This window comes from Streptomyces cadmiisoli, assembly GCF_003261055.1.
In the GTDB taxonomy this organism is placed as follows: domain Bacteria; phylum Actinomycetota; class Actinomycetes; order Streptomycetales; family Streptomycetaceae; genus Streptomyces; species Streptomyces cadmiisoli.
Map to the genome: position 1 here is coordinate 7,390,802 of NZ_CP030073.1, position 56,264 is coordinate 7,447,065.

A 56,264-nucleotide genomic window follows, 5' to 3' on the forward strand; every position below is an offset into this window, starting at 1 on the left:
GGATCGCCGAACGGGCGGAGCACCTGCTCGACAGGTCGGTGCCCGTCGTGACGTACTGCTGGGGTCCCGGCTGCGACGGCGCCACCCGGGCCGCGCTCGCCCTCGCCGAACTCGGCTACCAGGTCAAGGAGATGCTCGGCGGATTCGAGTACTGGGTGCGCGAGGGCCTCGCGTACGACACCCCGCGGGGCGGCGGACGGCGCCCCGCCGACCCGCTGACGTCACCGGTGCACACCGACGACTGCGGCCGCTGACCCGACATGGGTCCGCCCCTTCTGCATGTCTCCGTCATCCACATGGGCGGGGGTTCGGCGCGGGTACAGCGAGCCCGGTGGGGAGGTGCGGGGCGGAAATACGCGTGCGACGCGCCCGCGGCTTCCGCATGATGGTCGATCATGTCGAAGCTTCCGCACCCCACTCCCGACGAACTGCGCCGCGAGCCCCTGCCCCTGCGCGGCCGCACCGCTCTGGTCACCGGCGCGAGCAGACGCGGCGGGATCGGACACGCGGTGGCACGGCGGCTCGCGGCGTACGGGGCGAGTGTCTACCTGCACCACCATGTCCCGCACGACGCCGCCATGCCCTGGGGCGCCGACAGGCCGGAGGACGTCGTCGCCTCCGTGCGCGAGGCCCAGGGCGACCCGGACGCCCGGATCGTCGCGGGCCCCGGCGACCTCGCCGATCCGGCCGCGCCCGCCGAGCTGATCGCCACCGCGGCGGCGGCCCTGGGCGGCCGGCTCGACATCCTCGTCGCCAACCACGCCCTCAGCGGATCCGACGGACCGCTCGACGCGATCGACGCGACCATGCTCGACGCGCACTGGGCGGTCGACACCCGCTCGGTACTGCTGCTGGTCCAGGCGTACGTGCGGCAGCGGACCGGGCTGCCGCAGGGCAGCCCGGGCGGACGCGTGATGATGATGGCCTCCGGCCAGGACATCGCGAGCGGTATGCCCCACGAGATCGCCTACGCCCTCCAGAAGGGCGCCCTCGCCTCGATCACCCGCTCCCTCGCCCCGACGCTCGCCGCGCACGGGGTCACGGTGAACACCGTCAACCCCGGCCCCGTGGACACGGACTACCTGACCGGCGAGGACCACGCGGCGGTGGCCGCGCGCTTCCCCGCCGGACGGTGGGGCATGCCCGACGACCCGGCCCGCCTCATCGCCTGGCTCGCCACGGACGAGGCGGGGTGGGTCACCGGAGAGGTGATCAACTCCGAGGGCGGCTTCCTGCGCTGACCGGACCGCCCCTCTGAGCCGGATCAGCTCCTCAGAACCGGATCGGCTCCCCAGAGCCGGGACGGCTTCTCAGAGCCGGGACAGCTCCTCCACGAGGTCGTCCAGACCGAGCGAGCCCTGCGAGAGTGCCGCCATGTGCCAGGCCTTGAGGTCGAAGGCGTCGCCGTGCCGCTCGCGCGCGTTGTCGCGGCCCAGCAGCCAGGCGCGTTCGCCGAGCTTGTAGCCGATCGCCTGGCCCGGGATCGTCAGATAGCGGGTCATCTCGCTCTCCACGAAGTCGGCGGGCCTGCTGCTGTGCGCGCCGAAGAACTCCTGCGCCAGCTCAGGGGTCCAGCGCTCACCCGGGTGGAAGGGGGAGTCCGCCGGGATCTCCAGCTCCAGGTGCATGCCGATGTCGACGATGACCCGGGCGGCCCGCATCATCTGCGCGTCCAGATAGCCGAGCCGCTGCTCGGGGTCGGTGAGGAAGCCCAGCTCGTCCATCAGGCGCTCCGCGTACAGCGCCCAGCCCTCGGCGTTGGCGCTGACCCCGCCGATCGTGGCCTGGTAGCGGGAGAGGTCGCCCGCGACGTGCGTCCACTGGGCGAGCTGGAGGTGATGGCCGGGAACGCCCTCGTGGTACCAGGTCGAGACGAGGTCGTAGACCGGGAACCGGGTCTGGCCCATCGTCGGCAGCCAGGTGCGGCCCGGACGCGAGAAGTCCTCCGACGGGGGCGTGTAGTAGGGGGCGGCCGCGCTGCCGGGCGGCGCGATGCACGACTCCACCTCGCGCACCCGCTCGGCGAGTTCGAAGTGCGTGCCGTCCAGGGCCTCGATCGCCTGGTCCATCAGCTCCTGGAGCCACTGCCGGACCTCGTCGACGCCCTCGATGTGCCGCCCGTGCTCGTCGAGGTGGGCGAGCGCCACCCACGGCGTCTCGGCACCGGGCAGGATCCTCTCCGCCTCCTGCCTCATCTCGGCGAGGATGCGGTGGAACTCCGACCAGCCGTAGGCGTACGCCTCGTCCAGGTCGAGGTCGGTGCCGTTGTAGTAGCGCGACCAGCGGGCGTAGCGCTCCCGTCCCACGGTGTTCGGCGCGCCTTCGACCGTCGGCGCGTACACGTCGCGCATCCAGTCCCGCAGCTCCACCACCGCCGCGGTGGCGGCGCGGCCGGCCTCGTCGAGCTCGGAGCGCAGCGACTCGGGACCGGCGGCCGCGAAGTCCTCGAACCAGCCGCGGCCCGAGCCGTCGCCGTCCGCCCACTCGGTGAGCTGCTCGACAAGGGTGGCCGTGGGCCGCGGACCCGCGTAGAGCTTGCGTTCCAGCCCGAGGGCGAGGGAGTCGCGGTAGCCCGACAAGGTGGCCGGCACGGCCCGCAGCCGCTCGGCGACGGCCGCCCAGTCCTCGTCCGTCCCGGTCGGCATGACCGTGAACACCTCGCGCACCGAGTGCACGGGAGTGCCCAGGTTGCCGACCGTGCGCAGCCCCTCGTCGGCCTCGTGCACGGCGAGCGCGGCGGTGAGCCGTTCGCGCAGCAGCCGGGCGCAGCGGCGTTCGATGTCACTGTCGGCGCCGGGCAGGCGCTCGGCCTCGTCCAGCCGCGCGAGCGTGCCGCGCGACAGTTCCGCCAGCGCCTCCTGGCCCTCGGGCGAGAGGTCGGGCAGGCGGCTGGAACTCTCCTTCACGCCGAGGTACGTACCGGTGATCGGGTCGAGGGCGATGAGCTCGTCGACATACGCGTCGGCGACCTCACGGGGCAGCAGGCTCTTGGTCTGTGACATGCGCACCATCCTCATACCAGGTGGTGCCACTCGTCACCCTGATTGAGCCGAGGGCGAAGGCGGCAACAGAGGGCCGCAGTCCCATCGTTGGAATATCAGCCGCGTCTCGACCCGGGCCACCTCGCGCCGGGCCGTGAACTCGTCCAGCACCAGACGTTGCAAGTCCGTCATGTCCGCGACCGCGACATGCACGAGGTAGTCGTCCGGTCCGGTCAGATGGAAGACGGTCAGCGACTCCGGCAGGGCCCGGATCCGCTCCACGAACGGTCCGACCAGTTCCCGCCGATGCGGTCTGACCTGCACCGACAGCAGGGCCTGGAGGCCACGCCCCAGCTTGGCCGGATCCAGGCGCAGCTGATGACCGAGGATCACGCCGGCCCGCCGCAGCCGTGTCACCCGGTCCAGGCAGGTCGACGGGGCGACGCCCACCTGAGCGGCGAGATCGCGGTAGGTCGTCCGGGCGTCGTTCTGCAGCAGCCGCAACAGATCGAGGTCCACCGGATCCAGTACGACAGATTCGGCCATTGGCCGAACGTAACACGGTCATCGGTCACCTCGACCCGGCCGGTGTTCACGCTTCCGCCCATGGACACGCCCATGGACATGCCATACGGAGCGCACCGGAACTCCGCACCCAGAGCACTTGCCACCGAGGCCGTGCACGCCGGCCGCGACGACCTCGCCCGCCAGGGTCTGCACGCCCCGCCCATCGACCTGTCCACCACCTACCCCTCGTACGACAGCCGGAGCGAGGCCGAGCGCATCGACGCGTTCGCGGCCACGGGCGCCGAACCCGACGGGCCGCCCGTCTACGGCCGGCTGGGCAACCCGACCGTCGCCCGTTTCGAGACCGCCCTGGCCCGTCTGGAGGGCACCGAGTCCGCCGTCGCGTTCGCCAGCGGCATGGCCGCGCTCAGCGCGGTCCTGCTCGTACGGGCCGCCGCCGGGCTGCGCCATGTCGTGGCGGTACGGCCCCTGTACGGGTGCAGCGACCACCTCCTCACGGCCGGACTGCTCGGCTCGGAGGTCACCTGGACCGATCCCGCGGGCGTCGCGGACGCCATCCGTGCGGACACCGGACTGGTCGTCGTGGAGTCCCCGGCCAACCCGACGCTCGCCGAGATCGACCTGCGGGCACTCGCCCACTCCTGCGGCTCCGTCCCGCTGGTCGTGGACAACACCTTCGCCACACCGGTACTGCAACGCCCCGTCGAGCAGGGCGCCCGGCTGGTGCTGCACAGCGCGACCAAGTACCTCGGCGGTCACGGCGACGTGATGGCGGGAGTCGTCGCCTGCGACGAGGAGTTCGCGGGGCGGCTGCGGCAGGTGCGGTTCGCCACCGGCGGAGTGCTGCATCCGCTGGCCGGCTATCTGCTGCTGCGCGGCCTCGCGACGCTGCCGGTCCGGGTGCGCGCCGCCTCAGCGAACGCCGCCGAACTGGTCCGCAGGCTGTCCGCCGACCCGCGGATCGCCCGCGTCCACTACCCGCGGCTGGGCGGCGCGATGATCGCCTTCGAGGTGCACGGCGACCCGCACGAGGTGATCGGCGGGGTCCGGCTGATCACCCCTGCGGTGAGCCTCGGCAGTGTCGACAGCCTGATCCAGCACCCGGCGTCCATCAGTCATCGCATCGTGGCCGCGGACGACCGGCGCGACGCCGGCGTCAGCGACCGGCTGCTCCGGCTGTCGGTGGGCCTCGAGGACGTCGACGACCTGTGGGCCGACCTGGACCAGGCCCTGCCCGAGAGGCCGGCGGACCGGCGGTCGGCGATGACGCGGGCGAGGACGGCGGACGCCTGATCCGGTTTCCGGCCGGTGATGAGGCGGGGGCGGGGAGTGCGGACGGCTGATCCGGCTTCCGGCGTCCGGCCGGCGACGACGCGGGCCAGGACCGCCGGCTTGGCTTGCCCCCCCGCCTCCGGGCCCGGCTCCCGGCCGGGACCGGAGGCGGCCCCGGCTCCCAGCCGTTGATCAGATCGAAGGCAGTTGGTCGGTTGTCGCCGGAGATCTGCCCGACGGCCGCTGATCGGGCCGGGGCCGCAGATCCGGCTGCGGGCCGCTGGTCGGGTCGCAGACCGCGGGTCTGGCCGCCGGCGGCTTGTGCGGCCGCCGGGGTGGACCGTGTGTCCGGCAGCCGGCAGCCGGCAGCCGGCTGCCGAGCGGGGGTCGGGGTAGGCCGGGGCTGGTCGGGCGTTGGGGCGGACCGGGGTGGCCGGGCCGTAGGGACCGGCTCGGTGGGCTCAGGGGGGTGGGTCAGGGGTCGGCCGCCGGGGTGGACCGTGTGTCCGGCAGCCGGCAGCCGGCAGCCGGCTGCCGAGCGGGGGTCGGGGTAGGCCGGGGCTGGTCGGGCGTCGGGGCGGACCGGGGTGGCCGGGCTGGGAGGGACGGCTCGGTGGGCTCATGGGGGTGGGCCAGGGGGCCGGACGCCGGGGGCCGACCGGGGGGCGGGGCCGGTCAGGGGTCGTCGGGCGTCGGGGGCGGACCAGGGCGGCCGGGCCGCGACGTGTCGGCCGGCCGGGCCAACGGGGGCGGAGGCCGGTGGGCTTCCGAGGCGGGGGATCGCTCGACCGGGAGGGGCCCGGTTCGAACGGGGGCATGGGCCGCCCGGCGGCGGGGAGGGGGTCGCCGGGCGGGGGATGTCCCGGCGGGGGAGGGGCCGTCCCGGCGACGCCGGGACGGCCCCGGCTGTCTCAGTCCCGGACGGTGCGCTCGTCGAGCCGCCCCAGATCGTACGGCAGGCTCGAACTCACCGGCGTCGCGTCCAGCCGGGCCGTGATCACCAGTGTGCCCTCCTCGATCTGGAAGTCGAGGGGCAGGCCCAGTCCGCGCATCGCGGCCACCATGCCGGTGTTGGACGACTGCGTCACGGCGTACACGCTCTCGCAGCCCGCCTCGACCGCCATCGACACCAACCGGCCCAGCAGCTCGCCGCCGATGCCGCGCCGCTGCCACTCGTCCTCGACGAGCAGCGCGACCTCCGTCTCGTCCCCGTCCCACAGCAGATGACCGAGACCGACGATGCGGCCGGTGGCGGTCTGCACCGCGAGGGTCCGGCCGAAGCGCGGGCTGAGCAGATGGTTGAGGTAGCGGTCCGCGTCACCGACCGGCCCGTGGTACCGCATCGACAGCGTCCGCTTCGAGCACCGCTCGTGCATGTCCTTCGCCGCCTGCACGTCACCGGTGTCGGCCCGGCGCACCGTGATGGCGCCGCCCTGCGGCAGCGTCAGCACGTCCTGACCGCGTGGAACGCGCGGCCCCAGCCGGGCGTCCAGCTCCACCAGCGCCCGTGCCCGCGCGAACTCGGTCGGTGTGAACGGCAGATACGGCCGCTCCACGGTGATCACTCCACCTTCCGGTGCTCGCAGCCGCATCACGGCCTCCTCCAGAACCCCCTCCACGGGAACGCCGGTCGTTCCGCGGTCGTTCCCGGCCGGGGCGGGCAGCGAGCGGATGGTGCACCGGCCGAGCAACTGCCGCAGCGCAAGAGGCAGTTCGGCTCCGTCCAGGGCGGTGCGGGTGGCCAGGCCGAGGATCCGGGTCGGCGCGTCCACCAGGTCATGGGCGTCGGCCCGCTCGATCCAGGTGTCCGCGCCACCGGCGACCGACACCGCCCGGGTGACCTCGGAGGCCGAGAGGTGGGCGGGAGCCCGCAGCAGGAACTCGTCGACCGTGCCGTCACCCAGTGGGTGCGTCTGGAGGCTCAGGATGTCGACCCGGTGTTCGGCCAGGGCCGCGCACAGCGCCGCCAGCGAACCGGGTTCGTCCCGCACCGTCGTCCGCATGCGCCACAGCGTGCCCTCCTCCGCCGCGGCGCCGGGGTTCGCGGGGGCCGGCGCGGGCGGCCCGGCCCGCCGCTCCGGGGAGGGCGGCCGGGCGCCGGTATCGCCGGCGGGCGGAGCATGGCCGCGGCGTGACCACCATGTGTGGAAGGCGACCGTGGCGAGCAGGACGACCGCCGAGGTCACCAGCAGCTCCGGGCCGTCGGGTCCGTGACCGACGAGGTTCGCCACCGCGTCCGCCACCGCGACGGCGGTGAAGAGGGCGGCGAGTTCGACGACGTCCCGCCGCCAGTGGTGCACGGGACGACCGTTCTTCGCGCGCGTCACATCAGACATGTCTCGACTCATGCAGCCACTGTGAAGGAAGCGTGTTGCGTGATCACGAACGCTTTGTGACCGATCGGTAAAGTGTGTTCTGCCCCCTTTGTTGTTCTTTTTTCAGATGTGCTGGATCAGACGTGTCCGCCAATATGTCGTCCCTGCTCAGGCGGCTGGACGTCGGCGTCGCCCACGTGCCGGCTGTGTCAGGCGGCCAGTTCCCCGGCCAGCGAACTGCGCAGCCGGCGGGCCTGGGTCACCAGACGCGACGCGCCGCGCCGGTCCGCCGTCTGCGCCAGGTGTGGCAACTCGCCACGTGCCCCCGACCGCTCGGCGCACTCGGCCGCCACCGCCAGCAGATCGCCCAGTCCACGCGGCGGCGTGGCGGACCCGGCCGTCGCGAGATCGGCGAGCAGCACCGGCAGCGTGTTCCGGAGGATGCCCCAGACGCAGGAGGTGGCCCCGGTGGCCGCCGCGTTCCGCACCGACTCGGCCAGCCGCTGCGGCTTCACCGCTCCCCGGCGTATCAGCTGACCGAGGTCGGTGCCGAGCCGCGCCCCGTCCAGTTGCCCGCGTGCGGCCAGCACCAGCAGCGCGTCCACGGCGGCGAGCCGGTCCTCGGGATGCCGGGCGCCCAGACCGTAGGCCACGCCCAGATGGACGGCTTCGCCGGCCTCGCCGTCCGCCTCGGCCAGCAGCGGAAGTATCGCGGCGGCGCCCCGTGTGTCGTCCACGGCGAGTGCCGAGAGATCGCGCAGCAGTCGTGCGGCCACCAGTTCGCGCCGCTCGGGGAGCACGGCCAGCCAGTACGGCCGTACGGCGCTGCTCCAGTGGTGGCAGTACCGGCTCTCCCCGAAGGCGCTCACCGGTCTGCCCAGCGGGTGGAACTCCGCCGGGAGGCCTGCCTGCAGCTCCATGACCTCACCGAGCTCGATCAGGACGCGCGACCCCGAGGTCCGGCGCCGGCTGACGAAGGAGACCGGAGCCTCGCAGACCAGCCACCGGGCGAGCCGGGTTCCCTCAGGGGATCCGAGGGCCGCCGCCCCGCGCGCCGCCGACGCGGCCTCCTCGCGGTCCCCGCGCCGCACCCGCAGCAGGGCCTGGGCGAAGTCCGCGTCCGAGACACGGGCGCCCAGCCGCTGGTACGTGTCGAGTCGCTGCACCAGCTCGGTCGGATCCAGCAGGCCCGTGCCCCAGGTGGGGGTGGAGAGCAGGAAGGGCATCGGATCGGTCCGTATCCGGTGGGCAAGGTTCCACACGCGGCTTTCCAAGGCCCGCGACAGGGCGCTGTGCACGCAGCCGTGGTCCTTCGTCCCCCGCTGGATCCGGGAGTCCAGTGTCGCGGTGCTCAGCTTGCCGCGCAGGGTGGCCAGGACGATGTCCAGCATTTCCGACGGGTGGGACAGGCCCCGCGGGGCGCTGCCGAACCGGTCCGTCCAATGGGCTTCGGCGGCGTCCCACCAGCGGCGGCTCGTCACCGGTTCCAGGGCCTCCAGCAAGGATTCCCGGTCGTCGTACCAGTGGCGCACCAACCCGTCCAGCACCCGCTCCAGGTCGGCCACCGTGGGTTCGGTGGCCAGCGCCGCTCCCACCTCCTCGGCGAGTTCCTCGACCGTCGCCGGTGCCGGCGGCAGCCGCGTCGGCTCCGGCGCGGGCGGCAGCACCTCCTCGTACGCCACCGGCTCGGGTGCCGTCGGGGACACGCCCAGCGCACGGGCCGCCCGGACACGCAGACCGGGGATCAACTGCTCCGCTGCCGCGACCAGTTCCGCCCGGGCCTCGGCGGAGCTCAGGCGATCGGCGTGGCGCTCGACCAGCTTGAGCGCACGCTCCTGAACGTCGGAGTCGCTGTGCCCGAAGGCCTGTGCGGCGGAGGGCAGCAGTTCGTCGGCCGTCGTCCTGTCCCGAGTGAGGACCTTGCCGAGCAGGACGAGCTGCGTCCGCACGAGCTTCCTCTCGGTCCGGAACAGCACCGCGTCCGACAGATCCGCGAGATTGCGTGGCGTCAGCTCGCCGTCGAGGGCCAGTGCGCCCAGGACCGTCTGGGCGTGCGAGGCGATCGTGGACGTGCCGTCCGAGGCCAGCGCTAGCCAGTCCGCGATCCGCTCATGTTCCTCGTCGCGGGTGAGGGCCAGGGTTTTCAGCAACCGCAGGAACACCCGCTGGTCGGTGGTGGGTCCGCCGCGCAGCAGCCGGGCCACGCACGCGTCGACCGTCGCCGACCGGTCCAGGGCGCCCACCGCGGTCAGCTGCGCGAGCGCACCCGTCCAGCTGTCCGGACCTTCCTGGTTCGGCCATTCCAGTGTGCCGCCGATGTCCGCGGTCTCGAACAGTGCCGCCGCCAGCAGCCGCAGATGCGGATCCGACCGCAGCCGGTCGCACAGGGTGCCCCCGCGCTGCCAGGATCCGCCGTGGTGGCCGACCCAGCCCCGGACATAGGCCTCCGTCGTCGGCACCGGGCAGCCGGACAGCCGCACCAGGCCGGCCATCAGCTCGTAGGGCACCGACGCGGAGACCGGACGCTGCGCCAGCCGGTGCGTGACGTCGGCGAGCCAGTCGGTGTCCCGGTCGCCGAGCACGTGCAGCAGCAGCGCGGGTGACACTCGCGACCAGCGCATGTCGGCGGCGGCCACCCAGCTCGCCACGCCCGCGGCCCCCGTCTGGCAAGCCGCTCCGGCCACGTGCAGGGCGGGCAGGGCGCGACGGGACGTCGCGTTCCAGGGAGCTGTGCGCAGCTCCTTGCGCAACTCCTTCAACTCCGGGAAGCAGGCCCGCCGTTCGGTGTCCGTCATCCCGTCGAGCAGGCTCACCGCCTCTGCCGTCCGGCCCGCCCTGACCGCTGCCATCAGTGAACTCATCGCTCGCCCCCGCCGACGTTTGCCGCCATCTGCTCCACCGCGTCCACGGCGTCAACCGCGGCGCCCCGCCGCACCATCCGTACCGCCAGCGCGTGCTTGCACGGCCCGCGCCCGCCCCGGTACTTGGCCCACCACAGGCAGCTGCAACTCAGCTCCCCCGCCCGGTCGCGCACCCGGTGGACGTGCCCGTCCTCGGCCGTCACCGTGGCCACCGCACCCTCCAGGGCGACCGCGCCCGCCGCCACCAGCGCGCGGGCGGATCGCAGACGCGGGTTGTGCTGGCCCACCCGCTCGGCGTCGTACGGCAGCTCCCGGTGGAAGTAGGCTGCCTCCGCCACGTCGTATCCCACGCGCCCGGAGGTGCCGAGGCGGACCAGCGCGGCCCGGACGCGCTCCGCGGTGAGGCCGGAGGCGGTGGCGAGGTCGGCGACGTCTATACGGGGCTCCCAGGCGAGCAGCACCGAGATCAGCTCGGCGTCCTCCGCGGCCTCGTCCGTGGCGAGCGCGTCGAGGACTCCGCCCTCGCCGGAGAATCCGCGCGAGGCGTCCGGGGACAGTGTCAGGGTGAGCCGCATGCCGGGCAGGACCGCCTCCCACGCCGCGGCCGTGGGCGCAGCGCCCGTCACGGCAGGGCCGTACACCCGCAGCGCGGTGGCGTGGCGCAGCACCCGCTGGAGCGCGACCAGCCGCTCCGGGCCGGGCAGGCACACCGCGCCGGGCACCGCCCGTGTCGTCGGACGCAGCCCCTGACCCGCGGGAACCACCCAGCGCGCGCCTGCCGAGGCGCCCCGCGACGTGGCGCGCGGCAGGGACCGCAGGAACCGCACCGCCTCGGCGGCCGGGAGCTCGGCCCGCAGGTCGAAGCCCGCGGCGATGACCTGGGCCTCCGCGAAGCCGCGCAGCCAGCGGTCGGGCAGCGGGACCTTCCGCTCCACGACCGGACCGTCCACCGTGGTCACGGACAGCTCGTCCGGGCCGACGCGCATGTGCAGCGGGTCGGCCGACCCGATCCTCGACAGGGCGTCCCGCAAGGGGTTGTTGACGTCCACGTTCGTCGTGCCGTGGCCCACCTCGCCGCCGTCGAGTCCCGGCGCGAGCACGTCCAGGCGTGCGTACACCCCGCCGCAGCCCGAGAAGGACTCGAAGCGCAGCCTGTCGCCGTTGCCCGTCACCACCGGGTCGAGCGAGGCGGGCAGCTGCCGCTGGTAATAGCGCGTCGCCGCCACGTCGGCCACCGCCAGCAGCCCGGCCGCAGCCACCTGAGGAGACGTCAGGAAGCCCGCGAAGAACTGCGGATGGTCCCGCACGCCCGAGGGCGTCGCCCCGCGTGAGGTCTCCAGCCCCAGGCGCTGTCCGTCCACTGCGGACTCCAGCACGGAGGGTTGCCGATAGGCCACGGCCTGCAAAGATCGCGTCATGGGAAAACGGTAGAGGCGACCACTGACAATCGGCCGTGACCTGCGAAGGCACCTCCGATCAGGGCGCGTTGAGGCCGTCGTGCGAGTGCCTCGCGCCGGGGGATGACGCCGGCGCGAGGTACCCGCTACGAGACTACGGAACCTACTGCCCGACGGGCCCCGGCCGCAGCACCTTCGTGCACACCACGGTGCCCTTCTGCTCGCGCAGCCGCACCGCCGCCCTGCGTGTGGCGCCGCACCGCCGCCCTGCGTGTGGCGCCGCACCGTCCGGCCGGTGGCGCCGCACCGTCAAGCCCGTGGTGCCGCCGTCGATGTCGGCCGGCCGAAGACCGGTGGCCGTCCGCCGGCGGGGCGTCCGCCGGGTCGGCGCCCTCACGAACACCCGCTTCGGGAGGAAAGCCCCCGCGGGCAGGACAGGGCGGCCGTGGACGCACGCCGCAGCGTCCTGCGCGGCTCCCTGGCGAGCCCACACCTTCTGATGCGCCGCACCGCACACACCTTCCACGGGTGTTCAGCCGACACGAGACACCAGGGGGCGTACAGGCGCGCGAGCAGGCGGCCGGGACGACGCGTCACGGCTTTGCGAGGGGTGGCCCCGGCCGACGCGTAAACAGCAGTGAAAGACGCAAGCAGGGGGCGACCGATCCCGGGCCCCGGTAGCTGACGCGCAATCCTGGAGTGGTCGTGGACGCCAAGAACCGTTTCGAGACGAGGACCACGTTCGCCTTGTCACGCATCGAATGGCTGGTCTTTCTGGTCGTTTCCCTGGTACTCGCCTTCCAGTACCGTTCGGAGATCCGCTGGGGCGTCTTCCTGGCATTGTTCGCGGTGATCGACGTGATCGGCTACATTCCCGGTGCGATCGCCTTCAGACGCAGTCCCGACAAGCGCGTCGCCCGCGGCTACTACGTGGCCTACAACGTGATGCACAGCCTGGTCACAGCGGCGGTGCTGGCCGGCGCCTGGGCCCTGCTGGTCGGGCCGGAATGGGCACTGCTCGCGCTGCCCGTTCACCTCATGGGCGACCGGGCGCTGTTCGGGAATTCACTGAAACCCTTCGGAGTCTCCTTCGAGCCGGAAATGCACCCGGCCTGCCAGGATTTCGAGCGGAATTACCGGGCCGGTACCGGCGGATCCCGGCCCCCGGTGGAGGACGGCCATGCAGTCCGCGCTTGACACCCTCGCCGCACACGGCGACAACCCCAGTTCCTTTCTCGCGCTCAACAGCGGGAACGAGTACTTTCACGACGACCGCATGACCGGAACCTGTGCCTATCGGAGATCGGGGCGCTACACACTCCAGTTCGGCGGCCCATTCTGCGCGCCGCAACACCGGGAGCGGCTCCTGGAGTCCTTCGTGGCGCACACCGGGCGACGCCTGGTCGCCGTACAACTTCAGCGCAACGACGCCGAGTTGTACCTACGGAGCGGATTCACGGTCAACCAGATCGGTGCGTCGTACGCCGTGGACCTGTCCCGTTTCACACTGCGCGGGAAGCGGTTCGTACGACTGCGGAACAAGATCTCGCGAGCCCGCCGGGAGGGCCTCGAGGTGGCCGAACTCGCCCATGACGACGACTGCGGCGAACTGGACCGACTGGACCGGCACTGGCTGCGCGACAAGGGCCGGCACGGAAAGGAGCTGCGGTTCCTCGTCGGCCAGCGGGGCGGGCCGCTGCAGCGCCACCGCAGGCTGTTCGTCGGCCGGATCGCGGGCACCGCCGTCGGATACATCAACTACGCGCCCGTCTACGGCAGCCGCCCCGGCTGGCTGCACGACCTCAGCCGCCGGCTGCCCGACGCGCCCCCCGGGGTGATGGAGGCGCTGAACTCTTCGGCCATCGAGCGCTTCACCGCCGAGGGTGCCGCCTGGCTGCACTTCGGTTTCACCCCCTTCACCGGCCTGGCCGACGAACACGAACTGCCGGGCGCCGGCCGCGGGTTCGCCCGGTTCACCCGCCTGCTCGCCGAGCACGGAGAGGCCGTCTACCCCGCCGCCTCGCAGCTCGAATACAAGGAGAAATGGGCTCCGCACGCGGTCCTCCCGGAGTACATCGCCTTCCTGGGCCGACCGCGCCTGGGCGCCGTGTGGCAACTGCTGCGCGCCACCAACTCCCTGTGACCGACACCGCCGCGTAGTTCCCCTCATCCACTCACCCGGAGGACCGGACACCGATGAGATTCCTCGAGCGAGAACGCGCCACGCTGGCCAAACTGCTGCCCGACCTGGACCCCGCCCTCCAGGAGACGCCGCTGATGGAACTGGAGCGGCCGGGCAGCCCCGGCGTCGGGCTGTTCCGGGACAGCGGCGGCCCCGGCCTGCTCGTCCCGGAGGCCCACCGGGGCCGCGGCGCCACCGCCGTGGACGCCCTGCGTGTGCAGCGCGCGATCGGCAGCCGCTCGCCGTCCCTGGCCGTGGCCACCACCATGCACCACTTCTCGATGGCCACACTGGTGGGCCTGGGCGCCCTCGGCGACGGCTTGGAGTGGATGCTGGTCGAAGGCATCGCGTCCACCAACCGCATCATCGCCTCCGGCTTCGCCGAGGGACGCAGCGGCGCCGGCATCCTGGAGCCGTCGATGACCGCCACCGTCGCCGCGGACGGCGTCCACATCAACGGCGTCAAACGCCCGTGCAGCCTCGCGCGCTCCATGGACCTGCTCACCGCCGGCGTCCTGGTGCCCCGCGAGGACGGGCAGGGTGACGAGGTCGCCGTCGCACTCGTCCCCGCCGAGAGCGAGGGCCTGAGCGTGACGGGCTTCTGGTCCAGCAGCTTCCTCGCCGGAGCGGAGAGCGAGCAGGTCACGCTCACGGATGTCGTCGTCCCCCCGGAGTTGCTGCTGCGTACCTCGACGCCAGCGGGGCAGCGGCTGGACGAACTCCAGACGGCCGGTCTCATCTGGTTCCAGGTGCTGATGACCGGCAGCTATCTGGGCGCGGCCGGCGCGCTGGTGGAGCGGGTGCTGCTCAACGACCGCATCCCCGAGCACGAACGGGTCCAGCTGTACGTCGAGTCCGAGGCCGCCGCGACCGCCGCCGAGGGGGTCGCCCGCCGGATCGACGACGGCGACCTCACGGAGGCCACGCTCGCCCAGGCGCTGTGCGTGCGGTACGGCGTCCAGGACAGCATCGCCCGTACCGTCCCGCGCGCGGTGGAGCTGCTGGGCGGACTCAACTTCATGACGTCCGACGAGGTCGGCCACCTGGCCGCCTGCGCCAACGGTCTGGCCCTGCACCCGCCGTCCCGTCCCCGGATGACCGGCCCGCTCGCCGGGTACCTGGCCGACCGGCCGCTGACCGTCGCCTGACGTCCGACCGGCGTTGCTTGCCGGACCCGAACCGCGCGTATCCCGTATCGCGCACCGAGCCAGGCGGTACGCCCCGGCCACTGGCGCGTCGGCCCCTTCGCCGGCCCGTCCCGTTCCACGCGCGTGCCCGTCCGTCCTCCCGCCCCGTTCCACGCGCGTGCACACCCACCCCGCTTCACATGCACGCCCGCACGCCCGCACGCCCGCCCGCACGCCCGTCCGTTCGCCCGCCCACCTGCCCGCACGCCGCCGACGCCCGGCGGCCGAACACCCCTTGGGGAGCCCGCCCATGGCGCCACCCGCCCCGCGTCCCACCGTCCCGTCTCAGTCTGAGTCGCCGTCGCTGTTACCGGCCGCCGGTGACCGGCCCACCCTGCTGCTCACCGGCGGCTCCGGCGTCCTCGGCCGGGCCCTGATCGACGAACTCTCGCCCGACTTCGACCTGCTCTGCCTGCGCCGCAACCGCCCCTTGCGGGATCCCCGGGTGCGCGAACTCGAAGGCGACCTGCTCGCCCCGCGGCTGGGCCTGTCCGCCCTGGCCTGGCACGAACTCGCCATAGCGGTCGACGTCGTCGTGCACTCCGCCGCCGAGACCAACTGGCGCACCCCGCCCGAGCACATCCTGCGTACCAACACCCGCGGGACCGAGACAATGCTCGACCTGGCCGCCCGCGCCGACGCACCGGTCCATCTGGTCAGCACCGCTTTCGTGGCGAACACTCCGTCCGCGGAGGACGAGGAGCGCTTCCCGGGCGCCGCCGCCTACCTCGTGTCCAAGGCCGCGGCCGAGCAGATGGTGCGCGACGCCGATCTGCCCGGAACCCTCGTACGCCCCTCGGTCGTCATGGGCGACTCCGTGACCGGGCGGATCGCCGGGCAGCAGGGACTGACCAAGACGATCGGGTCGATGGTTCTGGGGCAGGTGCCCGTCCTGCCCGGCGCTCCCGACGCCCGGGTCGACATGATTCCGCAGGACTACGTCACCAAGGCGATCGGCGACCTGGTGCGGGGCGGGGTCTGCGACGGCGAGTACTGGCTCACCGCCGGCAAGGAGGCGCTCCTGCTGCGGGAGATCACCGACGTCTGCGGGGAGTTCGCCGTCCGCAGCGGTCTGCCCCGGCCGCACCGGCCCCGCCTCATCCCCGTCGACGCGGTGCACCGGCTGCTGCTGCCCATGCTGGAGGGCACCTCGCTGCCCGAGTCGGTGCGCCGGCGGTTCCAGCACTACGCCGAGCTGCTGCTGGTCTTCCAGAGCGAGCTGCCCTTCGACTCCTCGCTCGGCGAACCGCACTGCGGCACACGTCCGACGCACTCCGACATCCGCGCCGCGCTCGTGCGGAACCTGGAGAGCTGGGCGGCCGAACATCCCGGACTGCTGCGCCGGCACCGCGTCCGGCCGGTGACCACGATCCCCACGGAGGCCGCGTCATGACCGTGTTCCCGCCGGCCGTGCCGACGGCCCAGGACACCGGGGCCGACCTCGTCGAGCTGTACCTGCGCCACATCGGCTCCGGCCGCGCCGTGATGGGCCGGGTGATGGGCGGCATGGCCGAGGTCCGCTCGGAGGGCTGCTGGATCCATACCGATGACGGCCGCCGCTTCCTGGACTTCGGCGGCTACGGCGTCTTCCTGCTCGGGCACCGGCACCCGGCCGTCGTCGAGGCGGTGCATCGGCAGATCGACACCCATCCGCTGGCCAGCCGCGTCTTCCTGGAGCCGGTCGCCGCCCGCGCGGCCCGGGCACTGGCCGCGCACACGCCGCCCGGCCTGGACTACATCCACTTCGTCAACTCCGGAGCCGAGGCCACCGAAGCCGCCTTGAAACTCGCCCGCGCACACGGCCGCAGAACGATCGTGACCACCCGCAAGGGCTTCCACGGCAAGACCCTCGGCGCGCTCAGCGTCACCGCCAACGCCACCTACCAGACGCCGTTCCAGCCGCTCCTTCCGGACACCGTCCAGGTCGCCTTCGGGGATCCCGCTGAACTGGAAGCGGTCCTGGCCTCCCGGCGCGACCGGGCCTGCGTCATCGTGGAACCGGTGCAGGGCGAGGCCGGGGTGCGCATCCCGGAGCCCGGCTACCTCCGGAGAGTGGCGGCGCTGTGCCGGGAGCACGGCGCCCTGCTGGTCGTGGACGAGATCCAGACCGGGATGGGCCGGCTGGGCACCTGGTGGGGTGTGGACACCGAGGACGTGCGCCCCGACGTCCTGCTCGTGGGCAAGGGCCTCAGCGGCGGAGTCGTCCCCGTCGCCGCGATGGCCGCCACCGAGCAGGCGTACGCCCCGTTCAGCCGCGACCCGTATCTGCACACCTCCACCTTCGGTGCCTCACCGATCGCCTGTGCCGCCGCGCTCGCCACCGTGGAGACGATGGAACGCGAGGACACCGTCGCCCGCGCCGCCGCGCTCGGCCGACGCGTCCTCGCCGGGGTGCGCGCCGTGTGCGCCCCGTACCTGGGTGGCCTGGTCACCGAGGTGCGCGGCCGGGGGCTGCTGATCGGCATCGAGTTCGCCGTGGAGCGGACGGTCGGTGAACTCCTGCTGGAGCTGATCGCGCGGGACGTCCTGGTCAACCACTCCCTCAACGCCAACCGGGTGCTCCGGCTGACCCCGCCCGCCGTGGTCGAGGACGTCGCGCTGGAGACCTTCTTCCGCACGCTCGCGGACGCCCTGCACATCACCGCGGCCCGTATGGCCGTGTGACCCACCTCCGGAAAGGAACCGAAGACCCATGCGCCACGTGGTGCTGCACGCGATCGTCGACGGGCTCGAACCCGACGCCGTCTACCGACGCATCAGTGACTTCCGCCGCTACCCCGAGTTCACCGACACGGTGCGCGAGGTCCGGGTCGACGCCCCGCTGTCCGACGGCACCCTGGTGTCGGAGTGGACGGTCGTCTTCCGGGGCGGCCTCATGTGCTGGCGGGAACGCGACACACTGTCGCCCGAGACGTACTCCCTGACCTTCGAGCAGCTCAGCGGCGACTTCCAGACCTTCGAGGGGAGCTGGAGCTGCCAACCCCGCGGCGGCGGCACCCTCGTCGTCTTCACCGCCTCCTTCGACCTCGGCATCCCCACGCTGGCCGAGATCCTCGACCCGGTGGCCGAGTCGACGCTGCGGGCCAACATCGCCCGGATCCTCGCCGGACTGGTGGGCGCGGAGGTGATCGATGAGTGCGCCGCCGCCGCTCACGGCTGAGCGAGTGGGCACCGGGACGCCCACCCGGCCACCCGCGACGCACGAGCCGGAGTTCCGGCCACCGGGGGAGCCGCTGCGCGAGGAGCCGGGCCCCGGAGCGGCCCGCTGTCTCGGGCTGTACGCCAAACTCGCCGCGGGCGTGGCCGTCCTGACGGCACGCGGTGACGACGGCCCGCTCGGACTGACCGTCTCCGCCGTCACCTCGCTGTCGGCGCGCCCTCCCCTGCTTCTGGCGTGCCTGCGCGACGGCTCCCGCACCCTCGCCGCGGTGCGAGCCCACGGCGCCTTCGCCGTGCACCTGCTGCGCGAGGAACAGCACGGCCTTGCGGTGCGCTTCGCCCGCCCGGACGCCACCGCGGCCCAGCGCTTCGCCGGCACGGACCTCCGGCAGGTCCTCGGCGTGCCGGTGCTCTCGGGCACCCTCGCCTGGTCGGTCTGCCTGGTCGAGGACGTGCGCCGCTACGGCGACCACCGACTGGTCGTCGGACAGGTGGCGGCCGTGCACGTGGGCGGAGGACGCCCCCTGCTGTGGCACGACCGCCGCTTCCGGGCACTGACCGAACTCGCCCCGGACGACGCCGGATGACCAAACCGTCGTCCGGAGTGCCCGCCTGGGACCCGGCACAACTGCCCGCCCAGCCCCCGCTGCACGGCGCCGTCACCGCGGACGTCGCCGTCGTCGGAGCCGGCCTGGCCGGGCTGTCCTGCGCGTACCACCTCGCGCGGCGCGCACCCGGCCTCGACATCGCCGTCGTCGACGCCGAGCGGCCCGCGGCCGGTGCCAGCGGCCGGGGCACCGGCCTGCTGGGTCCCCGGGCCGGTCCGCCGATCGACCGCGCGGTGCGCCGCTTCGGACCGTCGACCGCGCGCCGGATGCACCTGGCCAGCGTGCGGGCGGTCGAGCAGGTCCGCACGCTGTGCACCCGGCTCGACGTGGCGTGCGGGCTGCGGCCGGGCGAGCAGATCATGGCGACACGCGCGCGTGGCGGACTGGTCGCCCTCGCCCGGCAGGCGCGCGCCTACCGCGCGCTCGACCTGGACGCGCCGGTCGTCTCCGGCGCCACGATCCGCGCCCGGATCGGCGTCCCGTACACCGCGGGGCTGCTGCACCGCACCGCCGCCACGCTCGATCCGGCCGCCCTGACCTGCGCCCTGGCCCGCGCCTGCGCGGCCATGGGCGTGCGCTTCTACGGGAGCAGCCCACTGCGCGCCGTGCGCCCCGGCCGTCCGCGGGGCGCCGAACTGGTCTTCCCGCACGGCAGGCTGGACGCGGGGCAGGCCGTTCTCGCGGTCAACTCCTCGGCATCGGCCCTGGGCCTGCCGGTCGGCACGATCCTCCCCGTGGAGGTGTACGCCGTGGCCACCGCACCCCTCGGGCCCACGGCGTACGAGGCACTGGGCGGGCGCGCGGGCCGCGCCCTGGTCGACGCCGTGCCGCTGGCGCCCTACTTCCGGCTGCTGCCGGACGGCGGACTGGTCGCGGGCGGCGGCACCGCGATCGCCGCTCCGGACGGACTCGGCGCGAGACGGCTCCAGGCGGGACGCGAGCGGGCCTGGACCTGGCTGTGCCGGTGGCTGCGCTCGCTGCACCCCGAGCTGTCCCAGGTGACCGTCACGCACCGCTGGTCGGGCCGCGTCGGTATGACCGGCGACGGCCTGCCGGTGGTCGGACCGGTGCGCGGCCTGCCGGACGTCTGGTACGTCGGCGGCTGCTGCGGACACGGCCTGGCGATGTCGGTCGCGCACGGCGCGCACGTCGCCGGGGCCCTGCTGGGGGAGCCGGCTCCGGCCGGTCCGCTGCCGTGGCACCGGTCGGCCGCCCCGCTGCTGCCCGTCGGCGGACGCGCCCGCCCAGTGCTCCGGGCCTACGTGGGCACCCTCGGCGGCCTCGCCCGGTACACCTGCTGAACGTACAACGAGTGCTGCCGACCTCGCCCGACACGTCCACCGGCCCGCGGAGAACACGCTGAACCCGTCGAATCCCCCAACCTGCCGGCCCCCGACGCCTCCCGGCCCCCCAAGCTGCTGGCCCTCGATGCCTCCCGGGCCCCCCGGACCCGCCGGCCCCCGGGACGCCTCCCGGACCCGTCGGACATGGCGCCGCCCACCCCCGAACCCAACCCCCCAACCGCACCGCACCGACGACCCGGAGACCCCATGCTGCGATCCCAGCCCGGCACCGACGGTCACCTGCCGCCGACCCTCCCCATGGGTGCCGCGGACATCGCCTACCACCTGGCGACCCGGGGCAGACCCCTGCCGGTCGCCTTCGTGTTCGCCTTCACGGGTCGCGCACCGAGCCTGGACGCGCTGCGCGCCCGGGTCGCCGAGCGCGCCCATCACATCCCCGCGCTGCGCTACGGCATCGAGCGCCGCCGCCGGCGTCTGGTGCTTGCCGACCGGGTCGCCGTCGAGCGGCATGTGCACGAGGCCTGGCTGTCCGACGACACCGACGGCTCGGGGACGGGCAGGCTCATGCTGGCCCGCCCCATGACCGCGGAGGGGCGACCGCCCTGGCAGGTGTGGCTGGTGCACGGGCCGGACGGCGGCTACACGCTGGGATACCGCAGCGACCACACCCTCCAGGACGGCGTCGGCGCCGCCCACACCGCGCGCGCCCTCCTAGACGACCACCCCGACGACGGGCCGCCCGGACACCCCTGTGCCTGGCCGACCGCGCGGGGCGTCGCCGACGCGCTGCGCGACGTCACGGCCTCGTTGCGCGCCCCCGTGGCCAAGCCCGCGTTCGCGATGCCGGTCACCGGCCGCACGCGGGTCTGCCACGCGGACACCGCCCTCACACGGCTGCGGTTGATCGGCCGTGAGCACGGCGGCACCGTGAACGACGTGTATCTCGCCGCCCTGGCGCACGCGGTCCGCGTCTGGCACCTGAAGGAGACCGGTACCGCGCATCCGCCGCTGCCGGTGGCCGTGCCCATGTCGGTGCGTGCGGCGGGGGAGGAGACCGCCCCCGGCAACAGGATGGTCGTGGCGCGGCTGCTGCTGCCGTGCGACGAGGTGTCCCCGAAGAAGGTCCTGGCCCGTACCGTCGCGGCCACGGGCAGGATGCGTACGAGCCGGCAGCGCGACGCCGTCCGGCTGATGCTGGCGGCCGCTCCCCGGGCGTTCGGCGGGCGGATCGGCACCCGGCTGGTCAACGGCGCCGTCGTGGCCGGGCCGGCGAGCAGTGTGAACTTCGGTGACGCACTGGTCCACCAGGGGGCCGCGTCCCGGCGGGCCGCGGTGTTCTCGGAACTCGCCGCCGGTGTACGGATGATGACGACGCTGACCGGCCAGCGCGACACCGCCTGTCTGACCCTCGTGCACGACGAGGCGCTGCGGAACGCCGGTGACCTCCCCGACCTGTGGCTCGCGGCACTGCGGGAACTGGAGCGGGCTTAGGTCCTGACGTCCCCGTTTTCCGCCCCGCTGGGCGGACCGCGGCCCCGGGGTCACCTCCCGGGGCCGCGGTCCGGTTCGCTCGTCGGGTCCGGTCCGGTACCCGTCAACGCCCTTCGCGCGTCCGTCAACCCCCTTCGCGCAGTGTCCCCGTGGTCAGGAACACGCAGTGCGCGTCGGCCTCGGTGAGCAGGGGCAGATACGGGGAGAGGCGCTGAACGACATAGGGCAGCGCGAACAGGTCGGCGGTCCGGGCCTGCCAGCCGTGCCCGGCCCACCAGCGCTCCGGCGCGTCGAGCTGCCAGTGCCAGGCGATCCCGGTGGTCGACAGGGCGTCCAGGAAGGGCGCCACGAACGACGAGGACGCGGCGCGCGCGTTCACGCACTCCGCCCCGAAGGTGCTGCCCGGTGCGGACAGCTTCGTCATGGTGCGCACGACGGACTCGACCGTGTGCGGCTGACGGTGGTACAGCAGCGTCTCGGCGAGCCACGCGGTGGGCCGCAGCGGATCGAGTCCCGCGGCCACCAGGGCATCGCCCCAGTCCCCCGCCGGGTCGGCCCCCACGGCACTGTGCCGGCCGCAGGAGGGCCGGCACCCGTCGAGGACCCGTTCCTTGAAGGCCAGGACGGCGGGTTCCTCGACCTCCAGGACGTGCACGCCCGTCGGCCAGTCGAGCCGGTACGCGCGTGTGTCGAGACCGGCGCCCAGCAGGACCACCTGCCGGCAGCCGGAGCGGGCGGCGGCCAGCAGGTGCTCGTCGAAGAACCGGCTGCGCACGGTCGCCCAGTCGGGCAGCAGCCGCTGCAGCGGGCCGTCGCCGGGCGGACCGGTGTCGGCCCCGGCCGCCCGGAGCAGGTCGGCCGCCCACGGATCACGGACGTAAGGCTCCGGCCTCTCGTGCTCCGCGGCGTGCGCGGCCGCGGTCCACAGCGCCACGCGGGAGAGCCCGCCGGGCGGGGAGGCGGGCGATGGCGGCGGTGCGGGTGAGGGCGGTGGTGCGGGTGACGGCGGCGGTGCGGTGTCGGGCACGGGAACCTCCTTGACGGGAGTGGTGCGTGGGAGCGGCGAGGGGGGGGTGTCAGCCGGACCGGCGGCGGCCGACCACGAGCGCCAGCGCCGCGAGAGCCAGCAGACCGCCGGAGGGACGCATCGAACGCTGACCGCCCGCCGCCGCGGACGTGCGCGGTTCGTGGACGTTCAGTGCGAACTGCCGGTTGGCGATGTCGGCGAGCACGCCCCGGCACTGCTCGGGGCTGGTGACCGCCGTGAGCAGCAGCTCCATGGAGTTGCGGGCGAACTGGTGACGGCCGAGGAATTCCCGGCCCAGCTCGAACAGGATTTTCGGTACCTCCCCTTGGAACACCTCGGGCAGGGTGATCTCCGGGGCCAGGTAGCGCACCGAGCCGTCGAGGTTGGCGAACGACTTGCCGAGCAGTGACACCGACGGCGGCGAGCCGATGCCGCGTTTGGTCGCCTTCGCCAGCACGGTGGTCAGGGAGACACCGAAGTTCAGGTCCTCCAGCGACAGATGGGACACCTTGGGTACGAACGCGGCCATGTCGGCGGCGAACGCGGGCATGTCGGACCACGCCGTCATCCGGCCCATACCGGCCCAGTGGTGTGCGAGACCGGCCCCGTCGTTCTGGGCCAACGTCATGAAGAGGGGAAGAAGTTGGAGACTGGTGCGCCGGTCGAGCCGGCCGACCATGCCCCAGTCGATCAGCGTCGCGGGTCCTCCGGGTGCGGCGAACACGTTGCCCGCGTGCGGATCGGCGTGGAAGACACGGTGCACGAAGTACCCGCGGTACATGAAACGCAGCAGGTCCTTGCCGATCTCGATGCGCTCGTCGTCGGTGAAGTGGCCGCGGTCGATGTGCCGTACCGAGGTGCCCGGGGCCAGTGACTGGACGAGGACCCGGCCGCTGGCGTGCAGCACCCTGGGCACCTGGAGCGTGCGGAAGGGCCGGATGTTCTCGCGGGCCTCGTCCATGTTGCGGGCCTCGCCGGTGAAGTCCAGTTCCGGCTCCATCGCGTCGAACACGGAGCCGAGCATGGCCTCGATGTCGATGACCTCGTTGAACCGGGGCGCCACGCGGGCCACGATCCGGGAGGCCCGGCGCATCAGGGCCATGTCCGCGAGCACGCCCTCGCGGATCCCCGGCCGCTGGATCTTCACCACGGCGGGGCGGCCGCCGGGCAGTGTCACCCGGTAGACCTGGGCGAGGGAGGCCGCCCCGAGCGGGGCGGTGGTGTCGATGTCGTCGAAGCGCAGTTTCCAGTCCGGTCCGAGGTCACCGGCGAGCACGGGCTCGAACACCGAGAACGGCTGGACGTCGACCTGGTCGTGCAGATTCTGGAGCTCGTCGCGGATCGTCTGCGGCACCATGTCGGGCCGGGACGACAGGATCTGACCCAGTTTCACATAGAACGGCCCCAGGGACTCCAGCGCCCGGCGCACCGCCCTGGCCCGCCGTTGCTCGGCACCGGCGGAGGCCTGCGCGGCCTCCGCCGGGGGCGGCTCGTCCCGTTTCGAGCGTCGGCGCAGCCGCGCGGTCTGTTCGACCTCGTCGACGACGAGGCTCCCCAGCACCTTGACCACGAGACGCAATCGGTCGCCGACGACAGATGCCATCCTGTGTGACTCTCCTCAGCTGGAAATCGGTGGCCGGGACGGCCGCCGTGCGCTCGGCGCAACCGGACGGGCGGAACGCGGCGGGTACGCCCGGCTCAGCTCGCGGTGGACTGGCCGCCCTGTTGCTGGAGCGCCTCGATCAGCTGCGGGATCACCTCGAGCAGCTTGGCCAGTTGAGCGGGCAGCGAGAGCAGCTCGCCCACTCCGCCGGCCGCCTGGCCGAGACCGCCGAGTGCGCCGGCCGCGCCGCCGAGGGCGGCGAGCGGGTTGGCCGCGCCGGACAGCGCGGCGAGCGGATTGCCGGCTCCGGTCAGCGCCGCGAGGGGATCGGCGCCGCCCACGGCCCCGGCGGCCCCGGTGAGTGCGGCGAGCGGGTTGGCGCCACCGGCGGCCCCTGCCGCTCCGGTCAGCGCCGCGAGGGGGTTCGCCGCGCCCGCGACGGCGCCCAGAGGATTGCCGGCCGCCGCGGTGAGTGCGGCCAGCGGGTTGGCGCCGCCCGCGGCCCCGGCGGCTCCCGCGAGGGTGGCCAGCGGGTTGCCCGCCGCTCCGCCGAGTACGGCGAGCGGGTTGGCCGCGCCCGATAACGCGGCGGCGGGATTGGCGACTCCGGCGAGCGCGGCGAGGGTGTGCGCGGGCAGTTGGGCCAGGCGCTGGACGGCGTCGGAGCCGGACGGTCGGTCCGGACGGCTGAGGATTTCGTCGAACGCCTCCTTTCCGCTGTCGGCCATGTTTCCCACCAGATCCTTGAGGATGTCCTGCATGTTCTTCTTGCTGGCCATGAAAGTGATCCCTTCGGGTTTTCGCGGGGTGGTTCGTGCATATCGGAGGAGCTTTATCCGAGGCGGTCCTCCATGGCTTTCACGCACACCATTTTCAGTCGTGCTCTACCACGGGTGAACGCGGCCTCGGCGGCTTTGATGGAGATGTTGTGGAGTCGGGCGAATTCGGCGGTGGAAATGCCTGCGGCGCGCGCGAGTATTACTTCCTGTTCGCGTCCGCGCAGAAATCTGACCTGCTCCAGAAGCCATCTTCCGAAATCCTCGTCGCAGATGTCTTCCTCGGTCGTTCCGGGCGAGTCCAGGAAGGCCGTCCGCTGGAGCAGTCGGCGGCGACGTTCCAGGTCGCGGTAGAAGTCGATGCAGAGGCGTAGCGCCACGGAGGTCAGAAAGGGGCCGAGCCGATTCCGGTCGAGGGCGGTGTGCGCGGCGGCGCGGGCCATGGTCTCCTGGACGCAGTCCTCGGCGTCCTGATGACTCGGGAGTCTTCGCCGAACCATCCGCATGAGCCGGTCCTGGTGCTGGAAGATTTCTTCCCAGGAGCAGGGAGCGGGCGATTGGCAGGTGGAATTTGGTGCCATGGAAATTTCAGCCCGTTGTCTCTCGGTGAGGCAGGGGGGATCGCAGCCGGATTTCTATTTCATCGGCCGTACGGCTTTCCTACCCGGGTGCCGGGATGATAAAACCGTGACTTCGGACTTTCGGACGGGCGGAAATCGTTCGCTTCTTGCCGCGCCGACCGTGAATGTTTTCGGAACGCGACCGGTCGGACGGGTGCGGCTCTGCGGTCATTTCTTCATACGAATATCCCGAGAGGTCGGACGATGGGCCCAGTCCCGGTTCCAGTTGCACCACATGTCCCTTGCGGTCTGGTGCACCTGTGAGACACCGCGCCGCAGCTCGGCACCGTAGACCTGCGCCGCCTCCTTGCCCACGAGGCGTGCGCCGCCGGTGAAGTACGCGCCCCGCACATGCCGTGGGGAGCGGAACTTGCCCCAGAGCAGGATCTTCATCAGGGGCCAGAGCGTGAACACCCCCGACGGGCAGCGGTCCTCGGGATCCAGCGTGCCCCAGACGGCCGGGCACAGCTCGCTCTCCCGCAGCAGGGTGAAGATCCGCTCCACGGCCTGGTCCTTCGTCAACTGCCCGTCGCGATAAGCGAGTACGGCGTCCCGGGAGCGGTTGAAGAGTTGCTCCACCCAAGGGTTGTCGACTCCTTGGAGACCCCGGTAGGGCGGTGTCTCCAGCGCGTCGAACGAGGCCGGGTCGTGTGTCTTCTCGAAGGCGACGGCGGCCTGGTTCTGCGCATTGGTCCCGTACAGCGTCGTGATGGTCCACACGCGGTTCCAGGCGTTCCACAGCTCGAAGTCGTCGAAGGCCACATAGCTGCACGACACCAGGTCGTCGTAGAAGCGGAACATCCGCTTGATCCACTCCTCCAGGTACGCGAAGCGGGAGGGGTCGAAGTCGTCGTGGCGGACCGCGTCGATGAGCCGGTGGCTCAGCGCGTTCAGGGTCATCACGGTGACCGCGAGTCCGCTGGAGAACAGCGGGTCGATGAAGTCGCTCGCGTGCGGCAGCAGGCACCAACGGTCGCCGACCACCGTCCGCGACGAGAACTGGGTGCGGTCGGTGGACACGTACGGCCGTACCGCCCGCGCCCGCTCGAACTGCGCCGCCACGCTGGGGAACCGGCGGACGTGGCGCCAGAACTCCTCCTCCGCGCCCTCGCCCTCGGGCCGGGGATACCGGTCCAGGTCGAGATTGACGCCGACGCTGCACAGCTCGCTCGTGCCGGCGGAGTGGTTGTCGAACGGGATCACCCAGAACCAGCCGCCCGGGAACAGATGGTGCAGCGTGCCCTGGCTGAACGGGCTCGGCATGCCGTGCAGGCGCCGCGGCGGAGCGACGGTGTCGAAGGGCCGCACGTTCACCATGTGGGTGAAGACGGTGCGCGAGCGCGTTCGGTAGGGCGGCTCCTGCCGCAGCCCCAGGCGTTCGGGGAGCACGGCCCGCACACCGCCGGCATCGACCACGTACGACGCCTGGAAGGTGCCGTTGTCCCGGGTGACGATGGTGGCGCCGTTCTCCTCGAACTTCACGTCGTCGACGACCGTGTGGGTGTGCGCGGTCGCGCCGTAGGACACGGCGACGTGGAACATGTAGGCGTCGACGTCCTGCCGGAGGTAGTGCGAGTCGGGGCCGAGCGGCGGGCCCCACGTCGGGTACTGGGTGCACTCCTCCGCGCGGGTGGGCTCGCCCTCCCGGTGATAGACGAAGCTGAAGTTCCGCTTCACCCCGCAGTTGGACGACACATGGCGGCGCAGGGCGCCGTTGGTCGCCAGGTGCTCGATCTCCGGTACGTCGTAGCGGCGGGCCAGGACCCGCAGTCCGAAGGTGGTCTCGGGAACGGTGGACTCACCGATGGCGAACCGGGGATGACCGCTGCCCTCCAGCAGCAGCACACGCACACCGTGGCGGGCGAGGATCGCCGCCAGCATCGTCCCGCCGAGGCCACCGCCCACGACGGCGACATCGAACACACGCTGGTCCTCTTGCATGTCTGGGGTCCTTTCGCGACGGGAAGGGCGAGTCGCCGCGCCGCTGCTCAGCGGGCGGGGCCCGAGGGGTACGGCAGTGCCCGGCGCAGCCCGCAGACGGCCACCCGGGCGGAGAACGTGACGGCGAACCAGGGCGTCGGGGCCAGGTCGGACAGCTGCCGCCGCTCGCCCGGGACGTGCCGCGCGCCCCGGCCGGTGACATCCAGCCAGGCCCCGAAGTGCAGCAGCCTCGCCTCGGCACCGGCGGTACGCGACGGGAGCGGCCGCAGGTGCTCGCGGACGGCCCGGGTCAGGGCGTCGCGCCGGTCCCGGTCGACCTGTTCAGCGGCCAGGAAGCGGTCCAGCAGGGCCGCCGAACGGCACGGGAATCCACCGGGCACCCGGGGGGCGTGCGCGGTCAGCCCGGTGTCGTGGAACGCCGCCGCGGCCAGGAGCCCGGCCCGGTCGCAGTCGAGCCCCCGCACCCGCGCGTGGGCATCGGCCAGCAGGAACGTCCGCAGCGAGTGCAGTGCCACACGGGGCGGCAGCAGCCGGTGCATCTCCGACAGCGCCCGGTCCACCAGCGGTTGCCCGAGCAGCCCGGCCAGCGGGGGCCGGGCGAGCAGGGGGTGCCACGCCTCCGGCAGCATCCGTGGCGGCTTCGCGGCCATCCCCGACTCCCTTGCGCAGTGAACCTGTTGAGTGCTCTCCCCCTCTCTTACGCACTCGGTTCCGTCACCCCTGCCGCACCCACCGCACCGCTTCGAGCTTGGCCGGTCTTCGCCCCCGGGCCGGCGAACCGAGCGGGTCCGGGGCCGCCGGCGGGCGTGCAGCCGCACGGCCCGAAGCGCAGGGTGCACGCCGCGTCGAGGGCCGTCCGCCACGCACTTCCGCCGCCTGCGCCCGCAGTGTTCGGGCACAGGGGAGGACGGGCGGGATCCGGACCGTGCCCGCCGTGCGGATCGACCGCGAACGCCCACTGACCGCCTCGCCGGAAGCCATGGCGCGCTGATCGACTCCCCGGGCGCGCCGAAGCGGCACGCAACTCGTCGCCGCCCTCGACACCGAGGCCGGAGCGGACGACCGGGACCGGCCGCCGTCCGGGAACACCCGCGTCCCGTCGTGCCGGTGCACGGTGCCTTCGGCAATGCGGCTACATCAGGACCGAGGCCGCGCCCCCGCTCCGGCGGCACGGCCTCCTGACGCCGCCCCCGGTCAGCGGCTGCCGTCGAGAAGCACGCGGGCGACCAGTGCCGGGTCGTCGTTCATCGGCACGTGTCCGCAGCCGGGCAGCCGGACCAGCCGGGCCCGGGGGATGACGTACTTGGCGCGGACGCCCTGCCGGGGGACGAGCAGCCGGTCCCTGCTGCCCCAGGCCACGGTGACCGGTATCCCTGGCACGTCGTCGGTGAATTGCACCCGGCGGCCCGTCCGCAGCGTCTGTGTGAAGCCCTCGGCACGCGCGAGTGCCAACGTCTCCGCCACGACGGCCTCGGGAGAACGCCGGGCCGGGCGCGCGTAGATGGTGCTCGTCAGGAGCGTACGGCCGACCGCGGGGCGGGCGAGCCGCTCGACCAGCGGCGACGGCATCCGCCGGGCGATCTGCCGCATCGTCATCAGGACGCCGAAGGCGTAGCGCCGCTCCAGCTGCGACCAGAACCCGGCCGGGGACAGCGCGGTGACCGACCGGACCAGCCGGTCGCGACCGAGTTCCAGAGCGAGCAGGCCGCCCAGCGAGTTCCCCGCCACGTGCGGGCGGTCCAGCTCCAGCGCCTCGCACAGCCCGGTGAGCACGGCGGTCATGGTCGGCAGGTCGTGCGTGAGCCCGTCCGGAAGGGCCGGCGACTCGCCGCACCCCGGCAGGTCCACGGCGATCACGTCGCGCTCGGCCGCCAGCACGGGTATCACCGGGTCCCACGCCTGCCGGTGATGGCCTATGCCGTGCAGCAGGAGCAGGGGCGCACCCGTGCCCACGCGCGCGTAGGACAGGGTCACGCTCCGTGGGCCGAGCGGGGTGTGGACCTCGAAGGAGAGGGTGGTGGACATACGGCTCCTCGCCGGGACGTCGTGCGCCGGATGCGCTGTAGACACCTTGTCAGCAATAGCTACCCATCGGTAGCCCGAGTGCCGGCCGACCGGGCCGGTGCCCGGCGCGCCACGCCCGCGGGCGGAAACAGCCTGGACACGACGGGACGACTCGGCTGGGATGGGGACGTGACCATCGACGCAGCCACCGAGGTCTTCGAGGAGCACCGCGCCGTTCTGCAAGGCGTCGCCTACCGCATGCTGGGCCGCGTGGCGGACGCCGAGGACGTCGTCCAGGAGGCATGGTTGCGCTGGTCCGGCGCCGATCGGGCCGACGTCCGCGAACCGCGCGGGTTCCTGGTGCGGGTCACCACCCGCCTCGCCGTCGACCGGCTCCGCCAGATCAAGGCCCGCAACGAGGCCTACGTCGGCCCCTGGCTGCCCGAGCCCTACGTCACCACGTTCGGCGGCGAGGTCCCCGACACCGCGGAACGGGCGGTGCTCGCCGACTCCGTCTCGTTCGCCGTGCTGGTCGTGCTGGAGTGGTTGTCGCCGCTGGAGCGAGCGGTGTTCGTGCTGCGCGAGGCCTTCGGGCACCCGTACGCGGAGATCGCCGCCATGCTCGACCGGGCGGAGCCTGCCGTACGGCAGCTGGCCGGCCGTGCCCGCAAGCACGTCGAGGAGCGGCGGGCGCGCTACGACGTCGACCCCGTCCAGCGCCGCGACGTCACCGAGCGGTTCCTGGCCGCCGCGGCGGACGGCGACCTGGACGGCCTGCTGTCCCTGCTCGCCCCCGACGTGCGGCTCGTCGGCGACAGCGGGGGCAAGGCCAAGGCGCCCCTGCGGGTGCTGGAGAGCGCCGACCACGTGGGCCGCTTCCTGCTCGGCGCGGCCCGCAAGGGTGTGGAGGACATGTCCTTCCGGTTCGTGGAGATCAACGGTGGTCCCGCGGTGCTGACCCTGTCCGGCAAAGAGCCCGACAGCGTGTTCCAGCTGGACGTCCTCGACGGCCGAATCCAGTGCGTCTACGTCGTCCGCAACCCCGACAAGCTGCGATCGCTGACCGGCTTGTGACGCCGTTGGCCGGCACGTCACGCGGGCGCCGGATCACGAACGCTCCGTGAACGCTGTGCCGCGCCGCGCTCGGGTGTCACCCGGGCGATCGATGATTGGTCTTGACCAAGGGTGGGGGCCGTCCTATCGTCGCAGATAAGTGCAACAACCTTTAATAAACAAGGGCGCTAAAACGCCGCCGGATCACGGCGATTGCGGAGGACAGGGTGGGGACCACGCAGCTCGAATCGGTGCCGGAACCAAAATACTGGCACCTCAAGACCGTACTCACGGAGGCACTCGACTCCGAGTTCTCCGTGGGCGAGATCCTGCCCAACGAACGCGACCTCGCCGCCCGTTTCGGCGTCGCCCGCGCCACGCTCCGCCAGGCACTGGAGCAGCTCGAACTGGAAGGCCGTCTGCAGCGCCGCCGCGGTGTCGGCACGACCGTCGCCCCGCCGCGCATGGGCGTGTCCGTCGGTACCGAACAGCACGTCTGGCCGGGCGGGCCCGGCGACGCATGGCAGAGCGTCGACTGCACCGAGGCCGCGCCGCCGGCCGCGGTGGCCGACATCCTGGAGACCGGCCGCGACGAGCCCGTGCACACCGTGCGCCGCACCCGGATGTCGCACGGTCAGCCGGTCGCCGCCGAACTGCTCTACGTCCCGGCGTCGTCGGTGCCGGACCTGTCCGCCATCGACGCCCCCGCGGGTGCGGCACACGCGCGGGCGCTGCTGCGCGAACTCCACCGGCTGGAGCTGGAGGGCCAGGACAGCGCCGTGGAGCTGGGCTCGGCCCGCGCCGACGACGCGAAGGAACTGGACCGACTGCCGGGCGCCCCCGTACTGGTCGTCACCACCCGCTACGTCGCCGGGGCGCGCACCGCCGCGCTCTCCGTGGCCACGTACCGCGCGGACACCTGCCGGCTGACCTTCGGCGATTCGGGCGGCGTGGAGATCCACCACCCGCACCGCCACGCTTCCTGACGCCCGCTCCGGCCCGAACCGCCGTGCCCCGGGGACTCCCGGGGCGCGCCGCGCCGTGTGCCGCCGGTGTCCGCCGTGCCGCCCGAAGCCGACGGCGGACCGGCGCGGGGTGTGACCTCAGTGCCGCGCCGTGACCGTGCTCTCGACCGCGAACAGCTGTTCCTCGACGTGGTCGAGGGCGAGCCGCAGCGCGCCCGTCGCCACCGCGGCCTCACCGAGCAGGGACAGAGTGACCTTCGGCGGGCGCAGGCAGTAGCGCGCCAGTTCGCGCCGCAGCGGGTCCAGGACTCCGTCCAGGCCCGCGGCCCAGCCGCCGATGACGACCAGCTCCGGATCGAGGGCCAGGACGAGAGCGGCCACGTCGTGCACCAGCCGCTGGATGAAGCGTTCGACGGCGGCCATGGCCTGCGCGTCGCCCTGACGGGCCTGCGCGAACACCTTGGCGACCGCCTGCTCGTCCAGCGGGTGCAGCGGCTCGTCCGTCATGGAGAGCAGGGTCTCCGGCGTCACCTCACGGCCCAGCAGGTGCAGCGCCCCGATCTCACCGGCCGCCCCGCCGAATCCGCGGTGCAGCCGCCCCCCGATCAGCGAACCCGCGCCCGGACTGAGTCCCGCCAGCACGAACACGATGTCGTCGGACTCGGTGGCGCACCCCTTCCAGTGCTCGGCGACCGCCGCCGCGTTGGCGTCGTTCTCCACCAGGACCGGGCACTTGAACGAGCGGCTCAGCCGCTCACCGAGCCGCAGCCCCGTCCATCCGGGCAGCGCCGTCCCCAGCCGTACGGTGCCGTCCGCCTCGACGATCCCCGGCGTCGCGACGCCCACCGCCCGCAGCGAGCCGCGCGCCACTCCGGCCCGGCGCAGCAGTTCGGCCACCGCGGTGCGCAGGCGCTCGAGGCGCTCGTCCGCGTGCGCCGTCTCGTCGACGTCCTTGGCCTGCGCGCCGACCACCCGGCCGTCGAGGTCGGCCAGCACCGCGGCGACCCGGTGCGCCCCGATCTCCAGCCCCAGCAGATGCCCCGCCTCGGCCCGGAACCGGAACCGCCGCGCCGGCCGCCCCTGACGCCGGGCGGCGCCCTCCTCGGCCGCCGTCTCCACCACGAGACCGGCCTCTATGAGCCCCTCGACGACACCCTCCACGGTCGGCCGGGACAGCCCCGTGACCCGCGTGATCTCCGTCAGAGTCGCGCAGTCCGTGGCACGCAGAGCGTGCAGCACCACCGCGGAGTTGATCCTTCGCAACAGCGAGGGATCCCCGCCGGTCAGCCGCCCCAACGTCCGTCCTCCCAGCTCGCGCGTGTCTGCCGGATGGTACTCAACACGGCCGACACCGGCGAGTGCCAAGGGCCCGCCATTCGCCGACGATCACGCTCAGCCCGGCGCGACGAACCCCGATTCGTAGGCGGTGATGACCGCCTGAGTGCGATCTCGCGCACCGAGTTTCGTCAGCACCGCGCTCACATGGGGCTTCACCGTCTCGGTGCCGACCAGCAGTTGCCCGGCGATCTCCGCGTTCGACAGACCGCGCGTCATCAGCCGCAGCACCTCCGCTTCCCGCTCCGTCAGCCGGGCCCGGTCCAGCACCGCCCGCGCCGCGCGATTCCCGCCGCTCTCGCCGTACTCGGCGGCCAGTTGCCGCACCGACGCCGGGAACAGCAGCGACTCGCCCTCGGCGATCAGGCGCACCGCGTGGACGATCTCGGCCGGCCGGGCCCGCTTCAGCAGAAACCCGTCGGCGCCGGCCCGCAGTGCCGCGTACACGTGCTCGTCGTTCTCGAACGTCGTCACCACCAGGATCTTCGACGGGAGTTCCGCACGGTCCCCGGCGGCAAGGGCGCCAACCAGGCGATCGCCGCCGCCCGGGCCGGCGCGACCGTCTCGATGATCGGCGCGGTCGGCTCGTCCACCGTCCGCAGCACCGCGCGGGTGGCTTCGAGCCCGTCCATCAGCGGCATCCGTACATCCATCGCGACGACGTCCGGCCGCAGTCTGCGCACCAGCGGAATCACCGCCGCCCCGTCGGCGGCCTCCCCGACGACCTCGGCCGTGCTGGCGGCGGGCTTCAGGAGCCTGCGGCGCAAGGACGCCTGACGCACCGCCAATTGTCAGTGCCGCCGGGTTTACTGGGAGCCATGAACATCGCGCGGTGCCTGGACACGATCGACCAGCTGTGCCTTCGCCCTTTTCCGGCGGAGCACGGCTGGTCGGACGCCGGCCGGGAGGGTCCGGGCTTCCACATGGCGCAGTTGGCCGCCGGCACGTCCGACCGCGCCCACGGGGCGGCGGAGGCCGCGGACCTGGACGCCTGCAAGGAGGGCATAGCCCAGCGGCTGCACGCCAGATGGGGGGCGACCCACCCTTGGGGGATGCTGACGCTCAGGACGCGCGGTGAGCGCGGCGAGGAGATACCGGAGCCCTGGGCGAGCCTCAGCGTCCTGGCCGACGAGGTGTACGTCTGGCGGGCCGCCGAGAGCGGCCGATGGGTCGCCGTCGGCGTCACGGACCGGGAGGAGACGGACGCGGCCCGCCTGCTGGCCGTCGTCACGGACACGGACCCGCCCTGACATCCGTCACCGATTCGGACCCGCCCTGATGCCCGTCACCGATCCGGATCCGCCCTCACGTCTGCCACCGACAGGGACCGGCTCCGACGTCCCGGTACCCGCCCGCGCCCCGCACGGCAGGGTCGCGGCCCGAGGCGCGGTCAGGCGCCGGAGCGGTCCTCGACCCCGGCGGCCTCCCGCAGCCGGGCGAACTCCTCGGCCATCGTCGCCGCGGTCCAGTGCGCGTTCAGTCCGCTGGGATTGGGCAGCGCCCACACCCGGGTGTCCCCGATGCGCAGCGACTGCGGCCCCACCCGGGCCCCGCGGTCCTCGAACGCGGCCCGGTAGGCGGTGATCCCCACCACCGCCAGCCAGGCGGGCCGCAGCCGTTCGACCTTGTCGGACAGCAGCCGCCCGCCCTTGCGGTACTCCTCGGCACCCAGCTCGTCCGCCCGCGCCGTCGCCCGGGCCACCACGTTGGTGATCCCGAGCCCGTACGTCAGCAGCTCGCCCTGCTCGGACGGCTTCAGCAGCCGGGGTGTGAACCCCGACAGATGCAGCACCGGCCAGAAGCGGTTGCCCGGACGGGCGAAGTGATGGCCCGTCGCCGCGGTCATCAGACCCGGGTTGATACCGCAGAACAGCACCCGCAGGCCGTCCGCGGCCACGTCCGGTACGAGACGGTCGCGGGCGGCCTCCAACTCCTGTGCGGTGAAACGCCTCAGAGGATGGCTCCCGGGGTGTAGCCCGCGGCCTCGGGGCGCTGCTTGACCAGTTCCTCGATCCGGCCGACGACGACGGCCACCTGGTCGGCGGCGGCACCGGTGAACGACAGCTTGTCGGCCATCAGCTCGTCGAGCGCCGCGCGGTCCAGCGGGATGCGCTCGTCGGCGGCGAGCCGGTCGAGCAGCTCGTTGCGCTCGGCACCCTGCTCGCGCATCGCGAGGGCGCAGGCCACCGCGTTCTCCTTGATCGCCTCGTGCGCGACCTCACGGCCGACCCCGGCACGCACCGATGCCATCAGCACCTTGGTCGTCGCCAGGAACGGCAGATAGCGGTCCAGCTCCCGCGCCACGACCGCCGGGAACGCGCCGAACTCGTCCAGTACCGTCAGGAACGTCTCCAGCAGACCGTCCAGCGCGAAGAACGCGTCCGGCAGCGCGACGCGGCGCACCACCGAGCAGGACACGTCGCCCTCGTTCCACTGGTCGCCCGCCAGCTCGCCGGTCATCGAGGCGTAGCCGCGCAGGATCACCATCAGGCCGTTGACGCGCTCGCAGGAACGGGTGTTCATCTTGTGCGGCATCGCGGAGGAGCCGACCTGACCCGGCTTGAACCCCTCGGTGACCAGCTCGTGCCCGGCCATCAGGCGGATCGTCTTCGCCAGCGAGGACGGCGCCGCCGCCAGCTGCACCAGCGCGGTCACGACGTCGTAGTCGAGGGAGCGCGGGTAGACCTGGCCGACCGAGGTGAACGCCGTCGAGAAGCCCAGGTGCCCGGCGATCCGCTGCTCCAGCTCCGCCAGCTTCGCCGCGTCGCCGCCCAGCAGGTCCAGCATGTCCTGGGCGGTGCCGACCGGGCCCTTGATGCCGCGCAGCGGATAGCGGGCGAGCAGGTCCTCGATCCGGCCGTGGGCGACGAGCAGCTCGTCGGCGGCGGTGCCGAAGCGCTTGCCGAGGGTGGTGGCCTGCGCGGCGACGTTGTGCGAGCGGCCGGCCATGACCAGCTCGCCGTACTCGCCGGCCAGCCTGCCCAGACGGGCGAGGACGGCCACCGTACGGTCGCGCATCAGCTCCAGCGAGAGCCGGATCTGCAGCTGCTCGACGTTCTCGGTCAGGTCGCGGGACGTCATGCCCTTGTGCACCTGCTCGTGCCCGGCGAGGTCGTTGAACTCCTCGATCCGCGCCTTCACGTCGTGCCGCGTGACCTTCTCGCGCTCGGCGATGGAGGCCAGGTCGACCTGGTCGAGGACGCGCTCGTAGTCGGCGATGGCCGCGTCCGGCACCTCGATGCCGAGATCCTTCTGGGCCCGCAGCACGGCGAGCCAGAGCTGACGCTCCAGCTTCACCTTCTGCTCGGGCGACCAGAGCGTGGCGAGCTCGGCGGAGGCGTAACGTCCGGCGAGGACGTTCGGGATGCGGGGCTTGGCGGGCGCAGAAGTCACGTGTACGGATTCTACTGGCGGTTTGTGCAGGCCAGCGCCACCGGTTCGTTCGTCGGAACCTACGAGGGCCGCCCGGCACGGGCGCCCGGGGGCGACGGGCCTAGGCCGTTTCCTCGTAGGGCAGCAGCTCGGGCCGCTTCGGCGGCCTGCCGTCCCCGGAGGACCGGCCGGTCAGGCGGCGGCCTATCCAGGGCAGCAGATGCTGCCGGGCGAAGCGGACGTCGGCGGTCCGGCGTGCCGTCCAGTTCGGCGGCGGCGTGGCCGCGATCGGGGTGCGCCAGTGCGGGTCCTCGGCGTCGTGCCCGAGGACCTGCCACACCGCCTCCGCGACCCGTCGGTGGCCCTCGGCCGTCAGATGCAGCCGGTCCACGTCCCACAGCCGCGGGTCGCCGAGGGACGGCGCCCCGTACAGGTCGACCACCAGTGCCCCGTGCCGTGCCGCCAGCTCGTCGATGCAGGCGAAGAGTTCCTCCATGCGCGGCCGGAACCGGTCCAGGACCGGGCCCTGGCGCCCCGGGCTGCGCATCAGCACGAGCTGCCGGCACGCGGGGGCCAGCCGCTCCACCGCCTCCTCCAGGAGTCCGCGCACCCGGCCCATGTCGCACTTCGGCCGCAGGGTGTCGTTGAGACCCCCGACGAGAGTGATCACATCGGCGCCCATGGCGGCGGCCACGTCCACCTGCTCGTCGACGATCTGCTGGATCAGCTTCCCGCGCACGGCGAGATTGGCGTAGCGGAAACCGGGCGTCCGGGCGGCCATCCGGGCCGCCAGGAGGTCGGCCCAGCCCCGGTAGGAGCCGTCGGGCAGCAGGTCCGACATGCCTTCGGTGAAGGAGTCGCCGACCGCGACGAGGCTGCTGAACGGGAGATTCTGGTGCTGGGGGAGAGTGGCGTTCGTCTGCATGGCGACAGAGATGGTATCCCGGGGCGCATACCCGTCGGTCGGTCGCCCTCCCGGCCCCGGCTACGTCCGCTGCCCGAACAGCTCCCGCAGCACGTCCTCCATGGTCACCAGGCCGGCCAGCTTCCCGTCCGACCCGAGCACGGCCGCCAGGTGCGTACGGCTGCCGCGCATCGCGGTGAGCACGTCGTCCAGCGGTGTCGCCTCCCGGACGCGAGCGATGGGCCGCATGTCGCGCAGCCGGAACGGCACGTCCCGCGGCGAGGCGTCCAGGGCGTCCTTCACATGCAGGTAGCCGATGATCCTGCGTCCCTCGTCCACGACGGGGAAGCGCGAGAACCCGGAATCCGCGGACAGCCGCTCCACCTCCTCCGGAGTGACGCCCACGCGCGCGTAGAGGACCTGCTCCAGCGGGAGCACGACGTCCCGCACCGGACGACGGCCCAGTTCCAGGGCGTCGTGCAGCCGCTCCTGGGCCCGGACGTCGATCAGGCCCGCCGCACCGGAGTCCTTGACCAGCCGGGCCAGCTCCGCGTCGGAGAACGTCGCCGTGACCTCGTTCTTGGCCTCGATCCGCATCAGCTTGAGCAGCGCGTTGGCGAAGGCGTTGATGGTGAAGATCACCGGTCGCAGCGCCCGGGACAGCGCCACCAGCGGCGGGCCGAGCAGCAGGGCGCTGCGCACCGGCTCCGCGAGCGCGATGTTCTTCGGCACCATCTCGCCGAGCAGCATGTGCAGATAGGTCGCCAGGGCCAGCGCGATCACGAAGGACACGGCATGACCCGCGCCGCTCGGCACACCCACCGCGTGGAACACCGGCTCCAGCAGATGCGCGATCGCCGGTTCCGCGACCACGCCGAGCACCAGGGTGCACAGCGTGATGCCCAGCTGGGCGGCGGCCATCAGCGCCGACACGTGCTCCAGACCCCACAGCACGCTCTTGGCGCGGCGGTCGCCCTGGTCCGCGTACGGCTCGATCTGCGAGCGGCGCACCGAGATCAGCGCGAACTCGGCGCCCACGAAGAAGGCGTTCACCACCAGGGTCGCCAGGCCGATCAGCAGCTGTACGACGGTCATGCGCGCGCCTCCTTCTCGTCGTCGAGGGGCGCGTGCATCAGGACCCGTGCGGCCCTGCGTCCCGTCGCGTCCACCACGTTCAGCCGCCAGCCGGCCACCTCGACGGTGTCTCCGACGGCGGGTATGCGTCCGAGCAGGGTCGCGACCAGGCCGGCGAGCGTCTCGTAGGGTCCCTCCGGTGAGCGCAGGCCGACGCGGGCGAGCTGGTCGACGCGGGCGGCGCCGTCGGCCGAGTACAGGCTGTGGCCGTCCTCGTCGGTGCCGGCCGGGGCGAGGTCGGGGGTCTCGTGCGGGTCGTGCTCGTCGCGCACCTCGCCGACGACCTCCTCCACGATGTCCTCCAGCGTCGCGACGCCCGCGGTGCCGCCGTACTCGTCGATGATCACGGCCATCGTGCGCCGGCCGGACAGCCGGTCCAGGAGCCGGTCCACGGTGAGCGTCTCCGGGACGAGCAGCGGTTCGCGCATCAGCTCGGCGACGGGCACGCGGGGCCGGTGCTCGGCGGGCACCGCGAGGATGTCCTTGATGTGCGCGGTGCCCACGACGGAGTCGAGGTTGCCCCGGTAGACGGGGAACCGGGACAGCCCCGTGGCCCGGGTCGCGTTCGCGACGTCCTCGCAGGTCGCCTGGGCGTCGAGGGCGACGACCTGGACGCGCGGGGTCATCACGTTCTCCGCGGTGAGGTCGGCGAGGTTCAGCGTGCGTACGAACAGTTCGGCGGTGTCCGGTTCCAGGGCTCCCTCCCGGGCGGAGTGCCGGGCGAGGGCCGCCAGCTCCTGGGGTCCGCGCGCGGAGGCGAGTTCCTCGGCCGGTTCGATGCCGAGACGGCGCACCAGGCGGTTGGCCGTGTTGTTGAGGTGGGTGATGAACGGCCGGAACACCGCGCTGAACCACCGCTGGGCGTTGCCCACCCGCTTGGCCACGGCCAGCGGCGAGGAGATCGCCCAGTTCTTGGGCACCAGCTCGCCCACGACCATCAGGAAGACCGTCGACAGGGCGGTGCCCAGCACCAGGGCGATCGAGGAGGCGGTGGACCGGGGGATGCCCATGGACTCCAGCGGGCCGGCGATCAGCCGGGCGATGGACGGCTCGGCGAGCATGCCGACCACCAGGTTGGTGACGGTGATGCCGAGCTGTGCGCCGGAGAGCTGGAAGGTGAGTTTCCGGACGGCGGCCAGGGCTCCGGAGGCGCCGCGCTCGCCGCGTTCCGCGGCCCGTTCGAGGTCGCTGCGCTCGACCGTGGTCAGGGAGAACTCGGCGGCCACGAAGGCACCGCAGGCGAGGGACAGCAGGATCGCCACCAGCAGGAGGAGCACTTCGGTCATCGGGTCACCTCCGTCCCATGATCCGGCAGGGCAGGGAGGAACGCGCGACGGCTGCTACTGGGAGGCTCGCCCATGGGCGGACGCTCACACCTTTCTTGGAGGACCGGTCCCCGGGGCACCGGGTGGATCCGTGGGCCCGTGAACCGGTGGGCCCGTGAACCGGTGGATCGGGGGACGTGTGGACCTGTGGGCCGGCGGATCGGCCGATCCGTGGGCCGGTGGACCGGGTGGTCCTCCAAGATTAAAGGGTCGGCAGCGGGTGTCAGGAGCGGGCGAACGGCTTCAACCAGCGGCGCCATTCCTCCTGCGGCGCGTAGCCCGCCGACCGCCACGCATGGTGCGCGGTCTCGTTGCGGGTCAGCACCATCGCGTCCACGCGGCGCCCGCCCAGTCGTACGAACCGCTCCTCCGCGGCCGCCAGCAGCGCCCCGGCGACGCCGCGTCGGCGGCGCAGAGGATGCACCGCCAGCCGGTACAGGTGGCAGCGCCAGCCGTCGAAGCCCGCGATGACCGTACCGACCAGCTCTCCGTCGAGTTCCGCCAGGAGCAGCGCGTCCGGGTCGCGCTCGACCAGCCGCCGCACCCCGTCCAGGTCGTCGCTGATGCTCGTCCCCTCGGCGGCCGTCTTCCAGAAGTCCAGCACGGTCGGGAGGTCCTCGGGCGTCGCGGCCCGTATGCGCACGTCGGTCATGCCGCGATCCCATCACCGGCGGACGCGCCCGGACACGGGTGTTCCAGCATCCGGACGCCGGTCCGTCGTCGTGCTCCGGGTCGTCCCGGTCACTCGTGCGCGATCGCCGCCAGCACGTTCATCCGGGAGGCGCGCAGCGCGGGCAGCAGCGCCGCGACCACGCCGACCACCGCCGAGCCGACCACGACCGCGAGGATCGTGCCCCACGGCACGGCGAACGCGGTCATGCCCTGGAGGGCCAGCACCTGCTGGGCGCACACGCCCCACACCAGCCCCAGCCCCAGCCCGAGGACCGCGCCGAACACCGCGATCACCACCGACTCCAGCCGGATCATGCGGCGCAGCTGCCGCCGGCCGAGACCGATGGCGCGCAGCAGTCCGATCTCCCGGGTGCGTTCCACGACCGACAGGGCGAGGGTGTTGACCACGCCGAGCACCGCGATGATGATCGCGAGCCCGAGCAGGGCGTAGACGAGGTACAGCAGCACGGCGACCTGGTTGTGCACGAGTTCCTTGTAGTCCGCCAGGTCCCGGACCTCGACCTGCGGATACGCGTCGAGGGTCCGCTCCAGGCCGGCGCGCAGGTCGTCGGGGGCCGTGCCCGGGCCGGCGTTGACGTACAGCGCGGAGTCCTGCGCGCCCGGCGCGTACCGCTCCAGCGTGCCGAGGCCCAGGTAGATGCCGCCCTGCATGCCGAATCCCTCGGCCGACTCCTGGTCGGTGAGGGCCCCGACGGTCAGCCGGGCCTCGCGTCCGCCCTGGAACTCGACGGGGATCGTGCTGCCCAGCCGCACCCCGTGGTCGCGGGCGAAGTCCAGGTCCATGGCCAGGTGTCCGGCGGCCAGCGCCGAAGGGCTGTCGCCCCGGGCGTAGGCGACGTTGGCGACCTCGTCCAGCCGCGGGTCGTAGCCGGCGGCGGTCGTCTCGATCCGGTCGCCGTCGGGCAGGCCGACCGCGATCGGCGCGAAGCGCGAGCGCACCACGAGGCCGACGCCCTCGGTGTCCCGCACCCGGTCCGTCAGCTCCCGCGGGAACGGTACGAAGTTGGTGTTCTGGATCACGAAGTCGGCGCCGAGGGTCTGGTCGATCTGCTCGTCGAACGACTTCGTCATGGAGGCGCTCGCCACCGACATCCCGCCGACCAGCGCCAGTCCCACCATCAGGGCGGCGGCGGTGGCGCCGGTGCGCCGCGGGTTGCGCAGGGCGTTGCGCTGGCTCATCCGGCCGATGGACCCGAACACGGCGGGGAACGCGCCGCCGAGCACGCGGATCACCGGGCGCACCAGCAGTGGGCCCGCGATCACGGTGGCCACGAGCGTCAGAACGATGCCGAGGCCCAGCAGCGACGCGGCCGATCCGGTCTCCGAGGCCACCGCGCAGCCGAGCAGGGCCGCCGCGCCGGCCGCGCCCACGACGGACCCGACCACCGCGCGCACCTTGAGCGGCCGGCCCACGCCGGCGATCTCGGCGTCGGAGAGCGCCGCCATCGGCGGGACGCCCGCCGCGCGCCGGGCCGGCAGGTACGCGGCGACGAAGGTCACCCCGACCCCGACGACGTACGCCGTCACGGGTGTCGCCCAGCCGACGACCATCTCGGTGGACTTGATGTTCATGCCGAGCAGGCCCATCAGCTCGATGAGGCCGACGGCGAGTCCGACGCCGACGGCCAGCCCGAGCGTGGACCCGACCAGGCCGAGCAGCAGCGCCTCGGTGAGGACCGAGCGGCGCACCTGGCGCCGGTCGGCACCGAGCGCGCGCAGCAGTCCCAGCTCACGGGTGCGCTGCGCGATCAGCATCGAGAACGTGTTGACGATCAGGAACACACCGACCAGGACGGCGATCCCGGCGAAGCCGAGCATCACGTACTTGATGACGTCGAGGAAGCCGCCCAACTGCTCGACGTCCGACCGGGCCTGCTCGTCGGCGGTGCGCAGGTCGTAGCGGCCGGTGCCGAGCGCGGCCTCGATCCGCTTCTTGAGCGCAGCGTCGCTGACGCCCGGCGCCGCGTCCACGGTGATGCTCGTGGCGGCACCCGGGTCGCCCAGCAGCTCGGTCTGCGCGGTCGGGGTGTCGACGAAGACCAGCGCGGCACCGGGATTGGTGGTGGTGAACGTGACGATGCCGACGACCTCGACCCGGAAGGACCCGGGCGCCGCGATCACCGTCAGGGTGTCCCCGAGCCGCACGTTCCTGCGGTCCGCGGTCTCCGAGTCGATCATCGCCTCGGTGGGCCCGCGCGGGGCGCGCCCCGAGGTCAGCTCGACCGGACTGCGTTCGGTCGGGTTCCAGTTGTTGCCGAGGGTGGGGGCACCGGTCGTGGGGCCGACCGGTTCGTTGTCCGCGTCGACGACCGTGATGTTCGCGACCTCGGCCTCGGCACGGGCGGCGGCCACCCCGTCGATGCGGGCGACCCGGTCGGCGAGCGCGGCGGGCAGGGTGGCCGTCGCCCCGGAGGGCACCGCCTCGGCGAGGGTCTCCTTCGGGCTGACGGTGACGTCGGCCGCGGCCGAGGCGAACAGCCGGTCGAAGGTGCGCCCGACGGTGTCGGAGAAGATCAGGCTGCCCGCGACGAACGCCACGGACAGCACGACGGCCAGCGCCGAGAGCAGCAGCCGTCCCTTGTGGGCGAGGAAACTCCTGAGCGTCGCCTTGAGCACGGGTTCAGTCCCCCTGGGCCGCTGCGGCCTCGTCGACCTGACGGCGGATCACGTCGAACCGCTTCATGCGCTCCAGCACCGCTTCGGCCGTCGGCCGCTCCATCCGGTCCACGATCCGCCCGTCGCCGAGAAAGAGCACCAGGTCGGAGTGGGCGGCGGCGCCCGGGTCGTGGGTGACCATGACGACGGTCTGACCGAGGTCGTCGACGGCCTCGCGCAGGAAGCCCAGCACCTCCAGACCGGCCCGTGAGTCGAGGTTGCCGGTCGGCTCGTCCGCGAAGATCAGTTCCGGCCGTGAGGCCAGCGCGCGGGCGCAGGCGACGCGCTGCTGCTGGCCGCCGGACAGCTGCGACGGCCGGTGCCGGAGCCGGTCGCGCAGCCCGAGGGTGTCGATGACCTGGTCCAGCCACTTCTGGTCGGGCTTCTGACCGGCGATGTCCATGGGCAGGGTGATGTTCTCCAGCGCGCTCAGGGTGGGAATCAGGTTGAACGACTGGAACATGAAGCCGATCCGGTCCCGCCGCAGCCGGGTCAGCTCACGCTCCCTCAGCCCCGTGATCTCGGTGTCGCCGAGCCACACCTGACCGGCCGAGACATTGTCGAGCCCGGCCAGACAGTGCATCAGCGTGGACTTCCCGGAGCCGGACGGCCCCATGACGGCGGTGAAGCGGCCGCGTGTGATGTCCACGTCCACCGAGTCCAGAGCCAGCACCGTCGTCTCGCCGGAGCCGTACGCCTTGGTCAGACCGCGGGCGCGGGCCGCGACCCCGTCGGCGGACGTGAGTCCCGGGGCGTGCTCCGCAGCAGGTGTGGACAAGGCTGCCTCCTTGGTCGCGGCCGGGTGGTGGACGTACCGGGTTCCTTGCCGGGGCCGAGCGTAGTGTGATCGGCACCACACGCGGAATCCCCCCGAGGTCGCGGGTGCTCTCCGCCCCAGGTCGGGTCCCGGGGAACGATGTAAGGGCCACCGGTCGGCGCGGGGTGCGGCCGCCCGGCCCTTGCCGCGCTAGCACCTCGGCGCTGGCTTTGAGGTATGGCGAAGACTCAGCTGAACGTCCGGGTCGACGAGGGCACCGCCCGCGCGGCCCGCGAGCGCGCCCTGGCCCGCGGCATGAGCGTCAACCGTTACATCGAGGAGCTCGTGAAGCAGGACACCGGGGAGGTCGGCCACACCTTCGTCGAGGCCGCCGCCGACTTCATGAAGCAGTACGAGTCCGTCTTCGCCGAGGAGTTCGGCGCGGAGCGGGAGGGCCGCACCCCCCCGCGGCGAAGGTCGCCGCTGATCCCTTGAGCGACCTGCGCATCGACCTCGCCTGGCTCCTCATGCTCGCCGAACAGAAGACGCCCGGGGACCCCCAGGTCACCGACTGGGGAGCCCTCGTCGCCGCGGTGGCCCGCCACGACGCGGAGATCTTCGGCGTCCCCGTCTACGACTCCCCGTACGCCCGCGCCGCGGCCCTGCTCCAACTGCTGATCCACGTTCCCGCGCTGGAGCGCTCCAACGCCCTGTTCGCCTCGGCGGTCGCCTACGCCTATCTGGTCGCCAGCGGCGTCAAGGTCGTCACCTCACCGGAGCAGGTGCGCGATCTGGCCCGGCTGGTCAACAGCGGTGAGGCCTCGGTGCACGACATCGCCGCAGAACTGCGCCGGTGGAGCCTGTGACCGGTCGCCACCCGTGGGGGAGCTACTCGTGGGGGCGCCACGCGGTGCCCAGCGCGCAGTACGACGTGGGCAGCGTCGGCCCCTTCTCCGGCATTCGCACCCGGCGGTAGGGGCCGAGTTCGAACCCGGACTCCCGCAGCGCCGCGACCGGGTCACGGGACAGATGGCAGCCGCCGTTCAGCGGCGGCCACACCGTGCGGTCCAGCGTCCGCTGCGTGAGGCACATCGCCCGCCCGCCGCCCCGGCCGTGCTCGAAGAACCGCACCTGGCCGCCGGGCCGCAGCACCCGCCGCGCCTCGCCGAGGGCACGGGGCACGTCCCGCACACTGCACAGCACCAACGACAGGACGACGGCGTCGAAGGCCTCGCTCTTGACCGGCAGCGCCTCGGCCGCCCCCGGCACCACGTCCACGGGCATCCCCGCGCGCACCGCCGCCTCCACGGCCAACTTCCGCAGGCCGCGCTCGGGTTCGATCGCGACGACCTCCGCGACCGTGCCCGGATAGTGCCTGAAGTTCAGGCCGTTGCCCGCGCCGATCTCCAGGACCCGTCCGGACAGGCCGGCGAGCAGGCGGTCGCGCACCCCGGCCATGCCCAGCCGGGTCTCCGCGGCCACGCTGACCCGGGCGTAGTAGCGGGCGAACAGCGGGTGGTGCACGGCATCCCGCGCCACCCCTCGGACCCCGTCGGGTCGTAGCGCCATGGAGACCTCCCTCGCAGGACGGGCCGTACCGCGATTGTCCCCCCGTACGGCGCCGTCACTCCCCGCCGCGCCGGGCCGCGCGCCGAACTCCGGGACCCGCTCGGCCTCGGCGGCGGGTCCGGCGGCCCGGGCCAGGGTGGACGGGCCCGGTCACACCACCGCCGTCGAGGAGACGGGGAGCCGACACCGCTGTCCGGGTCGGCCGGCCGGGACACGTGGGGCCGTGCGGTGTCCGCACGGCGGTCGTGGCGTCACCGGGTCGGCCGGTCCGCCCGGACCGGCCGACCCGGTGAACGGGACCCCCTATCGGCGTACCGGCGGTGCCTCGCGCACCCGGAACGCCTCGACCTGCCACGTTCCGTCCAGCCGGGGCGTGAGCCAGCCCGGCGCGGCGGCGCGGAAGTCCTCCGGAACCAGCGCACCGGCGCCGGCGGGCAGGGCGCCCAGGAGCGGTGCCCCGGCCACCTCCGGCAGATCCGCGACGTTGCACCGGGAGGCCAGATCGGGCTCGGCGGGCCAACTGCCGATGACCACCCCGGCCAGGTCCAGTCGCCGGGACCGGATCTCACGTGCCGTCAGTTCCGTGGTGTTGAGGGTGCCCAGACCCGCCGTCACCACGACCAGCACCGGCGCGCCGAGCGACTCGGCGGCGTCCGCCAGAGTGCCGCCCGCCGCGTCGAACCGCACCAGCAGTCCGCCCGCGCCCTCGACCAGCACCAGATCGTGGTCGGTGGCCAGCTTGGCCGCCGCTTCGGCGATCTCGTGCGGGTGCACCGGTGCCCGGCCCGCGCGCCGCGCGGCCGTGCCCGGCGCCAGCGGCTCGGGATACCGGGCGAGTTCGGCCGTCGTGACCGCGCCGGCCAGCCGCGCCACCTCGTCGGCGTCCCCGCGCTCGTGCGGGCCCACGCCGGTCTGCGCGGCCTTGAGCACGGCCACCGAACGGCCGGCGGCCAGCGCGGTGGCGGCGACGGCGGCCGTCGTGACCGTCTTGCCGACCTCCGTGCCCGTGCCCGTGATCACCAGGATCGCCATGTCATCCCTCCCGTGCCGCGGCGCACACCGCGCGTCCGATCCGCGCCAGGTCCGCGTCGTCGGTGATGTACGGCGGCATCGTGTAGATCAGGTCCCGGAACGGCCGCAGCCACACGCCCTCGCGCACCGCCGCCCGCGTCGCGGCCGCCATGTCGACCGCGTGGTCGAGCTGGACGACCCCGATGGCGCCCAGCACCCGGACGTCCCGGACACCCGGCAGGTCCGCCGCGGGGGCGAGCCCCGCGCGCAGTCCCGCCTCGATCCGCTTGACCCGCGTCGACCAGTCCTGGCCCAGCAGCAGTTCGATCGAGGCGCAGGCCACGGCCGCGGCCAGCGGATTGCCCATGAACGTCGGGCCGTGCGCGAGCACCGGCACCTCGCCGCGCGAGATGCCGTCGGCCACCCGCGCGGTGCACAGAGTCGCCGCCATCGTCAGGTAGCCGCCCGTCAACGCCTTGCCCACGCACATCACGTCCGGCGTGACCTCGGCGTGCCCGGCGGCGAACAGCGCCCCCGTGCGTCCGAAGCCGGTGGCGATCTCGTCGAACACCAGCAGGACGTCGTGCGCGTCGCACGCCTCGCGCAGCACCCGCAGATAGGCGGGGGAGTGGAAGCGCATCCCGCCCGCGCCCTGGACCACCGGTTCGACGACGACCGCCGCGAGTTCCCCGGCGTGCCGCTCGATCTCGGTGCGCAGCAGCTCCGCGTACCGCTCGTCGTACTCGGTGGGCGGCGCGTCCACGAACACCTGACGGGGCAGCACCCCGCTCCACAGCTGGTGCATCCCGCCCTCCGGGTCGCACACCGACATCGGCTGCCAGGTGTCGCCGTGGTAGCCGCCCCGCCAGGTCAGCAGGCGCTGCTTCTCCGGCCGGCCCAGGGAGCGCCAGTACTGGAGGCACATCTTGACCGCGACCTCGACCGACACCGAGCCCGAGTCGGCGAGGAAGACGTGCTCCAGACCGTCGGGCGAGATGTCGACGAGGAGCTTGGCGAGCCGGACGGCGGGCTCGTGCGTGAGCCCGCCGAACATCACATGGCTCATCCGGCCGAGCTGGTCGCGGGCGGCCGCGTCCAGCACGGGGTGCCGGTAGCCGTGGATCGCCGACCACCAGGACGACATGCCGTCGACCAGCTCGCCCGCACCGTCCGCCAGCGTCAGCCGTACCCCGCTCGCCGCCTCCACGACGAGCGGTTCCTGCCGGCCCGGCATCGGCCCGTACGGATGCCACACATGCCGCCGGTCGAGCTCCAGCAGCCCGGGCACGGTCGGCTCAGGCATTGGGCGCGACGTCCGTGCCGGCACCTCTGCGGCGCACGGCCACCAGGTCGGTGCGCGCCTCGGGCGCCGCGTCCTGCGCCGCCGGGGCGGAACCGCACGCCGAGGCGCAGCCGCCGGGCGCCCGGTGCTCCGGCAGGGTCACCCGGTCGGTGTCCTCCACCTCGAACCCGGCGTCCGCGATCATGTCCAGATCGGCCTTGCCGGCCTGGCCCTCGCTGGTGAGGTAGTCGCCGAGGAAGATGGAGTTGGCCAGGTGCAGGGCCAGCGGCTGCATGCTGCGCAGGTGCACCTCGCGGCCGCCGGCGATGCGCACCTCGACGTCCGGGCAGACGAACCGGACCATCGCCAGGATGCGCAGGCACCGCTGCGGCGTGAGGTTCCACTCCTTGGCGAGCGGCGTCCCCTCGAACGGGATCAGGAAGTTCACCGGGACCGAGTCAGGGTCCAGCTCGCGCAGCGAGAACACCACGTCGACGAGGTCGGCGTCGCTCTCACCCATTCCGGCGATCAGGCCGGAGCACGCCGACAGGCCGGCCGCGTGCGCCTTGTGCACCGTGTCCACGCGATCGGCGTACGTGTGGGTGGTCGTGATGTCGCCGTACGTTCCCTCGGACGTGTTGAGGTTGTGGTTGTAGGCGTCCGCGCCCGCCGCGCGCAGCCGCTCGGCCTGGCCGTCGGAGAGCAGCCCGAGGCAGGCGCACACCTCGACGCCCTCGTTCTGGTCCTTGATGGCCTTGATGGTCTCGGAGACCCGGTCGACGTCCCGGTCGGTCGGGCCGCGGCCGCTGGCCACGAGGCAGACCCGCTTGGCACCTCCGGCCAGTCCCGCGGCCGCGGCCCTGGAGGCCTCGTCGGGCTTGAGCCAGGTGTACTTGAGGATGTCGGCCTTGGAACCGAGCCGTTGGGAGCAGTAGGAGCAGTCCTCGGGGCACAGGCCCGATTTGAGGTTGACGAGGTAGTTCAGCTTCACCCGTCGGCCGAACCAGTGACGGCGCACCTTGCCGGCGGCGGCCACCACATCGAGCAGATCGTCGTCGGAAGTGGCGAGGACGGCGAGTGCTTCCTCGCGGGTCGGCAGCTCACGCCGCAGCCCCTGGTCCACGAGCTTGTTCAGCAGGTCCATGAGAGCCGATCCTGTCCTAACCCGGCGCCTTCGGCCAAGGAGAGTTCGCACAGCTCTGGCAGTTCGACGTGTGGGTATTGCCACATCCTGGGCCGCGTTGCCTGCCGCTAGGGTCTGTGCATTACCTACAAAAGTCCCGGAGGGGCCCATGGCGTTCGGCTGGATCGACGAGCAGGCGGAGGTGCGCCGGCGCGCCGGACTCGTACGGACCCTGCGCCCCCGTTCCGCCGACACGCCGCTGCTGGACCTGGCGAGCAACGACTATCTGGGTCTGGCCCGCCATCCGGAGGTCGTCGAGGGCGCCGCGCGGGCCGCGCGGACCTGGGGCGGCGGCGCGACGGGCTCCCGGCTGGTCACCGGCACCACGCAGCTGCACGGGGAACTGGAACGCGAACTGGCCGACTTCTGCGGGTTCGAGGCGGCGCTGGTCTTCTCCTCGGGATACGCGGCCAACCTCGCCGCGGTCACCGCGCTCGCGCCGCACGGCTCGCTGATCGTCTCCGACTCCGGGAACCACGCCTCGCTCATCGACGGCTGCCGGCTGGCCCGAGGGACCACCCAGGTCGTCGCGCACGCTGACCCGGACGCCGTACGCAAGGCGCTGCGGACCCACGACGGACCGGCCGTCGCCGTGTCCGACACGGTCTTCTCGGTCGACGGCGACGCGGCCCCGCTGTCCGCGCTGGCCGAGGCGTGCCGCGCGCACGGCGCCGGGCTCGTCGTCGACGACGCCCACGGCCTCGGGGTGCTCGGCGACGGCGGACGGGGCGCCCCGCACGCGGCGGGTCTGGCGGGCGCCGACGACGTCGTGGTGACGGTGACGCTGTCGAAGTCGCTCGGCAGTCAGGGCGGCGCGGTGCTCGGGCCCGTCCGGGTGATCGACCATCTGGTCAACGCGGCCCGGACCTTCATCTTCGACACCGGCCTCGCCCCGGCGGCGGCGGGGGCCGCTCTGGCGGCACTGCGGCTGCTGCGCCGGGAATCCGGGCGGGCCGCACGGGCGCGCGCGGTGGCGGGCGAACTGCACGCCCGGCTGACGGCCATGGGCCTGGAGGCGGTGCGTCCTGACGCCGCGGTCGTCTCGGTCCGCGTGCCGTCCCCGGAGAGTGCCGTGCGCTGGGCGGCCGACTGCCGCGCCGCGGGGCTCGCCGTGGGCTGCTTCCGGCCTCCTTCCGTGCCCGACGGCGTGTCCCGACTGCGGCTGACGGCCCGCGCGGACCTCTCCGGGGACCAGATCGAACGCGCTGTACGTGTGATCGGCGAAACGCGACCATGAGTCGGCGTACCACGGCCGTGCGTCGCACTGCATGGATCTGACCGGACCTGATCGGGAACTGGCGCGGGTCGACTTGGTCAGTGGTCGGGGTGGTCGGCGATCGGCGTGGTCAGTGGTCGGAGTGCTCGGTGGTCGGTGGGTTCATCGGAACGAGGCCGTGAACCCCGCCCAGCTTTCGGGGGAGAAAAGCAGCGCGGGTCCGGCGGGGTCCTTGGAGTCGCGTACGGCGAGGAGTCCGGCGCCCGGGCCGCGGATCGGCCGGGCCGTCTCCACGCAGTTGTTCGCTCCGGTGCTGTGACTGCTGCGCAGCCAGTGCACCCCGATCAGTCGAGTGCTTGAAGGAACGTTCCGAGGCAGAGCTGTCATGGTGCCTCCTACGCGCCGGCAGCTGTTCCGGCGAGGTGATCCAACGAGTCCTCGGGCGAAAGTGCGCGGACTCGCAGGGCGTTGAAGGCCTCGGTGTAGGCCTCTACGTCTTCTTTCCGTTCGAGATAGAGGCTACTCGTCAAGTGGTCGAGAACAACCACGTCCAGATCAGAAGTGCGCGGAAAGGAGAAAATAACGAAAGGCCCGGTGATCCCGATGTGAGCGCCGGCGGCGAACGGCAGCACCTGGAGTCGCACTTGGGGCAGCCGGGCCGCCTCCACCAGCCGCTCCAGCTGGCGAGCCATCACCTCCGGGCCGCCGACCTCGCGGTGCAGCACCGCCTCGTCCAGCACGGCGCTCAGCACCAGGGGCCGCTGCGCCCGCAGCACGTCCTGCCGGGCCAGCCGCACCTCCACCAGGGCGTCCAGCCGGTCCTCGTCGAGCCCTTCCACGGCGGCGCGGGTCACCGCGCGCGCGTACTCCGGTGTCTGGAGCAGTCCGGGCACCACCGAGGTCTCCAGTGTGCGCATCGCGCTCGCCTGCGACTCGAGGCTGATGAAGTCCCGGTAGGTGGGGGGCAGTACACCCCGGTAGGCGTGCCACCAGTGGTCCCGGCCGTGGGCCCCGCCCGTGCCGGCCAACATCAACAGCAGCTCGCGGAGTTGGGGGTCCGTCACTCCGTAGGCGTCCAGCAGTAGGCGCACGTCGGCCGGTTTGACCCCGCTCGCGCCGGTCTCTATCCGGCTCACTTTCGACTGGTGCCAGCCGACGAGCCGCGCGGCGTCGCCACTCGTCAGGCCGGCGCGGGCGCGCAGCGTGCGCAATTCGGCACCCAGTTTCCGGCGGCGCACTGCGGGACCGTGCTGCATGGGAAACTCCTTACTCCTTCCGAGCCGCCCAAATACGGTCTGCCGTCGCAGAGTTCACCGCTTCGAGCGACAGATATATGCATATCTTGGTGGATCGCCACCGTGACCGGTGTGCTGGTGGCAGTCTGGCGAAGAAGCACCAGTCCGGGACCGTACTCGAACCATCCGATCCGTGTCGGACTGCGGTCCCGTGGGAAAGGGACGACGTCGCCATGGCAGACCACCTGGAAGCATCCGTCACGCTGCCGAGCGATCCCGCTTCGGTCCCCACCGCCCGCCACTACGTGATCAGCACGCTCGCCGAGTGGGGCCTGGCCCCGGACACGGACATCGCCGACACCATCCGGCTCATCGTCTCGGAACTCGCCACCAACGCCGTCCAGCACACCTTCGGGCAGTCTCCCACCTTCACGGTGGACGTCGAACTCGACCGGGACGAGCAACTGCGCATCGGTGTGACCGACAGTCACCCGCGTTTCCCCAAGCGGCTGCCGGCCGCGGTGCAGCAGGACAACGGCCGCGGCATGGTCATCATCCGCTGGCTGGCCGGCGAGTGCGGCGGCCGGCTGCGTGTGCGCCCCACACGGGAGGGCGGCAAGACGGTCTCCATCGAACTGCCCTGGACGGCTCCGGTGCGGCCGATGACGGCGGCGGGGCCGCAGGAGTCCTGAGGACCTGTCCGGCGGTGGCCCCGCCCTCGCGAGGCCGTGCGCGTGCTGCCGGCGCCGGGGCGCGGGTGACGCCCAGTGCGCCGCAACGGGCGTGGACGCGAGCACCCTGGACCTGTCCGACACGACGACGCGAGGGGCCGGGCAGGCCCCGCGGCGACTTCCGCAGGCCGCGTGGTCGCCGTGCGGCGGTCGGGAAGCGCCGGGACCGGCCCCGTGGGCTTCGGCCACCGGACCCGGGCGCTCCTGCTGTTCGGGCCGCTCCGGACGTCCGTACCGCGCGGGGGACTCGCGGGCGGGCAGTCCGGGCCGCCGGGGGCGGCGTGCCGTGCCGCCCGCGTCCCGGAGGGCTCACGGACGGCGTCGGCGGCTTCCGGCCTGCTCCGGGAAGCGGAGCGGGCCGGGGGCATGGGCGGGGCGGTGGCGGCGCGTCAGGACGCCTCCACCGCGCCCCAGGGGTCAGGAGACCCGGCCGTACCAGACACTCCTCGTCCAGATCTTCTGCAGCCTGACGACGTCCCCTGTCTTCGGGGCGTGCCAGATCTTCCCCTTCCCGGCGTAGATTCCGACGTGGTAGACGCTCGACCCCGAGTGGAAGAACACCAGGTCTCCGGCCCTGCGGTTCTTCGCCGAGATGTGGCGGGTCTTGTTGTACTGCTGCGCCGCCGTACGGGGCAGCTTCTTGCCGGCCTTCTTGAACGAGTACAGCGTGAGTCCGGAGCAGTCGAACCTGCGCGGACCGGTGGCGCCCCACTTGTACGGGGAGCCCTGCTTCGACGCCGCGATCTGCAGCGCCTTGAACGACGGCGAGGCGGCCGCGGCCTCGGTCGCGAAGCCGGGAGCCACGACGGATCCACCCACCGCGGCAAGGGTGAGGGCCGAGGCCGTGCCGGCCCGGGCCATGAGCGACGGGACACGATTGAGCGCTGTCATGCGCAACCCTTCGTCAGCCGCCTGTGAAGGATGACCTGTCGGATTCGGGCTGGCGAAGTGGCCCGGCCGCGTGACCGCGGCTTCACCCCAAGGGCTGCTCGGAACGTGCGTTCCGGCGACCCGTCGTGCTGGGTCCTCCACTCCTGCCGATCCACTCCTGTCGACCGGGCATCCGGGCGGCGGCAGGACTCGGCGTCCGCCCGGACCGCCCCGCCGCTGTGGCGGGGGCTTGTCGTCAGACAGGGATCTTGACGTACCGAAGTCTGAAAATCCCAACGGAAGCGGGTGTTTGTGGCGTTACTCACCACTCGCCCATTCGGGTGGACAGCCCCTCGATCGAACGGATGTCAAGGGCGCCACGAGCCCCCGGACCAGCGGTGGAACCATCAATTCCGCCCCGAGGGCCCTCGTGTTGCGCAAGTGCGGAGGCCCCGAAAATGTACGTGGAAATACGCCGTGCGGGGGTACGCCGTTTGGTCCGTTTCAACTCCGGTCCGGACACGCCGCGGTGAGTGTCGACACGACGGGCCGCCGGATGGTTCGTCAACTGTCGGAGCGCGGCGGAACATCCGCCCGGGCCGGTCGGCGGTCACCGTCCAGGACGCGCTGCGCCCGCGCGGAGGTTGCGGAGCACGGCTCGGTTTCACCCCTTCGGCGCATCGGCGCGAACCCGTCGTGCGGCGCGGCGGCTTCTGGCACCGGCGCGGGGCCGGCGCGCGGACCGCGGCCGGTGCCGCCGACGCGGGCCGGTTCGATCCGCGCCGGCCGGCCCGCCGCGCCGAGGTGACGGCTGATCAGCGGACACGCGGGCGCGTCGGGGCGCATGGGGCGATCGGGCCCGGCGACGGCATGCGCGGGGCGAGCCGACGGCCCCCCGGACGCGGAAGACCGTGTGCCCCCGTCCGCTACAGCGGGGGCACACGGTCCGTCGGTGGGTGCCGGCGCTCAGCCGACCGCTACCGGCATCGGCGCGCGGGCGGGTTCCCCGTGCCCGGCGGTGGCCCGGCGCCTGAGCGCGCCGCCGACCAGCATCGCGCTCAGGCCGAGGACCGTCCACACGCCGAGCGTCAGCAAGGGCCCGGACGCGCCGGCGCCGTCGAAGAACGCCACCGACCGCAGGAGCGAGACCCCCGCACCCGGCGGGAGCAGCTGGCCGATCGTCCCGGCCGGCTCGGGCAGCATCGGCGGGGCCGAACCCGCCGCGGAGAACGGATTGCCCAGCAGCATCATCGTGGTCGCGACGACGGCCACGCCCGCCTGGCCCATCAGCGCGGCCAGTCCGGCGACGGCGCTGCTCACGGCCAGCGACGCCAGGGCGAACACCGCGGCCTCCGCCCACCGGTCGCCGGTGAGGCCCTCGAGCCAGGTGTGCGCGATCAGCGTGCCGCCGACGCCGACCAGGCCCGAGGCGGCGACCAGAGCGGTCACGGCGCGGCCGCCCCGCAGTCCGGCCAGCGCGACCATGGCGCCCGCCGCCGTCCCGGCCAGTACGAGCGGCAGGACGCTGGAGCTCAGCGTCGTACCGCGCGGGTCGGCCTCGGGCGTCGGGACGACATCGACGATCCGGATCTCGGCGCCCTCGGCGGCGGCCCTGTCGGCCACCGCGGTCCGCAGCGCCTGCGCGACCGCCGGGCCGGCGGCGGAGGCGGTCAGCAGCTCGGTTCCGTCGGCGGTGACGACGATCGCGCCGTACACACTCCGGTCCTCGACGGCCTCCCGGGCCGCGGCCTTGTCGTCGTAGCGGTGGATTTCGAAGGCGCCCTTCTCGCGGGTCAGCCCCGCTTCGACCTGAGCCGCGGCGGCCGCCGGGCCGGCCACGCCGAGCGGCAGGTCGCGGGGCGCGGTGCGGGCGGAGGGCCAGGCGAAGGCGCACAGCGCCAGGGTCGCGATCAGTGGGACGAGGACGGCGACGGCGAAGACGTGGCGCGTGCCGTTACGGGGTGGCGAGGACATGGCATCTCCTGTGTGGGCCACTAAAAAGAAGGATCGTTCGTTTTAGGAGTGTCCCCACCGTGCGCGTGCCGACGTGGCTTGTCAAGAAGGAATGTTCGTTTTACATTCGGGGCATGGCTCGTGTATCCCAGGAACACCTCGACGCACGCCGCCGGCAGATCCTGGACGGCGCCGCGCTCTGTTTCGCCCGCAACGGCTTCCACGCCACGTCCATGCAGGACGTGCTGAAGGAGGTCGACCTGTCCGCGGGCGCGGTGTACCGCTATTTCAGCGGCAAGGAGGAGCTGATCGGCGCCATCGTCAACGAGGTGCTGGGCACCGTGCGCGAGATCTACGAGGACGCGGCCCGGCAGAGCCCGCCGCCGTTGCCGGACGAGCTGATGCCCCGGGTCATGACCCGGATGAAGGAACTCCGGCCGGGCGTGCTGGAGGACGGCCAGTGGATGTTCCCGCGGCTGATGCTCCAGGTGTGGACCGAGACCCTGCGCAATCCCGAACTGGCCGCCGTCCTGCGGCCGAGCTTCGAGGTCGTACGGGCGTCCTGGCTGAAGGTCGCCGAGAGGTACCAGGAGGAGGGCCTGCTGCCCGACGACGTCGACACCGACGCGATGGCCCGCGTGATGATCGCGGTCGTGCAGGGCTTCGCCACGCAGATGGCCCTGTTCGGCACCGTCTCCGAGGACACCCTGAGCGCCGGAGTACGCGCCCTGTCGAGCGTGCGCAGACCGGGTTCACGCGGCTGACCGGATCACAGCTCGGTTAACGTGCCCGAAACTCGTGCCAACTAGCCTGCGCCTCCACGCCACCAGGGATTTTGCCCCGTGGCCGCGGCAGCCGGGCCCCGCACGGCCCGGAGCGAGGATGTGAGGTGCGCCGTGCAACTGACCCCGCACGAGCAGGAGAGGCTGCTCATTCACGTGGCCGCCGACGTGGCCGACAAGCGCCGGGCCCGCGGGCTGAAGCTGAACCACCCGGAAACCGTCGCCCTCATCACGTCCCACATCCTCGAAGGCGCCCGGGACGGCCGTACCGTCGCTGAACTCATGGCTTCCGGCCGCAAGTTGCTCACCCGTGACGACGTCATGGCCGGCGTCCCCGAGATGATCCACGACGTCCAGGTCGAGGCGACCTTCCCGGACGGCACGAAACTCGTCACCGTCCACGACCCGATCGTCTGAGGGGGCGTTGATGATTCCAGGAGAGATCCTGTTCGGCGACGGGCCGATCGTGTGCAATGAGGGCCGCGAGGTCACCCGGCTGACCGTCCTCAACGCCGCCGACCGGCCCGTCCAGGTCGGCTCCCACTACCACTTCGCCGAGGCCAACCCCGGCCTGGAGTTCGACCGTGCGGCCGCGCGCGGCAAACGGCTCGACGTGGCCGCCGGCACCGCGGTGCGCTTCGAGCCCGGGATCCCCGTCGAGGTCACCCTCGTCCCGCTGGCCGGAGCCCGAGTGGTGCCCGGACTGCGCGGTGAGACAGGGGGTGCCCTCGATGGCTGAGATCTCGCGCGAGGCCTACGCCGACCTGTTCGGCCCGACCACCGGCGACCGGGTCCGGCTGGCCGACACCGACCTGCTGATCGAGATCGAGGAGGACCGCTCCGGCGGACCGGGACGCGCGGGCGACGAGGCCGTGTTCGGCGGCGGCAAGGTCATCCGCGAATCCATGGGCCAGTCACGCGCCACGCGCGCGGAGGGCACCCCCGACACGGTCGTCACCGGGGTCGTCGTCGTGGACCACTGG

At 72.9% G+C, this 56,264-nt stretch carries 52 protein-coding genes, 3 pseudogenes and 1 riboswitch (2 of these 56 running past the window's edge); of the genes and pseudogenes, 24 read left to right on the forward strand and 31 right to left on the reverse strand.

Annotated elements, in window-relative coordinates:
- Nucleotides 1-254: the 3' portion of a rhodanese-like domain-containing protein gene (locus tag DN051_RS32570; protein ID WP_112442556.1), read on the forward strand. It extends 220 nt beyond the left edge of the window; only the last 254 of its 474 coding nucleotides appear in the window; its start codon lies beyond the left edge, outside the window; the stop codon is at nt 252-254.
- A 141-nt stretch (nt 255-395) separates the two neighbouring features.
- Nucleotides 396-1,241: an SDR family oxidoreductase gene (locus DN051_RS32575; protein WP_112440260.1), complete on the forward strand. Its 846-nt coding sequence runs from the start codon at nt 396-398 to the stop codon at nt 1,239-1,241.
- 69 nt (nt 1,242-1,310) lie between these two features.
- Here DN051_RS32575 and DN051_RS32580 read toward each other — a convergent pair whose 3' ends face one another.
- Together DN051_RS32580 and DN051_RS32585 are read right to left on the reverse strand one after the other, a co-directional pair.
- Nucleotides 1,311-3,002, reverse strand: a complete 1,692-nt coding sequence (locus DN051_RS32580; RefSeq protein ID WP_112440262.1) for a DUF885 domain-containing protein — start codon at nt 3,000-3,002, stop codon at nt 1,311-1,313.
- A 33-nt stretch (nt 3,003-3,035) separates the two neighbouring features.
- Entirely contained in the window at nt 3,036-3,527 is a 492-nt protein-coding gene (locus DN051_RS32585) for an Lrp/AsnC family transcriptional regulator (RefSeq protein WP_053761455.1), read from the reverse strand.
- A 72-nt stretch (nt 3,528-3,599) separates the two neighbouring features.
- Here DN051_RS32585 and DN051_RS32590 point away from each other — a divergent pair, with 72 nt between their 5' ends.
- A complete protein-coding gene (locus DN051_RS32590) occupies nt 3,600-4,802 on the forward strand; it encodes a trans-sulfuration enzyme family protein (protein WP_234388960.1) in 1,203 nt (400 codons plus the stop codon).
- Nucleotides 4,803-5,692: 890 nt separating this feature from the next.
- Here the strand turns inward: DN051_RS32590 and DN051_RS32595 are convergent.
- The 3 genes from DN051_RS32595 to DN051_RS32605 form a co-directional block, all read right to left on the reverse strand.
- Nucleotides 5,693-7,117: a GNAT family N-acetyltransferase gene (locus tag DN051_RS32595; RefSeq protein ID WP_199314730.1), complete on the reverse strand. Its 1,425-nt coding sequence runs from the start codon at nt 7,115-7,117 to the stop codon at nt 5,693-5,695.
- Between the two features lie 188 nt (nt 7,118-7,305).
- A complete protein-coding gene (locus DN051_RS32600) occupies nt 7,306-9,957 on the reverse strand; it encodes a DUF7824 domain-containing protein (RefSeq protein WP_112440264.1) in 2,652 nt (883 codons plus the stop codon).
- Nucleotides 9,954-11,375: an SWIM zinc finger family protein gene (locus tag DN051_RS32605; protein WP_112440266.1), complete on the reverse strand. Its 1,422-nt coding sequence runs from the start codon at nt 11,373-11,375 to the stop codon at nt 9,954-9,956. Before DN051_RS32605 ends, DN051_RS32600 begins: the two co-directional genes overlap by 4 nt.
- 684 nt (nt 11,376-12,059) lie before the next feature.
- Here DN051_RS32605 and DN051_RS32615 point away from each other — a divergent pair.
- The 9 genes from DN051_RS32615 (at nt 12,060) to DN051_RS32655 (ending at nt 21,285) form a co-directional block, all read left to right on the forward strand.
- The gene (locus tag DN051_RS32615) at nt 12,060-12,551 is read left to right on the forward strand and encodes a hypothetical protein (RefSeq protein WP_112440269.1); all 492 of its coding nucleotides are present in this window, start codon (nt 12,060-12,062) and stop codon (nt 12,549-12,551) included.
- Nucleotides 12,535-13,497 (forward strand): bifunctional lysylphosphatidylglycerol flippase/synthetase MprF, encoded by a 963-nt coding sequence (locus DN051_RS32620; protein ID WP_112440271.1) that lies wholly within the window; start codon nt 12,535-12,537, stop codon nt 13,495-13,497. Before DN051_RS32615 ends, DN051_RS32620 begins: the two co-directional genes overlap by 17 nt.
- A gap of 53 nt (nt 13,498-13,550) precedes the next feature.
- Nucleotides 13,551-14,684: an acyl-CoA dehydrogenase family protein gene (locus DN051_RS32625; protein ID WP_112440273.1), complete on the forward strand. Its 1,134-nt coding sequence runs from the start codon at nt 13,551-13,553 to the stop codon at nt 14,682-14,684.
- 289 nt (nt 14,685-14,973) lie between these two features.
- A complete protein-coding gene (locus DN051_RS32630; protein ID WP_053757405.1) occupies nt 14,974-16,116 on the forward strand; it encodes an SDR family oxidoreductase in 1,143 nt (380 codons plus the stop codon).
- Nucleotides 16,113-17,387, forward strand: a complete 1,275-nt coding sequence (locus DN051_RS32635) for an aspartate aminotransferase family protein (RefSeq protein ID WP_112440275.1) — start codon at nt 16,113-16,115, stop codon at nt 17,385-17,387. The genes DN051_RS32630 and DN051_RS32635 overlap by 4 nt, the downstream gene beginning before the upstream one ends.
- A 28-nt stretch (nt 17,388-17,415) precedes the next feature.
- Nucleotides 17,416-17,883, forward strand: a complete 468-nt coding sequence (locus DN051_RS32640; protein ID WP_112440277.1) for an aromatase/cyclase — start codon at nt 17,416-17,418, stop codon at nt 17,881-17,883.
- On the forward strand, nt 17,855-18,469 hold the full coding sequence (locus DN051_RS32645) for a flavin reductase family protein (protein WP_112440279.1): 615 nt from the start codon (nt 17,855-17,857) through the stop codon (nt 18,467-18,469). The genes DN051_RS32640 and DN051_RS32645 overlap by 29 nt, the downstream gene beginning before the upstream one ends.
- Entirely contained in the window at nt 18,466-19,791 is a 1,326-nt protein-coding gene (locus DN051_RS32650) for an NAD(P)/FAD-dependent oxidoreductase (protein WP_112440281.1), read from the forward strand. Before DN051_RS32645 ends, DN051_RS32650 begins: the two co-directional genes overlap by 4 nt.
- A gap of 249 nt (nt 19,792-20,040) precedes the next feature.
- Complete coding sequence (locus DN051_RS32655) at nt 20,041-21,285, forward strand: wax ester/triacylglycerol synthase domain-containing protein (protein ID WP_199314732.1); 1,245 nt, start codon at nt 20,041-20,043, stop codon at nt 21,283-21,285.
- 124 nt (nt 21,286-21,409) lie between these two features.
- Here the strand turns inward: DN051_RS32655 and DN051_RS32660 are convergent, their stop codons facing one another.
- The 7 genes from DN051_RS32660 to DN051_RS32690 all read right to left on the reverse strand — a co-directional run bounded on the left by DN051_RS32660 (nt 21,410) and on the right by DN051_RS32690 (nt 29,277).
- Nucleotides 21,410-22,312, reverse strand: coding sequence for an SAM-dependent methyltransferase (locus DN051_RS32660; protein ID WP_112440283.1), 903 nt, complete (start codon nt 22,310-22,312; stop codon nt 21,410-21,412).
- Nucleotides 22,313-22,361: 49 nt separating this feature from the next.
- Nucleotides 22,362-23,915, reverse strand: coding sequence for an ABC1 kinase family protein (locus tag DN051_RS32665; protein ID WP_053757670.1), 1,554 nt, complete (start codon nt 23,913-23,915; stop codon nt 22,362-22,364).
- 95 nt (nt 23,916-24,010) lie between these two features.
- Nucleotides 24,011-24,694, reverse strand: coding sequence for a hypothetical protein (locus DN051_RS32670; RefSeq protein ID WP_246040681.1), 684 nt, complete (start codon nt 24,692-24,694; stop codon nt 24,011-24,013).
- A 53-nt stretch (nt 24,695-24,747) separates the two neighbouring features.
- Nucleotides 24,748-25,197, reverse strand: coding sequence for an RNA polymerase sigma factor (locus DN051_RS32675; RefSeq protein WP_053757668.1), 450 nt, complete (start codon nt 25,195-25,197; stop codon nt 24,748-24,750).
- 282 nt (nt 25,198-25,479) lie between these two features.
- On the reverse strand, nt 25,480-27,252 hold the full coding sequence (locus tag DN051_RS32680) for an NAD(P)/FAD-dependent oxidoreductase (protein ID WP_112440285.1): 1,773 nt from the start codon (nt 27,250-27,252) through the stop codon (nt 25,480-25,482).
- Nucleotides 27,253-27,299: 47 nt separating this feature from the next.
- Complete coding sequence (locus DN051_RS32685; protein ID WP_112440287.1) at nt 27,300-27,902, reverse strand: HD domain-containing protein; 603 nt, start codon at nt 27,900-27,902, stop codon at nt 27,300-27,302.
- A gap of 544 nt (nt 27,903-28,446) precedes the next feature.
- Nucleotides 28,447-29,277, reverse strand: coding sequence for an alpha/beta fold hydrolase (locus tag DN051_RS32690; protein ID WP_053757665.1), 831 nt, complete (start codon nt 29,275-29,277; stop codon nt 28,447-28,449).
- Between the two features lie 168 nt (nt 29,278-29,445).
- Between DN051_RS32690 and DN051_RS32695 the strand changes: the two genes are divergently transcribed.
- Nucleotides 29,446-30,330, forward strand: a complete 885-nt coding sequence (locus DN051_RS32695; RefSeq protein ID WP_112442562.1) for an RNA polymerase sigma-70 factor — start codon at nt 29,446-29,448, stop codon at nt 30,328-30,330.
- Between the two features lie 206 nt (nt 30,331-30,536).
- The gene (locus tag DN051_RS32700; RefSeq protein ID WP_053757664.1) at nt 30,537-31,295 is read left to right on the forward strand and encodes a GntR family transcriptional regulator; all 759 of its coding nucleotides are present in this window, start codon (nt 30,537-30,539) and stop codon (nt 31,293-31,295) included.
- A 117-nt stretch (nt 31,296-31,412) separates the two neighbouring features.
- Here the strand turns inward: DN051_RS32700 and DN051_RS32705 are convergent, their stop codons facing one another.
- Nucleotides 31,413-32,570, reverse strand: coding sequence for an ROK family transcriptional regulator (locus tag DN051_RS32705; protein WP_053757663.1), 1,158 nt, complete (start codon nt 32,568-32,570; stop codon nt 31,413-31,415).
- 96 nt (nt 32,571-32,666) lie between these two features.
- A pseudogene (locus DN051_RS46675) lies at nt 32,667-33,101 on the reverse strand (LuxR C-terminal-related transcriptional regulator); the annotation flags it as partial.
- Between DN051_RS46675 and DN051_RS46680 the strand changes: the two are divergent.
- Nucleotides 33,099-33,198: pseudogene (locus DN051_RS46680) on the forward strand (PfkB family carbohydrate kinase); the annotation flags it as partial. The pseudogenes DN051_RS46675 and DN051_RS46680 overlap by 3 nt on opposite strands.
- Here DN051_RS46680 and DN051_RS46685 read toward each other — a convergent pair.
- Nucleotides 33,196-33,391: pseudogene (locus tag DN051_RS46685) on the reverse strand (response regulator); the annotation flags it as partial. The pseudogenes DN051_RS46680 and DN051_RS46685 overlap by 3 nt on opposite strands.
- Before the next feature lie 36 nt (nt 33,392-33,427).
- On the opposite strand from DN051_RS46685, the gene DN051_RS32715 reads away from it, so the two are divergent.
- Complete coding sequence (locus DN051_RS32715; RefSeq protein ID WP_053757661.1) at nt 33,428-33,859, forward strand: hypothetical protein; 432 nt, start codon at nt 33,428-33,430, stop codon at nt 33,857-33,859.
- 140 nt (nt 33,860-33,999) lie between these two features.
- On the opposite strand, the gene mug is transcribed toward DN051_RS32715, so the two are convergent.
- The 8 genes from mug to DN051_RS32755 all read right to left on the reverse strand — a co-directional run bounded on the left by mug (nt 34,000) and on the right by DN051_RS32755 (nt 43,470).
- Nucleotides 34,000-34,563 (reverse strand): G/U mismatch-specific DNA glycosylase, encoded by a 564-nt coding sequence (gene mug / locus DN051_RS32720; RefSeq protein WP_112440289.1) that lies wholly within the window; start codon nt 34,561-34,563, stop codon nt 34,000-34,002.
- The gene (purB, locus tag DN051_RS32725) at nt 34,560-36,002 is read right to left on the reverse strand and encodes an adenylosuccinate lyase (RefSeq protein WP_112440291.1); all 1,443 of its coding nucleotides are present in this window, start codon (nt 36,000-36,002) and stop codon (nt 34,560-34,562) included. Before purB ends, mug begins: the two co-directional genes overlap by 4 nt.
- Nucleotides 36,003-36,102: 100 nt before the next feature.
- On the reverse strand, nt 36,103-36,906 hold the full coding sequence (locus DN051_RS32730) for an SGNH/GDSL hydrolase family protein (protein WP_053757658.1): 804 nt from the start codon (nt 36,904-36,906) through the stop codon (nt 36,103-36,105).
- 60 nt (nt 36,907-36,966) lie between these two features.
- Nucleotides 36,967-37,980 carry a hemolysin family protein gene (locus DN051_RS32735; protein ID WP_053757657.1) on the reverse strand — a complete coding sequence of 338 codons (1,014 nt, stop codon included), beginning with the start codon at nt 37,978-37,980 and terminating at the stop codon, nt 36,967-36,969.
- Complete coding sequence (locus DN051_RS32740) at nt 37,977-39,305, reverse strand: hemolysin family protein (protein WP_053757656.1); 1,329 nt, start codon at nt 39,303-39,305, stop codon at nt 37,977-37,979. Before DN051_RS32740 ends, DN051_RS32735 begins: the two co-directional genes overlap by 4 nt.
- Nucleotides 39,306-39,567: 262 nt before the next feature.
- Complete coding sequence (locus DN051_RS32745) at nt 39,568-39,996, reverse strand: GNAT family N-acetyltransferase (RefSeq protein ID WP_053757655.1); 429 nt, start codon at nt 39,994-39,996, stop codon at nt 39,568-39,570.
- A gap of 89 nt (nt 39,997-40,085) precedes the next feature.
- On the reverse strand, nt 40,086-42,653 hold the full coding sequence (locus tag DN051_RS32750) for an FtsX family ABC transporter permease (RefSeq protein WP_053757654.1): 2,568 nt from the start codon (nt 42,651-42,653) through the stop codon (nt 40,086-40,088).
- A 4-nt stretch (nt 42,654-42,657) separates the two neighbouring features.
- Entirely contained in the window at nt 42,658-43,470 is an 813-nt protein-coding gene (locus DN051_RS32755) for an ABC transporter ATP-binding protein (protein WP_053757653.1), read from the reverse strand.
- 216 nt (nt 43,471-43,686) lie between these two features.
- Here DN051_RS32755 and DN051_RS32760 point away from each other — a divergent pair, with 216 nt between their 5' ends.
- Nucleotides 43,687-43,944 (forward strand): antitoxin, encoded by a 258-nt coding sequence (locus DN051_RS32760; protein WP_112440293.1) that lies wholly within the window; start codon nt 43,687-43,689, stop codon nt 43,942-43,944.
- Complete coding sequence (locus DN051_RS32765) at nt 43,941-44,315, forward strand: hypothetical protein (RefSeq protein WP_053757651.1); 375 nt, start codon at nt 43,941-43,943, stop codon at nt 44,313-44,315. Before DN051_RS32760 ends, DN051_RS32765 begins: the two co-directional genes overlap by 4 nt.
- Nucleotides 44,316-44,337: 22 nt before the next feature.
- On the opposite strand, the gene DN051_RS32770 is transcribed toward DN051_RS32765, so the two are convergent.
- The 4 genes from DN051_RS32770 to bioB all read right to left on the reverse strand — a co-directional run bounded on the left by DN051_RS32770 (nt 44,338) and on the right by bioB (nt 48,455).
- Nucleotides 44,338-45,018 (reverse strand): class I SAM-dependent methyltransferase, encoded by a 681-nt coding sequence (locus DN051_RS32770; protein WP_053757650.1) that lies wholly within the window; start codon nt 45,016-45,018, stop codon nt 44,338-44,340.
- A gap of 303 nt (nt 45,019-45,321) precedes the next feature.
- A complete protein-coding gene (gene bioD / locus DN051_RS32775; RefSeq protein WP_053757649.1) occupies nt 45,322-46,050 on the reverse strand; it encodes a dethiobiotin synthase in 729 nt (242 codons plus the stop codon).
- 1 nt (nt 46,051) lies between these two features.
- Nucleotides 46,052-47,332: an adenosylmethionine--8-amino-7-oxononanoate transaminase gene (locus DN051_RS32780; RefSeq protein WP_112440295.1), complete on the reverse strand. Its 1,281-nt coding sequence runs from the start codon at nt 47,330-47,332 to the stop codon at nt 46,052-46,054.
- A complete protein-coding gene (gene bioB, locus DN051_RS32785) occupies nt 47,325-48,455 on the reverse strand; it encodes a biotin synthase BioB (protein WP_053757647.1) in 1,131 nt (376 codons plus the stop codon). The genes DN051_RS32780 and bioB overlap by 8 nt, the downstream gene beginning before the upstream one ends.
- A 148-nt stretch (nt 48,456-48,603) precedes the next feature.
- Here bioB and DN051_RS32790 point away from each other — a divergent pair, with 148 nt between their 5' ends.
- Nucleotides 48,604-49,731, forward strand: a complete 1,128-nt coding sequence (locus tag DN051_RS32790; RefSeq protein WP_112440297.1) for an 8-amino-7-oxononanoate synthase — start codon at nt 48,604-48,606, stop codon at nt 49,729-49,731.
- A gap of 141 nt (nt 49,732-49,872) precedes the next feature.
- Here DN051_RS32790 and DN051_RS32795 read toward each other — a convergent pair whose 3' ends face one another.
- Both DN051_RS32795 and DN051_RS32800 read right to left on the reverse strand, forming a co-directional pair.
- Nucleotides 49,873-50,097 (reverse strand): DUF397 domain-containing protein, encoded by a 225-nt coding sequence (locus DN051_RS32795; protein WP_053757645.1) that lies wholly within the window; start codon nt 50,095-50,097, stop codon nt 49,873-49,875.
- Between the two features lie 8 nt (nt 50,098-50,105).
- Nucleotides 50,106-50,966, reverse strand: a complete 861-nt coding sequence (locus tag DN051_RS32800; RefSeq protein ID WP_053757644.1) for a helix-turn-helix domain-containing protein — start codon at nt 50,964-50,966, stop codon at nt 50,106-50,108.
- 212 nt (nt 50,967-51,178) lie between these two features.
- On the opposite strand from DN051_RS32800, the gene DN051_RS32805 reads away from it, so the two are divergent.
- On the forward strand, nt 51,179-51,637 hold the full coding sequence (locus tag DN051_RS32805) for an ATP-binding protein (RefSeq protein ID WP_053757643.1): 459 nt from the start codon (nt 51,179-51,181) through the stop codon (nt 51,635-51,637).
- Between the two features lie 456 nt (nt 51,638-52,093).
- Here the strand turns inward: DN051_RS32805 and DN051_RS32810 are convergent, their stop codons facing one another.
- Together DN051_RS32810 and DN051_RS32820 are read right to left on the reverse strand one after the other, a co-directional pair.
- The gene (locus DN051_RS32810; protein ID WP_053757642.1) at nt 52,094-52,567 is read right to left on the reverse strand and encodes a C40 family peptidase; all 474 of its coding nucleotides are present in this window, start codon (nt 52,565-52,567) and stop codon (nt 52,094-52,096) included.
- 3 nt (nt 52,568-52,570) lie between these two features.
- A riboswitch (cyclic di-AMP (ydaO/yuaA leader) is annotated at nt 52,571-52,748 on the reverse strand.
- 764 nt (nt 52,749-53,512) lie between these two features.
- Complete coding sequence (locus DN051_RS32820; protein ID WP_112440301.1) at nt 53,513-54,520, reverse strand: ABC transporter permease; 1,008 nt, start codon at nt 54,518-54,520, stop codon at nt 53,513-53,515.
- Nucleotides 54,521-54,633: 113 nt separating this feature from the next.
- Here DN051_RS32820 and DN051_RS32825 point away from each other — a divergent pair, with 113 nt between their 5' ends.
- The 4 genes from DN051_RS32825 to DN051_RS32840 all read left to right on the forward strand — a co-directional run.
- Nucleotides 54,634-55,263 carry a TetR/AcrR family transcriptional regulator gene (locus DN051_RS32825; protein WP_112440303.1) on the forward strand — a complete coding sequence of 210 codons (630 nt, stop codon included), beginning with the start codon at nt 54,634-54,636 and terminating at the stop codon, nt 55,261-55,263.
- A 132-nt stretch (nt 55,264-55,395) separates the two neighbouring features.
- On the forward strand, nt 55,396-55,698 hold the full coding sequence (locus DN051_RS32830) for an urease subunit gamma (RefSeq protein ID WP_053757639.1): 303 nt from the start codon (nt 55,396-55,398) through the stop codon (nt 55,696-55,698).
- Between the two features lie 10 nt (nt 55,699-55,708).
- A complete protein-coding gene (locus DN051_RS32835; protein ID WP_053757638.1) occupies nt 55,709-56,020 on the forward strand; it encodes an urease subunit beta in 312 nt (103 codons plus the stop codon).
- Nucleotides 56,013-56,264, forward strand: the start of a protein-coding gene (locus tag DN051_RS32840; protein WP_053757690.1) for an urease subunit alpha. 1,470 nt of this gene lie beyond the right edge of the window; the window shows 252 of its 1,722 coding nt (coding positions 1-252); it begins with the start codon at nt 56,013-56,015; its stop codon lies off the right edge, out of view. Before DN051_RS32835 ends, DN051_RS32840 begins: the two co-directional genes overlap by 8 nt.

Bases quoted from the DNA above. Each gene is read 5' to 3' on its own strand.
- DN051_RS32780 (WP_112440295.1), bottom strand. From the start codon at position 47,332: ATGCCTGAGCCGACCGTGCCCGGGCTGCTGGAGCTCGACCGGCGGCAT.
- DN051_RS32770 (WP_053757650.1), bottom strand. From the start codon at position 45,018: ATGGCGCTACGACCCGACGGGGTCCGAGGGGTGGCGCGGGATGCCGTG.
- DN051_RS32585 (WP_053761455.1), bottom strand. From the start codon at position 3,527: ATGGCCGAATCTGTCGTACTGGATCCGGTGGACCTCGATCTGTTGCGG.
- DN051_RS32595 (WP_199314730.1), bottom strand. From the start codon at position 7,117: ATGTCTGATGTGACGCGCGCGAAGAACGGTCGTCCCGTGCACCACTGG.
- DN051_RS32635 (WP_112440275.1), top strand. From the start codon at position 16,113: ATGACCGTGTTCCCGCCGGCCGTGCCGACGGCCCAGGACACCGGGGCC.
- DN051_RS32790 (WP_112440297.1), top strand. From the start codon at position 48,604: ATGGCGTTCGGCTGGATCGACGAGCAGGCGGAGGTGCGCCGGCGCGCC.
- DN051_RS32605 (WP_112440266.1), bottom strand. From the start codon at position 11,375: ATGACGCGATCTTTGCAGGCCGTGGCCTATCGGCAACCCTCCGTGCTG.
- DN051_RS32810 (WP_053757642.1), bottom strand. From the start codon at position 52,567: ATGACAGCGCTCAATCGTGTCCCGTCGCTCATGGCCCGGGCCGGCACG.
- DN051_RS32670 (WP_246040681.1), bottom strand. From the start codon at position 24,694: ATGGCCAGCAAGAAGAACATGCAGGACATCCTCAAGGATCTGGTGGGA.
- DN051_RS32760 (WP_112440293.1), top strand. From the start codon at position 43,687: ATGGCGAAGACTCAGCTGAACGTCCGGGTCGACGAGGGCACCGCCCGC.
- DN051_RS32805 (WP_053757643.1), top strand. From the start codon at position 51,179: ATGGCAGACCACCTGGAAGCATCCGTCACGCTGCCGAGCGATCCCGCT.
- DN051_RS32640 (WP_112440277.1), top strand. From the start codon at position 17,416: ATGCGCCACGTGGTGCTGCACGCGATCGTCGACGGGCTCGAACCCGAC.
- DN051_RS32685 (WP_112440287.1), bottom strand. From the start codon at position 27,902: ATGGCCGCGAAGCCGCCACGGATGCTGCCGGAGGCGTGGCACCCCCTG.
- DN051_RS32745 (WP_053757655.1), bottom strand. From the start codon at position 39,996: ATGACCGACGTGCGCATACGGGCCGCGACGCCCGAGGACCTCCCGACC.
- DN051_RS32800 (WP_053757644.1), bottom strand. From the start codon at position 50,966: ATGCAGCACGGTCCCGCAGTGCGCCGCCGGAAACTGGGTGCCGAATTG.
- bioB (WP_053757647.1), bottom strand. From the start codon at position 48,455: ATGGACCTGCTGAACAAGCTCGTGGACCAGGGGCTGCGGCGTGAGCTG.
- DN051_RS32620 (WP_112440271.1), top strand. From the start codon at position 12,535: ATGCAGTCCGCGCTTGACACCCTCGCCGCACACGGCGACAACCCCAGT.
- DN051_RS32650 (WP_112440281.1), top strand. From the start codon at position 18,466: ATGACCAAACCGTCGTCCGGAGTGCCCGCCTGGGACCCGGCACAACTG.
- bioD (WP_053757649.1), bottom strand. From the start codon at position 46,050: ATGGCGATCCTGGTGATCACGGGCACGGGCACGGAGGTCGGCAAGACG.
- DN051_RS32665 (WP_053757670.1), bottom strand. From the start codon at position 23,915: ATGGCATCTGTCGTCGGCGACCGATTGCGTCTCGTGGTCAAGGTGCTG.
- DN051_RS32690 (WP_053757665.1), bottom strand. From the start codon at position 29,277: ATGTCCACCACCCTCTCCTTCGAGGTCCACACCCCGCTCGGCCCACGG.
- DN051_RS32645 (WP_112440279.1), top strand. From the start codon at position 17,855: ATGAGTGCGCCGCCGCCGCTCACGGCTGAGCGAGTGGGCACCGGGACG.
- DN051_RS32625 (WP_112440273.1), top strand. From the start codon at position 13,551: ATGAGATTCCTCGAGCGAGAACGCGCCACGCTGGCCAAACTGCTGCCC.
- DN051_RS32740 (WP_053757656.1), bottom strand. From the start codon at position 39,305: ATGACCGAAGTGCTCCTCCTGCTGGTGGCGATCCTGCTGTCCCTCGCC.
- DN051_RS32575 (WP_112440260.1), top strand. From the start codon at position 396: ATGTCGAAGCTTCCGCACCCCACTCCCGACGAACTGCGCCGCGAGCCC.
- DN051_RS32835 (WP_053757638.1), top strand. From the start codon at position 55,709: ATGATTCCAGGAGAGATCCTGTTCGGCGACGGGCCGATCGTGTGCAAT.
- DN051_RS32680 (WP_112440285.1), bottom strand. From the start codon at position 27,252: ATGCAAGAGGACCAGCGTGTGTTCGATGTCGCCGTCGTGGGCGGTGGC.
- DN051_RS32590 (WP_234388960.1), top strand. From the start codon at position 3,600: ATGGACATGCCATACGGAGCGCACCGGAACTCCGCACCCAGAGCACTT.
- DN051_RS32675 (WP_053757668.1), bottom strand. From the start codon at position 25,197: ATGCGGATGGTTCGGCGAAGACTCCCGAGTCATCAGGACGCCGAGGAC.
- DN051_RS32795 (WP_053757645.1), bottom strand. From the start codon at position 50,097: ATGACAGCTCTGCCTCGGAACGTTCCTTCAAGCACTCGACTGATCGGG.
- DN051_RS32820 (WP_112440301.1), bottom strand. From the start codon at position 54,520: ATGTCCTCGCCACCCCGTAACGGCACGCGCCACGTCTTCGCCGTCGCC.
- DN051_RS32735 (WP_053757657.1), bottom strand. From the start codon at position 37,980: ATGACCGTCGTACAGCTGCTGATCGGCCTGGCGACCCTGGTGGTGAAC.
- DN051_RS32730 (WP_053757658.1), bottom strand. From the start codon at position 36,906: ATGCAGACGAACGCCACTCTCCCCCAGCACCAGAATCTCCCGTTCAGC.
- DN051_RS32580 (WP_112440262.1), bottom strand. From the start codon at position 3,002: ATGTCACAGACCAAGAGCCTGCTGCCCCGTGAGGTCGCCGACGCGTAT.
- DN051_RS32630 (WP_053757405.1), top strand. From the start codon at position 14,974: ATGGCGCCACCCGCCCCGCGTCCCACCGTCCCGTCTCAGTCTGAGTCG.
- DN051_RS32600 (WP_112440264.1), bottom strand. From the start codon at position 9,957: ATGAGTTCACTGATGGCAGCGGTCAGGGCGGGCCGGACGGCAGAGGCG.
- DN051_RS32715 (WP_053757661.1), top strand. From the start codon at position 33,428: ATGAACATCGCGCGGTGCCTGGACACGATCGACCAGCTGTGCCTTCGC.
- DN051_RS32655 (WP_199314732.1), top strand. From the start codon at position 20,041: ATGCTGCGATCCCAGCCCGGCACCGACGGTCACCTGCCGCCGACCCTC.
- DN051_RS32825 (WP_112440303.1), top strand. From the start codon at position 54,634: ATGGCTCGTGTATCCCAGGAACACCTCGACGCACGCCGCCGGCAGATC.